We start from the raw sequence: 56399 nt of genomic DNA, 5'->3' as shown, positions 1-56399 counted from the left end.
CGGGCCATCGTCGAAGACATGGCCGAGATGTCCGCCACAGCGGCGGCAATAGACCTCGGTGCGGTCCATGCCGAACGAGCTGTCGCTGCGCAGGCCCACGGCATTGGGCAAAGGTTTCCAGAAGCTGGGCCAGCCCGTGCCGCTGTCAAACTTGGTGGTTGAGGAAAACAGCAGCTGGCGATCAGCCGCGCAGGCAAAAGTGCCCTTGCGATGCTCGTTCAGCAGGGGTGAGCTGAACGGACGCTCAGTGCCCGCCTCACGCAGGATGAAGAACTGTTCGGGGGTGAGCAGGCGGCGCCATTCCGCCTCGCTGTGCTGCACCGGAAAGACTTCCTTGGGGGCAGCCGGGCGGGCGCGGCAGGCGCTGGCCATGGGCAAGGCAAGCCCGGCGCCCAGCCAGCCCAACAGGCGGCGGCGCGACGGATGGGCGGAAGGGGGGGCTGAGCCGTTCGTCATCACCATGAACGCCTTGTCGGGCTGGCAGGCAGCCGGGGCAAGATGGCCTCGCGGGCAGGGCGGGGGGGCGTGCCATGATGGCAACCTGCCCGCGAGACCTGATCGTTATGCTTCACCCTGGCTGAACCGATCCTGAGCGGTGCGGTCAGGCTTCAGCAAGCCAAGCAGCCCGCCCTTGCGCACCTTGCGCCCCCTGGCCGGGCCAGACTTCATCACGGTGCGGCGGAACAGCTGTGCGCCGGTGCGCACGATCAGCATCACGCACAATGCCTGCCAGCCCAGCGCCAGCAGGTGCGGCCAAATCACCGGATCGCGCGCGGCGCGCGCCAGCATGGCAAAGGGCGAGGACAGCGGAAACACCCGCGCCGCCCAATCCACCCAGCTGCCCGGCCGCGCCAGGGCATAGCTGGCAAAGAAGAACACCATCAGCTGCAGCATGGTGACCGGCATCGACAGCGTCTGCACCTCGCGCACGGTGGTGGCCATGCCGCCGATCGACAGGAACAGCGAACCCAGCAGCAGATAGGCCATGGCGAAATAGAGGAAGCCCAGCAGGATGAACACCGGCCAGCCCACCGCCGGCGCGGCCAGCAGCGGCAGCGATTTCATGCCCATGACCATCAGCCCGCCCCAGGCCGCGCCCCACACCGCCATGCCCACCAGGCTGACGCCCAGCATGGCAAAGAGCTTGCCCAGGAACAGGGCGTCCATCGGGATTGAGGCAGCCAAGACCTCGATGATCTTGTTGGCCTTTTCCTCCACCAGGTTGGACAGCACCATGCCCGCCAGCAGCATGGTGAGCAGGAACAGCGCCACTTGCCCCGCCTGCGCGGTGCTGACCTGGCCGGTCTGCACCGAGGCGACGCTACTGGCCACCTCGTCCACCGCCACGGGTGGCAGGGCGGCCGGCGCCACGCTTTGCGCATGGGCGGCAAACAGCGCGATCATGCCCTGCCACATCCGCGCCCGCTCGGGCGTGGCAGTCAAGACCGGGTGGGCGAGACTGCCCGACACCACGGCGGCCAGCTGGCCCACTGGCCGGTCATGCTCGGCAGTGCCGGCGCGATGGCTGCCGGCAAGCGCGGCACGCGCATCATAGGTGCGCCCACCCCATGGCGCATCGAGCACGACGAAATCGGGCACATCGCCGGGCATGGCATCGGCCAGGGCGCGATGCGCCGCCATCATCCGCGCCGCCTCGTCTGCCGGCAGGGCAATGCCGATCTGCGGGTTGTCCAGATCGCGCTGCACCTTGGCGCCGATCGCGCCGGCCATGCCGCCCACGATGATCGGAAACAGCGGCCCGAGCAGGAAGAAGACAAAGCTCTTGGAAAAGATCACCGCAACGAAATCGCGGCGGGCAATCACCCAGGCGGCGCGCAGTTTTTCAGGGATCATGCCGCTTTCTCCTGGCCGGATGCGTTTTCTTCCAGCGCGCGCGCCGCCGCCTCGCCGGCGATGGCCACGAAGGCGTCGTGCAGGCCGGGCCGCTCGATCGACAGCGAAAGAATGCCCGCATCCCCTTCGATCAGGGCGCGCAACAGGGGTTCAACCCCGCTTTCGGGCAGGGTGAAATGCCAGAAGGCGCCCTCGCCCCGCGCATCGGCCGGCAGCGCCGCGCGCCAGGCGCCATCGCGCGCGCGGGTTTCCAGCCGCACCTGCGGGCGCAACCGGTCGCGCGCATCGTCGACCAGCCCGGCAAACGGCACCTTGCCCCCCGCGATGATCGCCACCTGGTCGCACAGGCGTTCGGCATGGGCGATGACATGGGTGGAAAAGATCACCGTGGTGCCGCCCTGCGCCAGGGCGCGGATCATCTTTTCCAGCTTGCCCTGGTTGAGCGCGTCGAGCCCCGAGAACGGTTCATCGAACACCACCAGCTCAGGTTGATGCACCAGCGTGCCGAGCAACTGCACCTGCTGCGCCATGCCCTTGGACAGCTGGCGGATCTGGCGATCGGCGGCATAGCCCAGGCCATGCTCTTCGAGCAGTTCGCGCGCCCGTACCCGCCCGGTCTTGAGCGGCACGCCGCGCAGCGCGGCCAGAAACGCGATCGCCTCGGTCGCTTTCATCGCCGGATAGAGCCCGCGCTCTTCGGGCAGATAGCCGATTCGCCGCGCCACGTCGGTCGGGCGTTCATGGCCTAGCACCCGGCGCATGCCCGCATCGGGATCGATAATGCCCAGCAGCATGCGCAGCGTGGTGGTCTTGCCCGCGCCGTTGGGGCCAAGAATGCCATAGATCGCGCCGCGCGGCACGCGGATGTCCACCCCGTCCACGGCGGTGAAGCCATCGAACCGCTTGACCAGCCCGCGGGCCTCGATCGCCCAATCGCCGTCTTGCCCAATCGTCATCGCCACGCCATGCCCCTTTTGATTGGTCCACATAGCCCCATGAACGCAAGAGACGGAAGACTTGGTTAAAACCCCGCCCGCCCCCCTGGAACAACGCCTGCGCGAAGAGGCGCTGCGCCTGGGCTTTGCCACTTGCGGCATTGCCCCGGCCACAGACGATCCGCAGCGCAGCGCGCACCTGCACCAGTGGCTGGCCGATGGGCGCCATGGCAGCATGGAATGGATGGAGACCCGCAAGGAACAGCGCCAGGGGCCGCAATCGCTGTGGCCGCAGGCGCAGAGCGTGATCGCCCTGGGCATGAGCTATGCTCCCGCGCACGATCCGCTGGCCCTGGCCGATGTGCCCGATCGCGGCCGGATTTCCGTCTATGCCCAGGGCGTGGATTATCACGACGTGATCAAGCGCGCACTCAAGGCGCTGGCCCGCTGGCTGGTGGCGACCGAGCCGGGTGCCGAGGTGAAGGTCTTCGTCGATACCGCGCCGGTCATGGAAAAGCCGCTTGGCCAGGCCGCCGGGCTGGGCTGGCAGGGCAAGCACACCAACCTGGTCAGCCGCCGCCACGGCTCATGGCTATTCCTGGGCGCGATCTATACCACGCTGCGCCTCACGCCCGATGCACCCCACGCCGATCGCTGCGGCAGTTGCACCGCCTGCCAGGATGCCTGCCCCACCGGGGCCTTTCCCGCGCCCTATCAGCTCGATGCGCGGGCCTGCATTTCCTATCTCACCATCGAACACAAGGGGCCGGTGGACGAACGCTATCGCGCCGCGCTGGGCAACCGCATCTATGGCTGTGATGATTGCCTGGCGGTGTGCCCGTGGAACCGCTTTGCCCAGGCCGCGGCCGACAACCGCGCGTTCCTGCCCCGCGCCGAACTGGTGGCGCCGCGCCTCGCGGAACTGCTGGCGCTGGATGACGCCACGTTCCGCCAGGTCTTTGCCGGCTCCCCGATCAAGCGGATCGGGCGCGATCGCATGGTGCGCAACTGCCTCTATGCCGCAGGCAACAGCGGCGACGCGGCACTGGTGGCGCCAGTGCGCGCGCTATTGGACGATCCCGATCCGGCCGTGGCCGATGCCGCGCGCTGGGCCCTCGCGCGGCTGACTTAGATTAGATTAGATTAGATCAGATCGTGAAGCTTTCGCCGCAGCCGCAGGTGCCCTTGGCGTTGGGATTGGCAAAGACGAAGCCGGCCTGGAAATCGTCTTCCACCCAATCCATCGTGCTGCCGATCAGGTAGAGCACCGAGGCGCCATCGATGAACAAGGTGCCGCCGGGCGTATCGATGCGCTCGTCCATCGGATTGGCGGCGTTCACATAGTCCACCGAATAGGCGAGGCCCGAACAGCCCCGGCGCGGGGTGGACAGCTTGACGCCGATGGCATCGGCCGGCGCGCTGGCCATCAAGGTGGCGATGCGCGCATGTGCCGACGGGGTCAGATTGACCGCCGCAGGGCGCTGGCGGGTGCGGGTGGGGGCATCGGTCATGGCTTAGAGCATCCCGAGTTCGAGCTTGGCATCATCGCTCATCTTCTGCGGGTCCCACGGCGGATCCCACACCAGGTTCACTTCGGCATCGCGCACGCCGGGCACCGCGCTCACGCGCAGTTCCACTTCGCCGGGCATCGATTCGGCCACCGGGCAATGCGGCGTGGTCAGCGTCATGGTCACGGCCACGTGTCCGTCTTCGGCCACGTCGACGCCATAGATCAGCCCCAGGTCATAGATATTGACCGGAATTTCCGGGTCGAAGATGTCGCGCAGCGCGGCCACCACGCCTTCATAGATCTCGCCGCCCGGCTCGCCCGGGTTCACCCCTTGCGGCTTTTCCGCCAGGAAGCCCGACAGATAGTCGCGCTTGCGCTCGCCGGCCGTTTCAACCGGGGCAGCTTCGGGCGCCGGCTCGGGAATATCGTCCACATGGGCCCGGCGCGGCGGGTTCACCGCATCGACTTCCTCGACCGTGAAGCGGGGGGTATCGGCGCTCATCCGAAGATCCTCAAGGTTCGCGCAATGCCGCGCACGAGCGCTGCGACATCGCTTTCATCGTTATAGACGCCAAAGCTGGCGCGGGCCGTGGCCGGCACGCCCAGATGCTCCATCAGCGGCTGGGCGCAGTGGTGGCCGGCGCGGATTGCCACGCCTTCTTCGTCCAATATGGTGCCAAGGTCGTGCGGATGCACCCCCTCGATCACGAAACTGACGATCCCGGCGGCATCATCCGGGCCGAACAGGCGCACGGCATTGAATTCGCGCAGCGCCTCGCGCGCGGTGCGCACCAGCGCGGTTTCGTGGGCATGGATGGCAGCAAGCCCCAGTCCCTGGACGAAATCCACCGCCACGCCCAGGCCAATCGCCTCGACGATGGCAGGCGTGCCCGCCTCGAACCGCTGCGGCGCGGGGGCAAAGGTAGTGCCGGCAAACGACACGCGATCGATCATCGCCCCGCCGCCCTGCCACGGCGGCATGGCATCGAGCAGCTCGGCCTTGGCATAGAGCGCGCCGATGCCGGTCGGCCCATAGAGCTTGTGCCCGGAAAAGACGTAGAAATCGACGTCGAGCGCCTTCACGTCCACGCTCAGGCGCGGCACTGCCTGGCAGCCATCGATCAGGATCTTCGCGCCTACGCCATGGGCCAGCGCCACGGCGCGTGGCACATCGAGCACGCTGCCCAGCACGTTGGACACATGGCCCAGCGCCACCAGCTTGTGCGCGCCGGTCAGCATGCGTTCGGCCGCGTCAAGATCGATCTGGCCATCGGCGGTCAGCGGGCAGACGTCGATGGCAATGCCAGTGCGCTGCGCCAGCAATTGCCAGGGCACGATGTTGGAATGGTGCTCCAGCATCGAGAGCAGCACGCGGTCCCCGGCCTTGAGATTAGCGAGGCCCCAGGTCTGCGCCACCAGGTTGATCGCCTCGGTCGCGCCGCGCGTGAACACGATCTCGCCCTCGTGCGCGCCGAGCAGGCCTGCCACCTTGCGCCGCGCCGCTTCAAAGCCCAGCGTCATCTCGGCCGAGCGGGTATAGACCCCGCGATGCACCGTGGCATAGTCCACGCCGATGGCGCGGGTTACCGCATCGATCACCACCTGCGGCTTTTGCGCGGTGGCGCCGGTATCGAGATAGTGCCAGCGCGTGCCGTCAGGATTGGCGAGGCCCGGCCAATCGGACGCCTGCGTCAGCGTGGTGGCGGCAAGCGTGGTCACAGCAACCCTCCCAGCGCGGCGAGCGCGGCCTGCGTCAGCACCTCTTCTTCGGGCGCATCGACAAAGGCTTCGGCGATGAAGGCCTGCAGCATCAGCTTCTTGGCCTCTGCCGGCGGCAGCCCGCGCGATTGCAGGTAGAACAGGCCCTGCGCATCCAGTTCGCCCACGGCGCAGCCATGCGCGCACTTCACGTCGTCGGCATAGATTTCCAGTTCGGGCCGGGCATTGGCCGTGGCGGTGCGATCAAGCAGCATGGCGCGGATCGACTGTTCGCCATCGGTGCCCACCGCGCCGCGATCAACCACCACGCGGCCGAGATAGGTGCCGGTCGCCTGGCCCGCCAGAACGGAGCGGACCACCTGGCTCGACACGGCGTCAGGCTCGGCGTGGACCACCTCTGTAACGATTTCGACCGTCTGGTTGCCGCCGCCCAGCTGCGCCGCGCCCAGGTGGAACCGCGCGCCCTTGGCCAGGCGCACTTTCACCGCGATGCGGCCATAGGCGCTGCCGGCATTGAGCAGGCGCAGATCGTATTGTGCGCCCTCGCCCAGGGTGATCACCAGATCGCGCGCCTCGGGCGCGCGGCCGGCCAGGACCACCGACAGGCTGCCGCTGGCGCCCGCCGCCACGTCCACTGCCTGCGCGGGCAGCGGCCACAGCGTGGCAAGCGCGGCCAGATCGGCATAGCGGAACGCCTCGTCCGCCCGGGTTGGGACAAGCGTGGCGGTGGTCACGCCACCGCCTCGTAACCGTGCTGTTCCAGTTCCAGCGCGAGTTCGGCCCCACCCGAGCGGACGATGCGGCCGCCGGCGAGGACGTGGACGAAATCGGGCTTCACGTAATCGAGCAGGCGCTGGTAGTGCGTGATCAGCAGCACCGCCTTGTCGGGCTTGCGCATGATCGCGTTGATGCCTTCGCCGCAGATGCGCAGCGCATCGATGTCCAGGCCCGAATCGGTTTCATCCAGGATCGCCAGCCTGGGGTCGAGAATGCCCATCTGGACCATCTCGGCGCGCTTCTTCTCGCCGCCGGAAAAGCCCACGTTTACCGGGCGCTTGAGCATGTCCATATCCATGCGCAGCAGGTCGGCCTTTTCGCGCGCCAGCTTGAGGAAGGCGCCGCCCGAGAGCGGCTCTTCCCCACGCTGCTTGCGCTGCGCATTGAGCGCCTCGCGCAGGAACTGCACGTTGGACACGCCGGGGATTTCCACCGGATACTGGAAGCCCAGGAACAGCCCGGCCGCCGCCCGCTCGTGCGGGTCCATGGCGAGCAGATCCTGGCCCGCGAAATCCACGCTGCCGCCGGTCACGTCATAGCCGGGGCGGCCGCCCAGGGTATAGGCCAGCGTCGATTTGCCCGCACCATTGGGGCCCATGATCGCGTGGATCTCGCCCGCCTTGATGGTGAGCGAAAGCCCCTTGAGAATGGCCTTGCCGGCGATTTCGTTGGAGAGGTCACTTATCGTCAGCATTGCGTTTTCCGCTCGAGCAATTGGCTAGGAAGTCGGCGCGAACCTCGTCGAACAGGTCGCGCCACGATTTTTCGATGGCTTTCACGTCGTCCAGCTCCTTCTGCCGGGCGTCGATCTGGCCAAGGGCAGTGGCCGCCGTGGCCGCGCCGCTGGGGCTGGGCGTGCCAGCGATCTGCGCATCGAGCAGCGCGGCGCGTTCCTGCGCGATCGCGCGCTGCTCGGCATAGACGGCGGCGGCAAATTCGGTGCGGCGGTGCGGCTCGCCCGTGGCCATGGCGCGCATGGCCTGCTTGTCGCACTTCTGCACCGCCGCCAGCGCCGGGGCGCTGTCAGGCGCGGTGACCGTGGCCAGCGCCATGATCAAGAGCGCGCTCATCCCACGCTGCCTTCCAGGCTGATGCCCAGAAGCTTTTGCGCTTCCACGGCAAATTCCATCGGCAGCTGCTGCAGGACTTCCTTGGCAAAGCCGTTGACGATCAGCGCCACGGCCTGTTCCTGGTCCAGCCCGCGCTGCATCGCGTAGAACAGCTGGTCATCGCTGATCTTGCTGGTCGTCGCCTCGTGCTCGATCGTCGCCGAAGGGTTCTTCACCTCGATATAGGGCACGGTGTGCGCGCCGCATTCCGCCCCCAGCAGCAGGCTGTCGCACTGGGTGAAGTTGCGCACGCCCTCGGCCTGCGGCGCCACGCGCACCAACCCGCGATAGGTGTTGTTGGACTTGCCCGCGCTGATCCCCTTGGACACGATGGTCGAGCGGCTGCGCTTGCCGTTGTGGATCATCTTGGTGCCGGTATCGGCCTGCTGGTAGTTGTTGGTGACGGCGACGGAATAGAATTCGCCGACCGAATCCTCACCGTTCAGCACGCAGCTGGGATACTTCCACGTGACGGCCGAGCCGGTTTCCACCTGGGTCCACGACACCTTGGACCGGGCGCCCTGGCACAGCGCGCGCTTGGTCACGAAGTTGTAGATGCCACCCTTGCCTTGCGCGTCGCCGGGATACCAGTTCTGCACCGTGGAATACTTGATCTCGGCATCGTCGAGCGCGACGAGTTCGACCACCGCGGCATGGAGCTGGTTCTCGTCACGCTGCGGCGCGGTGCAGCCTTCCAGGTACGAGACATAGGCGCCCTTGTCGGCCACGATCAGGGTGCGTTCGAACTGGCCAGTGTTTTCCGCATTGATGCGGAAATAGGTCGACAGCTCCATCGGGCAGCGCACGCCTTCGGGAATGTAGACGAAAGTGCCATCGGAAAAGACCGCGCAGTTGAGCGCAGCAAAGTAGTTGTCGTGCATCGGCACGACCTTGCCCAGCCAGCGGCGCACCAGATCGGGAAACTCGCGGATCGCCTCGCTGATCGAGCGGAAGATGACGCCGGCCGCTTCCAGTTCCTTGCGAAACGTGGTGGCCACCGAGACGCTGTCGAACACCGCGTCCACGGCGATCTTGCGCGCGCCTTCCACGCCAGCGAGCACTTCCTGCTCGGCCAGGGGAATGCCCAGCTTTTCATAAACGCGCAGGATTTCGGGATCGACCTCGTCCAGGGACTTGGGGCCATCCTTCTTCTTGGGCGCGGCCCAGTAATAGGCGTCCTGGTAATCGATCGGCGGAATGTTCAGCTTGGCCCAGTCGGGCATCGGCATGGTCAGCCAGTGGCGATAGGCCTTGAGCCGCCATTCCAGCATCCACTCCGGCTCGTCCTTCTTGGCCGAGATGAAGCGCACGGTGTCTTCCGACAGGCCCTTGGGGCCATATTCCTGCTCGATGTCCGAAGCCCAGCCGTGCTCGTATTCCGCCACGCGGGCGGCCGCGTCGCGCGCGGCCTGGTCCTTAACCGGCGTGTCGTTCAGGGTTTCTTCGGTCATGCGGGCAACTCGGCAGGAATGGGGGATGCGGCAGGCATCATGGCCGCCGCAGGGGTGGCCAGATGGCCGGTTTGGGCCGGGCGGGCAAGCTGCACCAGCGACACGCTTGAAAGCGCGGCGCGCAGCGCGGCATCCACCGCCGGCCAGTGCGGGCGCACCATGCAGGCGCCTTCCAGCGTGCAATCGCCGCGCCCATGCCCGCTGCACGCGGCCATGGCAATCGGCCCTTCGACCGCCTCGATCACATCGGCCAGGCTGATCGCCGCGGCCGGGCGCGCCAGCTTGAGCCCGCCGCGCGCGCCGCGCACCGATTTCAGCAGGCCGGCGGCCGACATCTTGCTGACCAGCTTCTGCACGGTGGGCGCGGGCAAGCCGGTTTCGGCAGCGAGCTGCTGGGCCGAGAGCAGGGGGCGATCGGCCGCGTGGCAGCCGCAATGGCGCGCGGCAGCGCACATCATGACAACGGCATAGTCAGCCATGCTCGACAATCGCATCGCACCTGCTCGCAACCGTGGGTGGGGTCGGCCCGATTCCGCCGTTTCGACAGGCGTGCGCAAATCAGACCGAATCGCTCCGGTTATCTAGGCGCGCCGCCCCGCGCTGGCAAGGGCACCTTGTCTATGCTGCATGGGCGAAAATCGGGCTGGGCAGCGCCGGCCCGGCTTGGCATAGGGGCAGCCAGGCGCATCGTGTGCCGATCGGGAAAAGCATGACCAGTCCAACGCTTGCCGCGCTGCTGCTGTCGGCGCTCGCCATGACCGCGATCGTCGCGGTGCGCTATGTGGCGGCCAGCGGGCTGTTTGCCTGGCTTACCCAGCGGCGCCTGCCTGGCCATTATGCCGGGCTCGAGGCGCAGATCCGCCGCGAGATCGGCTGGAGCCTGGCCTCTGCGGCGATCTATGGCGTGCCCGCCGGGATCATCGCCTGGGGCTGGCAGCAGCACGGGTGGACCCGCATCTATGCCGATCCCCACGCCTATCCGCTGTGGTGGATGCCGGTGTCGCTGCTGGTCTATCTGTTTGCCCACGATACCTGGTTTTATTGGACGCATCGCTGGATGCACCGGCCACGCGTGTTTCGCAGCGTGCATGCCATCCACCATGCCAGCCGCCCGCCCACGGCCTGGGCAGCGATGAATTTCCACCCGATCGAGGCGGCCGTGGTCGGCCTGTTCATTCCCGCGCTGGTCTTCGTGGTGCCGATCCAGGCCGGGGTGCTGGCCTGCGTTCTGGTGGTGATGACGGTGATGGGCGTAACCAACCACATGGGCTGGGAGATCTTTCCGGCCGGGCTGGTTCATTCCCGGGCAGGGAAGTGGCTGATAACGGCCAGCCATCATCATCAGCATCACGAGCGGTATCGGTGCAACTACGGCCTCTATTTTCGCGTATGGGATCGCCTTTGCGGCACGGACGCCGGCCTGGCCGGCTGGCAGGAAAGGAAAGTGCGGTGAAGGCACAGGCGATTCGCCAGGCAGCGCTGCGCGGGCTCGCGCTGGGCGCACTCGCGCTCAGCCAGGGCGGCGCCGTGCTGCCCGATCGCACCACGGTGCTGGTCGATGTGGTTGGCCTGCGTTCGCACAAGGGGCTGATCCAGGCCTGCCTCACCGCCGATCCGGGCACCTTTCCCGATTGCGAAAAGGATCCGCAGGCGCTGCACCAGACCGTGCCCGCCGCCGGAAACGATGTGATCGCGTTCCAGCACGTGCTGCCCGGCCGCTATGCCGTGGCGCTGTTCCACGATGAAAACGCCAATGGCCGGCTCGACAAGATGTTCATGATGCCGCGCGAAGGCTTTGGCTTTTCGCGCGATGCGCCGATCCGGTTTGGCCCGCCGCGCTTTTCCGCCGCCGCCTTTACCCTGGGCGAAGCGCAGATGACCACGTCGATCCGCATGCGCTATCTGCTTTGACCCAGGGCGATTCTTCTTCCCAGCTGCAACCGGGTGAGGCCCAGCCCGGCGGCGCCTTGGCGCCGTTTCGCTATCCCGCGTTTCGCGCGATCTGGACGGCCAACCTGGTCTCCAACCTGGGATCGATGATCCAGTCGGCCGCGGCCGCCTGGCTGATGACCGAGTTGACGCGCAGCCACGTGCTGATCGCCCTGGTGCAGTCATCGTCCAGCCTGCCGATCCTGCTGTTGGGCCTGTTTGCCGGGGCGATTGCCGACAACTTTGACCGCCGCCGCGTGATGATCTGGGCGCAGACCGCCATGCTGGTGGTTTCCGCCGTGCTGGCGGTGCTGGGCTATCGCGGCGCGCTGGGGCCGCTGTCGCTGCTGCTGCTCACCCTGATGGTGGGCATGGGCACCGCGATCAACCAGCCGGCCTGGCAGGCTTCGGTGCGGTTGCAAGTGGGCAAGGCCGATCTGCCCCAGGCGATCGCGCTCAATTCCATGTCCAACAATCTGGCGCGCAGCGTCGGCCCGGCGCTGGGCGGGGTGCTGATCTCGATCCTGAGCGTGAGCGCGGCCTTTGCCGCCAACGCGATCAGCTATGTCGGCATGCTGGTGGTGCTGGCGCGCTGGCGGCCAGAGGCGCGCGCGCCGCAGCGCCAGCCCATGCTGCAATCGATCAAGATGGGCCTGGTGTTCTGCGCCGGCTCCGTCCCGATCCGCAAGGTGCTGTTGCGCGGGGCGGCCTTCGGCTTTGGGGCCAGCGCGTTCCAGGCGCTGATCCCCGCCGTGGCGCACGATACCCTGGCCGGGACCGAGCTGGACTATGGCCTGATTCTCGGATCGTTCGGCGTGGGGTCGATCGTCAATGCGCTGTGGATCACCAAGGCGCGCCGCCGCTTTGGCGCAGAAGTGATCATCACCGGCGCGACGGTCGGCTTCATCGGCGCGCTGCTCCTGCTGGCCCAGGCCCACAGCCTGCCAATCGCCATGGTCGCCGGCTTTATCGGCGGATCGGGCTGGGTCGCGGCGCTCACCAGCCTCAACGTCGCCATGCAGTTGCGCTCGCCCGAGGCCATCCTGGGGCGCTGCCTGTCGCTCTACCAGGCGATCACGTTCGGCTCGATGGCGGTCGGCGCGTGGGTCTGGGGCTGGGTCGCCGATCAGCGTGGCCTGACCTTCGCACTCCATGCCGCCGCGCTCTGGCTGGTCGGCAATCTCGTGCTGCGCCTGTTCGTGCCGATGCCCGCGCGCGAGGAAGGCCGCGTCGATACCGTCAAGGAACCCGCGCCGCGTGGCGCCGCCCCTCGCAAAGGTTGATGCCGTGACCGATACCCGCCCCTTGCGTTCCGCGCTCTACATGCCCGCCAGCAATGCCCGTGCTCTCGCCAAGGCGCGCAGCCTCGATTGCGATGCGGTGGTGCTCGATCTGGAAGACGCCGTCGCGCCCGATCACAAGGCGCCAGCCCGTGCCGCCCTGGTGGCCGAGGGGCAGGCCGGCGGCTTTGGCCATCGCCGCCTGATCGCGCGGTGCAACGGACTGGATGGCCCATGGGGGCATGATGACCTCGCCGCCCTCGCCGCCGCGCCGATCGAGGCCGTGCTGGCACCCAAGGTGGCAGACGCTGCCGATATCGTGACGCTGTCGGCCGCGATGGACCGCGCCGGCTTTGCCAACGACGTGCGGCTGTGGGTGATGATCGAAACCCCGCGCGCCGCCCTGGCGCTGGAACGGATCGCCGATTGCGCCGTCACCACGCGCCTGGCTGGCCTGGTGCTGGGCCTCAACGATCTGGCCAAGGACACCGGCATGGCCCAGGCGCCGGGCCGCGCCGCGTTCGTGCCACTACTGGCCCAGGCCGTGCTGGCTGCCCGCGCCAACGGCCTGATCGTGCTCGACGGGGTGTGCAACGCGATCGATGACCTTGCCCTGCTTGAGGCCGAATGCACCCAGGCACGCGCCTTTGGCTTTGACGGCAAGACCCTGATCCATCCCGCGCAACTGCCCGTGGCCAACCGCGTGTTCGCGCCGGGCGAAGCCGAACTGGCCGAGGCAGAAGCGATCGTCGCGGCCTTTGCCGATCCCGCCAATGCCGGCCAGGGTGCGCTGCGCGTCAACGGCAAGATGGCCGAACTGCTGCACCGTGACATGGCCGAGCGGCTGCTGGCCAAGGCCCGCGCCATCGCCGCGCGGGGTTAGGCCAAGCCCCGGCAACACCTTCCCAACACCCGGAAATCCATCGGCGCAACTTAATCGCTTCTTCACCATGTTGCGCCAGACTGGGGCAAGGAGCGTGACGAAGGGCTTGGTAATGGACAGCATGCGCGGATTTGCCGACGAACCCGGCCCCTTGGGCCTGTTTGCCGGCAGCGATCCCGACGATGACCTGCTCGACGGCGATCTGGTCGATCAGCCGCTGCCGCCGCTGATGGGCGCGGACGAGCGGCGCATGCAGGTGCGCGCCTATAACTTCTGGGCCGGGATGCTGGGCGACAGCCGCCTGCCGCTGGTCGGCCCGCTGCTGGCCGGGCAATGGCCTGACTTTGCCGATCATGCGGTGCTGCTGCAGTTCGACGCAGGGCTCGATGATCCAGCCATCGCCTATGTTGGCGAGGCATTGCTGGCCGATTGCGCGGGCGAAGGCCCGCTGACGCGGTTGAGCCAGGTGCCGGGCCGCTCGATCCTGTCGCGCATCACCGATCACTACATGCAGATCGTGGCCAACGAGGCGCCGATCGGGTTCGAGGCGGAATTTGCCAACCAGCGCGGGCGCACGATCCTCTATCGCGGCATCCTGCTGCCGTTCTCGTCCAGCGGTGACACGCTCGACTACATCTTTGGCGTGATCAACTGGAAGGAACTGGCCGACCAGGCGACCACCAACGAGCTGATGGCCGAAATCGGCCTGGTGCTGGGCGAGAAGAAGCCGCGCCGCAAGGCGGTGACCGCTCTGCGCGGGGGCGATGGCGCAGACAGTGCCGCCACGCACGCCCGCCCCGATCTGCCGCTGCCCGCCTTTGCCGATCCCGCGCCGGCCGGTGCCGAACCGGGCGAGCCTTGGGGCAGCCTGGCCGATTCGCTGGGCCAGTGGGCCGATGGCCCGGTGCGCCCGCGCGATCCGCGCAACCTGGCCCCGCAAGACGCCGGGGCAGACGCCGATGAACTCGATCTCGGCGAAGTGGCGCTGGAAATCCTGCCCGCGCTCAATCTGCCGCCACTCGATCCCTTTGCCCAAGGCGCGTTTCCCACGGCCGCCTTTGCCGAAGGGCTGGACCAGCCCGAGCCCGACAGCCTGGCCGATTGGCTGGCCAGCGCCCGCGCCATGGCCGCACTCGCCCTGGGCAGCGAGGACCGCACCCGTCACGCGCTCTATGCCGCGATCGGCCGCGCCTGGGACTTTGCCCTGGCGGCAGAGGCGGAACCCGATGATCTGGCCGCGCTGATGGCCGATGCCGGGCTGACGATGCAGGCGCGCGCCCCGCTGATCCCGGTGGTCAAGCTGGTGTTTGGCGCGCAGTACGACAAAACGCGGCTGACCGAATATGCCACGGCCTTGGCCCATGCCCATCGCCTGGGCCTGTCACGCGGGGAACTGGCCGGGTTCCTGGCCAATACGCCGGGCGGCCTCAAGGGCGTGGTCGCGGCCGAGCGCCGCCTGCGCCGCAGCGAGGAAGGCCAGGCGCGCAGCGATCCGCGTGCCGCGCTCGAAGCCTCGCTGCGCACCCTGCCGGCACGCAGCCTGGCCGACATTCCTGCCGATGGCCGCGAATTTTCACTGGTGATGGTGCGGCGCATGCCCGACGGTACGCTGGCCGTGCTGGGCGAAGTGCTGGACGATGAACCGCTGCTGGAGCGTGCTGCCCGCCGCCTGATGAACTGACGGCTATCGAACTGACGGCGGGCGCAGTGCTCGGTATCAGGCCAGTGCGGCCTTGAGATCGTCCACCAGGTCGGTGCGTTCCCACGGGAACAGGTCGCCTTCGGGCGTGCGGCCAAAGTGGCCATAGGCCGCCGTCACGCCATAGATCGGCTTGTTGAGCGACAGGCCCACGCGAATGCCGCGCGGCGTCAAGCCGCCCAGGCGCTGCTTGGCGACGAGTTCCACCGCGCGTTCCAGCGTGGCATCGTCCACCGTGCCGGTGCCGTGGGTATCGACATAGAGCGACAGCGGCTGCGACACGCCGATGGCATAGGCCACCTGGATCGTGCAGCGCTTGGCCAGGCCCGCCGCCACGATGTTCTTGGCGATATAGCGCGTGACATAGGCGGCCGAACGGTCAACCTTGGTCGGGTCCTTGCCCGAAAACGCGCCGCCGCCATGGGGCGCTGCGCCGCCATAGGTATCGACGATGATCTTGCGCCCGGTCAGGCCAGCATCGCCATCGGGGCCACCGATTTCAAAGCTGCCGGTGGGGTTGATGTGATAGACCGTCTGGTCAGACAGCAGCTCGGCCGGGATTACCGCGGCCACGGCCTGCTTCACCCAGGCTTTGAGTTCGGCATCCTTGGCGCCTTCGTCATAACCCGGCTTGTGCTGGGTGGAGACGACGATCGCGGTGCAGGCCGCCGGGCTGCCGTCCTTGAAGCGCAGGGTCACCTGGCTCTTGGCATCGGGCTCCAGGAACGGCGCGGCGCCGGAATGGCGGTCGGCGGCCAGGCGCTGCAGGATCTTGTGGCTGTAATCCAGCGTCGCGGGCATGAGATCGGGCGTCTCGTCGCAGGCAAAGCCGAACATGATGCCCTGGTCGCCAGCGCCTTCGTCCTTGTTCTCGCCGGCGTCCACGCCCTGGGCAATGTGCGCCGACTGGGCGTGAAGGTTGTTTTCAAAGCGGAAGTTTTCCCAGTGGAAGCCTTCCTGCTCATAGCCGATGCGCCGCACGGTGGCGCGCACCACGGCTTCCACTTCCTCGCGCACGCCGGGCGCCCATTCGCCCTTGGCATCCATGATGCCGCGCCCGCGAATTTCGCCGGCCAGCACCACCAGGTTGGTCGTCGTCAAGGTTTCGCAGGCAATGCGCGCCTCGGGGTCCTTGCTCAGGAACAGGTCGACGATGGCGTCGCTGATCTGGTCCGCCACCTTGTCGGGATGGCCTTCGGAGACGCTTTCGGAAGTGAACAGGTAATCGCTGCGCATGGGCAAAGGGTCCGATATAAAGCAATCTTTATGTGCCGCCTCTAGCGCGGGCAACGGCGGGAGGCAACCAGCGCGGCCAAAAGAAGCGCTGCAGCCCACAAAAGCGGCAATATGTTGCCCATTCGCGCAAACGGCGTAGGGGGCAGCGCGGGTGGCACCAGCCCTTCGATGCGGCTCGCCACGTGCTGCGGGGCAAAGGCGCGCACGCCGCCACGCGCATCGATCACCGCCGAAATGCCGTTGGTGGTGGAGCGCAGCACCGGCAGCCCTTCCTCGATCGCGCGCAGCCGGGCCTGGGCGAGATGCTGTGGCGGGCCCCAGGCGCCGAACCAGCCATCGTTGGTCGGGTTGAACAGCACATCGGGGCGGTGGGCGCGGTCGATCACCTGACCCGAAAAGATGATTTCATAGCACACCTGCACGCCCACGCGCGGCAGGCCCAGCGCCGAAAAATCCAGCGTGCGCGGCCCCGGGCCCGACCAGTAATCGAAATCGCCCGCCACCAGGCGCGACAGGCCCAGCGGCGTGAGCAGCCCGCGCATCGGCAGGTATTCGCCATAAGGCACAAGGTGCGCCTTGGCATAATGGCCCTGGATCACGCCCTGGCTGTCGATCGCGGTCACCACGTTCCACGCGCCGACCGGCATGGCGGCCGGGGCCGGATTGGGCGGAAACACCAGGTCGACCGCGCCGGTCAGCAGCAGCGCGCCTGGCCCGATCACGCGGCCCATGCGCGCCCGCGCCAGCAGCGGATCGCCGCCATAGGTGGTGCCGGCATACCAGGCGCGGGGATAGCCTTCCTGCAGATAATCGGGCACGCCGCTTTCGGGCCACAGCACCAGGCGCCGCTGCCCCGGCTGGCGCGGCAGGCTGAGCGCGGCGGCGCGCTGGAACTGTTCCTCATACCGGCTGGCGTCGTTGATCTCGTCCTGGCCGATGTTGGGCTGGACCAAGGTGAACGGCACGCTGCCAGTGGCCTTTTGCCCGCCCAGCGGCAGCAGGAACAACGCCGCCGGCAGCGCAAAGTGGGCCGCCGCCAGGCCCCAGCGGCGCTGCGCCCCGGCGCGCAGGGCAAACAGCCATTGCCCGGCAAGCAGCACGACCAGGCCTGACAGTGCATAAGTGCCCAGCCACGGCAGCACGCGCGCCAGGCCGGGTCGATCGAACCCGCCCAGCGCGGTGGCGGCCAGCGGGTTCCACGGGAAACCGGTGCAGACCCAGCCGCGCGCCCATTCGGTCACGATCCACAGCGCGGCCAGCGCCGGCACCGGCGCCAGACGCCAGCGCCGCCCCAGCCACCATGCCGCCAACGTGGCCACGGCGGGAAACAGCGCAAGATAGACCGCCAGCAGCAGCACCGCGATCCAGCCCAGCCAGGCCGGCATCTGCGCCTGATAGGTAAAGGCCGTGGCGATCCAGCCATTGCCCACCGAAAAATGGCCCCAGCCCCACAGCTCGCCCACCAGCAGGGCATGAACGGGAACGCGCGCCCGCTGCATCCGCGCCGCCAGCACGGCCAGCGCCAGCAGCGTCAGCGGCCACCAGTTGAGCGGGGCGAAGCCCAGCGCCCCCAGGCCGCCGGCCATGACGAGCACGGCCGCTTCGCTGCGGCGGGACAAACGAGCATCGCCCAGCGCAACCAGCGCGGCGAAACGGGAACGGAGCCAAGCCTTCATTGCCCGGTTCTATGCGGCGGCGGCCCAGCGAGGGCAAGCGCGGTTGCGCCAGGGCGTGTGCCGCAACGAAAAAGGCGCCCGGAATGCGGGCGCCTTTATCATATTACCAGGCCTGGATTGGCCAAAGGGTTCAGCCTTCGGCGCTTTCGGGCAAGGGGTTCTTGCGCGGGCGGCCACGGCGCTTGGGCGCCGGTGCGGCTTCGGCCGAAGCGTCGCTCGCCGGCTCGGCCGCAGGGGCAGGCGCCGGAGTGACGGCCGGAGCGGGCGCGGGCGCCGGGGCTTCGGCGGCCGGCTCGCTGCGCACGCCGATGGCGGGCGGCAGGCTGGCCGGGTCGAGCCCTTCGGAGGCTACTGCGCTGCGGCGCGGACGGCGTTCGGTGCGCTGCTGACGCGGACCACGCGGGCTGCGGCTTTCGCGGATGAACGGGTTGTCGCTCACATCGGTGACCGGCTCGCCTTCATCGGCGCGCACGCCTTCGAGCGGAACGGGCTGATCGGCATCGGCGGCGTTGGCAACAGCGGCCGAGGGGCGGCGATCTTCAAAGCGGCGACGGCTGCCCGAGCGGTCCGAAGCGCGATCAGCGCCACGGTCGGAACCGCGATCGTTGCCGGTTTCACCCTGGCGTTCGGTGCGGTCTGCCCGCTCCTGGCGTTCCGGGCGATCCTGGCGTTCAGACCGTTCGGGCCGCTCCTGGCGATCCTGACGATCTTGGCGTTCGGGCCGATCCTGACGATCGGCGGTGCGCACTTCGCGTTCCTCGCGGCGGACATAGGGACGATCGAACGCGGGGAAATCCCCTTCGATCGAGAAGTCCATGCCGTCGTCTTCGGGCTCGCCCTCGCTCCAGCGCTCGCCATTGCCGCTGTGGCGCTGGCGGGCTTCTTCCTGGCGCAGCCGGGTATCGGCAATCACGCGGAAATAATGGTCGGCAAATTGCAGATAGTATTCGGCCTGGACACGATCCCCGTTGAGGTGGGCATCCTGCGCCATCTTGCGATACTTTTCGAGCAGCTGGGGGGCATTGCCCCGCGCGCGGCTGTCGATGCGATTGAGCTGCTGGCCGCCACCTTGCGGACGATTGTTACCGCGGCCGCGCCGGCGGTTGTTCCCACGATTGTTGTTCAACTCAGGCACGTCCTTGTTTGGGGCGGCTGTCGGTAGCTTTTGCCGATCCTGTCGCCGCGCAACCCTCCGCCACGCGCCCGCAACGCACGGGTGCGCAGATTCCCAGCATCTGCCAGCCGAAAGCCCCTGGTGAGAGGCCGATGCGGGCGCAAATGGTGGAGTTGGCCGGGACGGGAAGCCTTCATCCGTCGCCCTGCCAGATGGGACAATTAGTGATCGCTGGTCGGCTTGCCAAGCGAAATATTGTGGCAAAGCGTCATTTCCACAGCCCTGTCACGCCCGGCAAGATCGGGATGGACGCGCGCCGCCATGCCATGGTCGTGCGCGAGGGCCGCCACGGCCGCCCCCTGCCGCCAGCCGATCTCCACCACGGCAACGCCGCCAGGGGCCAGAAGATCAGGCAGTTGCGGCACCAGCACGGCATAATCGGCCATGCCGTCTGCCCCGGCAAACAGCGCGCTGGCCGGCTCGAAATCGCGCACGCCAGGATCGAGCGCGGCATCGCTTTCCACATAGGGCGGGTTGGCCAGGATCAGATCGAACCGCCCCAGCGCGGCGGCCCAGTTGGGCTTGGTCCAATCGCCCGGCTGCATGCGCGCCCGCGCATCCAGGCCCAGGCGCAAGGCATTGCCCGCCGCCACGACCCGCGCCGCGTCAGACCGTTCGATGCCGGTGCCCATTGCCTGCGGCCAGATCGACAGCGCCGCCAGCAGCAGCGCGCCCGAACCCGTGCCCAGATCGAGAATGCGCGCCGGCGGCCGCCCGGCCAGGGCCTGCCGCGCCACCTCGATCAGCGTCTCGCTATCCCCGCGCGGGATCAGCACCGCCGGGCTCACCGCCAGGTCCAGCCCATAGAACTCCTGGCTGCCAACGATATAGGCCACCGGCTCGTGCCCCTGCCGGCGCGCCACCAGCCGGGCAAATCCGCCCGGCACCGGCGCGTCCATGTGGCGCAGCAGCACATCGGTGCGCGTGCAGCCCAGCGCATGAGCCATCAAGACCTCGGCATCGAGCCGCGCGGTATCGCTGGTGGGGGCGAGCATCTGCGCCGCCTGGAAGAGCGCCTGGCGGACGGTTTGCGCGTGGTTTCCACCACCCCCGACCCCCTCCTCTAAAGAGGATGGGGCTTTGTCGTTGTTCTCCCCCTCCTCTTCAGAGGAGGGGGTCGGGGGGTGGTGGCGGCCTGAACCGCGCTTCTCAGTCATCCATCGCGGCCAGGCGCTTGGCCTGGTCTTCGGCGGTCAGCGCGTCGATCAGTTCGCCCAGACCCGGCCCGGCCAGCACTTCGGGCAGGCGATGAAGCGTCAGGTTGATGCGGTGGTCGGTCACCCGGCCTTGCGGGAAGTTGTAGGTGCGGATGCGTTCCGAGCGGTCGCCCGAGCCGACCAGGGCGCGGCGGGCCTCGGCCTCGGCGCCCTGGGCCTGTTCGCGGCGCAGGTCATAGAGCCGCGTGCGCAGCACCTGCATCGCCTTGGCGCGGTTCTTGTGCTGGCTGCGTTCGTCCTGCTGGGTCACCACCAGGCCGGTGGGCAGGTGCGTGATGCGCACGGCCGAATCCGTGGTGTTGACGTGCTGGCCGCCCGCGCCACTGGCGCGATAGATGTCGATCTTGAGGTCCTTGTCCTCGATCGCCACGTCCACTTCGTCTGCCTCGGGCAGCACGGCCACGGTCGCAGCGCTGGTGTGGATGCGGCCGCCGCTTTCCGTCACGGGCACGCGCTGCACGCGGTGCACGCCGCTTTCAAACTTCAGCCGCGCGAACACGCCCTGGCCGGCGACATGGGCGATCACTTCCTTGAAGCCGCCCAGTTCGCTGGCGTTGGCGCTGATCACTTCCACCTTCCAGCCCTGTTCGGCGGCAAAGCGTTCGTACATCCGGAACAGATCTGCGGCGAACAGCGCGGCTTCATCGCCACCGGTGCCGGCGCGGATTTCCAGCATGGCCGGGCGCACGTCGGCCGAATCGCGCGGCAGCATGGCGATCGCCAGCGCGCGTTCGGCCTCGGGCAAGGCGCCGCGCAGCTGCTGCATTTCCTCTTCGGCCAGCGCGCGCATTTCGGCATCGGGTTCGTTGAGCGCAGCAAGGCTGGCCAGCTCGTCGCGCATTACCTGCACGGCGCGGGCCGCGCGCGCGACCGGCTCCAGCTCGGCATAGTCGCGGCTGGCGGCGACGAATGCCTCCCCTTCCAGCGTGCCCGAAGCCAGGCGCGCTTCCAGTTCGGCGAAGCGCGCGCCGATCTGGCCCAGACGTGCGTCGGAAACGGCCATCAGGCGGCGATGTGCGCCGGAATCGCGTGCAGCGCCATGCGCTCCTGCGTGCCGGTCACGAGGTTCTTCACCGTCGCTTCACCGGCGGCCAGTTCCTCGTCACCCACGATCAGGGCAAAGCGCGCGCCGCTTTCGTTGGCCCGGCTCATCCGCTTCTTCATGTTGCCGCGATAGCCCATGTCCACCGTCAAGCCGCCGCGCCGCAGCGTGGCCGCCAGGCCCAGGCAGGCGGCCTCGGCCGCCGCGCCCATCGGCACGATCGCCACGTCGGCGGCCGGCTCCGTGATGGTGCGCGCATCGGCCACCAGCATGGCCAGACGCTCGATCCCGGCGGCCCAGCCCACCGCCGGGGTGGCCGGGCCACCCAGCGCTTCGAGCAGGCCGTCATAGCGCCCGCCGCCCAGCACGGTGCCCTGCGCGCCCAGCCGGTCGGTGATGAATTCGAACGCGGTGTGGCGATAGTAATCGAGGCCACGCACCAGCGCCGGCGCGCGCACCCAGGCAACGCCCGCCGCATCGAGGCCAGCGGTAACCTTGCCGAAGAAATCCTGCGCCTCAGCCGAGAGGAACTGGTCGATCATCGGCGCATCGGCCGTGAACGGCTTGTCGCGCGGATCCTTGGAATCAAGGATGCGCAGCGGGTTGCGTTCCAGCCGGTCCTGCGATTCTTCCGAAAGCTGGTCCTTGTGCGCGCGGAAATAGTCGATCAGCGCGGCACGCCACGCTTCGCGGCTCGGCGCATCGCCCAGGGTATTGAGGTTGAGCCTCACGCCATCGGCAATGCCCAGTTCGCGCAGCAACTGGTCAGCCATGACCAGCAGTTCCACGTCGGCCTGCGGTTCGGCCGCGCCGATCACTTCGGCATCGATCTGGTGAAACTGGCGATAGCGGCCCTTTTGCGGGCGCTCATAGCGGAACAGGGGCCCGTGCGTCGCGATCTTGAGCGGGGCGTGCTGCTGCCAGCCATTGGTGAGATAGGCGCGGGCGAGGCCAGCGGTGAATTCGGGCCGCAGCGTCAGCGATTCGCCGCCGCGATCCTCGAACGAATACATTTCCTTCGATACCACGTCGGTGGTTTCGCCCAGCGAGCGCGAGAACACGGTGGTCTTTTCAAACACCGGCATTTCCACCCGGCGAAAGCGATAGAGCTTGCGCACGCGCTCGAACGTTTCCACGACATGGCCGAACGCTTCCGCCTCGGCGCCGAAAATGTCCTGGGTGCCACGAATGGCCTGAGGGGTGGGAATGGTTTGCTTGCTCATGGCGCGCGCGGATAGCGGCTTTCGCGCGGTGGGGGAAGCATCCGTGGCGATCCGCCGCGTATTGTGCCCATCTGGCCGTTGCAGATGAGACCGCTTGGCGGCATGAAAGGCGCCATGCGCAAAACCCCCCAAGGCATTGGCCTGCTTTCCGCCCTTTCCACGTCCACCCTGGCACTTGCCACCCTGATCCTGGCGCAGCCCGCGCTGGCGCAGGTGCAGCCGGCGAGCAACAGCCGCCCGATGGCCGTGCCGATCGCCCATGGGGTGCCCGATGCGCAGGACGTGCCCTATCCCGGCACGATCGGGCTGCAGATCGATGCCACCGATCTGGCCACCGGGGCATTCCGGGTGGTGGAAACCGTGCCGGTGGCGGCCGATGCCAAGGAACTGATCCTGCAGCTGCCGGCCTGGCTGCCGGGCGAGCATGGCAATCGCGGCCCCGTGGCCGAGCTGGCCGGCATCACCTTTGAAGCCAAGGGCCAGAAGCTGGCCTGGACCCGCGACCCGGTGGAAGTGAACGCGTTCCACATCCCCCTGCCCGCCGGCACCAGCGAAGTGGTCGCCCGCTTCATCCACACCTCGCCGCTGCGCGACAGCGAAGGCCGCATCACCGTTACGCGCGAAATGCTCAACGTGCAGTGGGAGAAGATGAGCCTCTATCCCGCCGGTCACTATGTGCGGCAGATCAAGGTGCGTCCCACTGTCAGCTTCCCGCAGGGCTGGACCGTGTTCACCGCGCTGGATGGCAAGACGCAGAGCGGCGCGGGCAATACCGTGACCTGGGCCGAAACCGACTATGAAACCCTGGTCGATTCGCCGATCTTTGCCGGGCTCTATGCCGCGCGGCATGATCTGGGCCACAACGTCTATTTCGACCTGGTCGCCGACAAGCCCGAGCTGCTGGCGATCAAGCCGGAAAACCTGGCCGCCTATCGCAACCTGGCCGACGAAGCCGTGGGCGCATTCGGCGCGCGCCATTTCGATCACTACGATTTCCTGCTCGCGCTGACCGATCGCATGGGCAGCATCGGCCTGGAACACCACCGTTCCAGCGAAAACCAGCAGGAACCCAAGAGCCTGACCGACTGGGCCGCCTATGACTGGGACCGCAACGTGATCGCCCACGAATTCAGCCACAGCTGGGATGGCAAGTTTCGCCGCTCGGCCAAGCTGTGGACGCCCGACTATCGCCAGCCGATGCAGGACAACCTGCTGTGGGTCTATGAAGGGCAGACGCAGTTCTGGGGCCTGGTCCTGGCCGCACGCTCGGGCGTGCAGAGCAAGGACGTGGTCTTGGGCAGCCTCGCCAACTATGCCGGCACGTTCACCCAGACCGCCGGGCGCGACTGGCGCTCGGTGGAAGACACGACGATGGATCCCATCTTCGCCGCCCGCAAGCCCAAGCCCTATTCCTCGCTCACCCGCAACGAGGACTATTACACCGAAGGCGCGCTGGTGTGGCTGGAGGCCGACCAGATCATCCGCGACGGCACCGCCGGCAAGAAGGGCCTGGATGATTTCGCCAAGGCGTTCTTTGGCGTGCGCGACGGCGATTGGGGCGTGCTGACCTATGAATTCGATGACGTGGTCAAGACCCTGAATGGCGTTTATCCCTATGACTGGGCCACGTTCCTCAAGACCCGCCTGCAGACGCCGGGTCAGCCGGTGCCGCTGGGCGGGATCGAGCGCGGCGGCTACAAGCTGGAATTCAAGGACGAGCCCAACCCCTATGACAAGGCGCGCATGGCCGATGCCAAGGTGCTGAGCCTGTTCAACTCGCTGGGCGTGACGCTGGACAAGGACGGCAAGGTCACCGCCTCGCGCTGGGATGGCCCGGCGTTCAAGGCGGGGCTGGTTTCGGGCATGCAGGTGATGGCCGTGAACGGCGACGCCTATGACGCGGACAAGCTCAAGGGCGCGATCACCAATGCCAAGACCGGCAACCCCGGCGCCGGCCGCCCGATCGAACTGCTGGTCAAGCGTGACGATCGCTTTGTCACGCTGCCGATCACCTATGCCGATGGCCTGCGCTGGCCCTGGCTGGTGCGCACGGCGCCCGGAACGGCACCGACCGGTCTGGACAAGCTGCTGGCCCCGCACGCCAGCAAGCTGCCCGTGGGCAAGGCGGCCAAGTGATGGCAGGGGCCGGGCCAAGCCTGCATCTGGGCCGCCTGGCCCCACCCCGCTTCATCCTGTTCCTGGTGCTGCTGATGGGCGGCACCGGGGCGTGGTGGGTGTGGCATCCCCTCACCCGCAACAGTGGCGAACTGGCCGATTCGCTGGCCATGGGCTTTGATTTTGCGGCGCTGGCATTCCTGTTGTCGCTGGTGCCACTGCTGCGCTGTGCCGATGCCGATACGATGCGGCAAAGCGCGGTGGACAACGATGCCAACCGCGTGCTGGTGCTGTGCATCACCACGGTCCTGACCGCAGTGGTGATGGCATCGATCGCCGGCGAGCTGCCCCGCGCGGCGCATGGCGATTCGCTGGCCAAGCTGCGGCTGATCGGCACGCTCATGCTGACCTGGCTTTTTGCCAACACGGTATATGGGCTGCACTATGCCCATCTTTACTATACCCGCGATGAGAGCAACGGGCGCGATCGCGGCGGGCTGGACTTTCCCGGCACCGACACGCCCGACTACTTCGATTTCGCCTATTTTTCCTTCACCTTGGGCATGACGTTCCAGACTTCGGACACCGGGATCACCGCGGGCCGGATCCGCCGCATCGTCACGCTGCACTCGTTTGCCGCGTTCGTTTTCAACATCGGCGTGATCGCTTTCACCATCAATGCGCTGGGTGCAGGTTAACCAAAGCGGCGGGCTATCGATCACAAGTATTGTTGCGGCGCAACAGCCACGGCGCTAGAGCGCGTAGCACTGCGAACAACAACCGGCCCCGCGCGGGCCTGAACCAAGGCAAGACAGAACCGATGCGCATCGACCTTATCCCCACCGGGGACAATCCGCCCGAAAGCCTCAACGTGGTCATCGAAGTGCCGGTTGGCGGCGAACCGGTGAAGTATGAATTCGACAAGGATTCGGGCGCGCTGTTCGTCGATCGCATCCTGCACACGCCGATGCGCTATCCGGCCAACTACGGCTTCGTGCCGCACACCCTGTCGCCCGATGGTGATCCGCTCGATGCCCTGGTGATCGCGCGTTCGCCGTTCATCCCCGGCTGCGTCGTGCGCGCCCGCCCGATCGCCGTGCTGAACCTGGAAGACGAACAGGGCGGCGACGAAAAGCTGGTCTGCGTGCCGGTGGATTCGACCTTCCCGTACTACACCGAAGTGCTGGAAAAGGATCACCTGCCCGAGATCGTGCTCAAGCAGATCGAGCACTTCTTCACCCACTACAAGGACCTGGAAAAGGAAAAGTGGGTGCGTGTGGGCACCTGGGGCGGCGCCGACGATGCCCGCCGCATCACCACCGAAGCCATTGTCCGCTACAACGAAGCCAAGGCCGCCAAGGCCGCAGCCGAATAAGCCGCGCTTCCGCGCCAGCGGCATGAACAAGAGGCCAGGGTCAGCACCGACCCTGGCCTCTTTTCGTTTTCGGCTGCGCGACATTTTCCGCCCATCAGCGGGACCCCGGATCGCGTCCGGGGTGACGAAAAATATAGTTTGCGTAAAAGCTTATAGTCACCCCGGACTTGATCCGGGGTCCCACGCCAGGCTTCGATTTACCGATGCCTTAAGCCGCGGCGCAGGCCTGGCAGCGACCACGGATTTCCACCACGGGGCGCACGTCGGCAAAACCGGCGTCGCGGGCGGCTTCGCGCAAGTGGCCGGTCAGGCTGTCGTTGTCGATGTGGGTCACCTGGCCGCAGGCGTCGCAGATCAGGAAGATGCAATCGTGGCGGCAGCCGGGGTGGCTGTTGGCGACATAGGCATTGGCGCTTTCCACCCGGCGCGCCAGGTTGGTGCGCACGAACAGGTCGAGAATGCGATAGACGCTGTTGGCAGCCACGCGCTTGCCCCGGCGCTGCCCCACGCTTTCGGCAATGTCATAGGCCGAGGCCGGGCGTTCCTGCGCGGCGAGCGCGGCAAAGACATCGGCGCGCATGTCGGTCCACTGCTCGCCAGAAACGGTCAGCGCCTCGCGCGCGGCAGAAACCAGGCCTTCGCCGGCATAGTCATGATGAAGGTGGGAACCCATGGCCCAGAGATAGGCATTTGCCCACGCAGTTGCAAATCAGTGCTGCGTGAAATCGGGCTTCCACCACTGCGGGAACGTGCGGTGCAATGCGTCCACCCGCGCCACGTCCCAGCGCAGGATATAGGGATGGCGCGGATTGCGGAAGGCGAAGTCCTGATGCTCGGCCGGGCCGGGATAGAAACCGCGCCATGGTTCGATGCGCGTCACGATCGGCTGGCGCCACAGCTTGAGCGCCTTGAGCTGCGCCACATAGGCGCGCGCGACGCGGGCCTGTTCCGGCCCGATCGGCACCAGCGCGTTGCGGTATTGCGGGCCGACATCGGGTTCCTGCCGGTCGAGCTGGGTGGGATCGCTGGCCACCCCGAAAAAGACCTGGAGCAGCTGGTCATAGCGGATGCGCGCCGGGTCATAGGTCACGCGGATCGATTCGGCATGGCCGGTCGTGCCGGTGCTGACCGTCTCGTAATCGGCATCGGCAGCGCGGCCACCTTCAAAGCCGGAAACCACGCTGGTCACACCGACCAGGTGGCTGAACACTGCCTCCATCCCCCAATAGCAGCCACCGGCAAAGACCGCGGTCTTGAGGCCGGGGGTTTCATGGGCAGGGATCACCGCAGCCGGCGCCTTGACCGGCGCATCGGCGTGGGCGGGTTGCAGGCAGGCCGACAGGGCCAGCGCCAGCAGTGCGGGAAATGCCGCCCCCGGCCATGCCAGAAAGCGGCGCGCGCTCACTGCTCAGACCCCACGGTCGGCGCGGCAGATGCCGCCGCAACCGGTGCGAAAACATGGGCCGCGTTGAACACCGTAAAGCCCATGCCGACGGCGCCGATAGCGAAGCCAACTAGGAGCGAACGGAAGAAGTCTTTGCGAAGCAAACCCATGTTGAAGTTCCGGCAATAATCAGTTTCAAAATGCTACTTAGCACAGAAGCGACGTTTGCCCTAGTGCCAAATCGGCCATAGGGCAGAAAATCACTGTCCAACCGTGCATATTGTTCGACGAACGGCGTGAACCCAGCGCGGATCAGGGCCGCAGGGTCACCCACACCGGGGCGTGGTCGCTGGCCTTTTCCCGCCCGCGATAGGCCTTGTCGACGCCGGCCGACACCAGCCGATCGGCCAGTTCAGGGCTGAGCAGGGCGTGATCGATGCGAAAGCCGTGGTCGCGCTGCCAGGCACCGGCCTGATAGTCCCAGAACGTCCACACGCCGCCCTGCGGATGGTGCAGGCCGATCGCGTCGGTCCAGCCGGCGCCGAGCAGGCGGTGATAGGCATCGCGCGATTGCGGCTGCATCAGCGCGTCATCGGCCATGGCGCGCGTGTCCCAGATATCGTTCTCACGCGGGATCACGTTGTAATCGCCCAGGATCGCGGCGGGCACTTCCTCGGCCCAGATCTGGTCCATGCGCGCGTGCAGGCGGTCCATCCAGCGCAGCTTGTAATCGAACTTGGGGCCAGGCTGGGGATTGCCGTTGGGCAGGTAGATGCACACCACGCGCACGCCGAACACATCGGCCTCGAGATAGCGGGAATGCTCGTCCTCCGGCTCTCCGGCCAGGCCGCGCTGCACTTCCACCGGCTTTTGCCCGTCGGCCAGGATCGCCACGCCATTGAAGCCCTTCTGGCCGTGCCAGATGGCGTGATAGCCGATCTTCTCGAACTCGGCCGCCGGAAAGCCTTCGTCCTGCGTCTTGATTTCCTGCAGGCAGGCCACGTGCGGCCGGGTTTCCTCCAGCCATTCGAGCAGGCGCGGCAGGCGCGCCTTGATGCCGTTGATGTTGAAGCTGGCCAGCTTGAGCGGGGTATGCGCGGGCGCGGTGCTCACACCGAGAAACTCGCGCCGCAGCCACAGCCCGATGCGGCATTGGGATTGGTCACGCGGAAGGCCGCGCCGCCCAGGGATTCGACATAATCGACTGTCGCCCCGCCAACCAGATCGAGGCTCATCGCATCGACCACCAGGCGCACGCCGTCGGTTTCCACCACGGTATCGTCAGCCTCGACCGCCTCGGCCAGGCCAAAGCGGTATTGAAAGCCCGAACAGCCGCCCCCTTCCACGGCCAGGCGCAGGATCGCGGGCTTGGCCTGCTTGGCGGCGATCGTGGCCACGCGCGCGGCGGCCGAAGGGGCGAGGATGATGGAGGGCTGGCTCATGCCTTGCGAGATAGGCGCGGCAGGCATGCCGCTCAAGTGCCTGTGGACATATGCCGCCCGCTATCGGTAGCACGAGAGCCATGACCACACCGCTGCCCCCTCGCTTCATCCCCGGCCCGCACGGCCTGCGCCTGGCCACCCGCTTCGTGCCCGGCGCCGGCCCGGCGCTGGTGTTCCTGCCCGGCTACATGTCAGACATGGCCGGGGGAAAGGCCCAGGCCGTGATGGATTGGGCCGTGGCGCAGGGGCGTGCCTGCCTGTTGCTCGATTATTCCGGCTGCGGCCTGTCGGAAGGCGAATTTGCCCAAGGCACGCTGTCACGCTGGCGTGACGAGGTCGTGGCGCTGGTCGCGGCGCATGAACTGGACGAAGTCGTGCTGATCGGCTCGAGCATGGGCGGCTGGCTCATGCTGCTGGTGGCGCAGGCACTGGGCACCACGGCGCGCGCGCTGGTGGGCCTGGCCGCTGCCCCCGATTTCACCACCTGGGGCTATGATGGCGATCAGCAGGCCGCGCTGGCGGCGGGCGAGACGATCCTTGAAGACAATCCCTATGGCCCCGAACCCACGCCCACCCATGCCGCGTTCTGGGCGGATGGCCAGGCCTTGCTGCAATTGAACGATACCGTTCCATTCGATGGCGCGGTGCGCCTGATCCATGGCCAGGCCGATGCCGATGTGCCGTGGAACATCGCGCTGCGCCTCGCCGCGGCGCTGCGTTCAGCCGATGTGCAGGTCCACCTGATCAAGGACGGCGACCACCGCCTGTCGCGGCCGCAGGACATTGCCGTGCTGCTCGCCACGCTCGCCCAGCTTCTGTCCGAATAGAGCGATACCCCCCATGCTCCTGGCCGCTGCCGCCCTGCTTGTCTCTCCCGCCCTGCCCGCGCCGGTGGCGCACCAGGTTGGGCCCAATCCCCGGCCGATGGAATTCGGCGCCCTGCCCACGCCCGGCCGCCGCCGCAATGCCGCCAGCGGGAACGAGGCCGAGCCGGCCCCGGAAAAGCACGATCGCCTGGCCGACTGCCTGACCGTGGGGCGCAGCAATCCCGACCTGGCGATCAGCCTGGCGCGGCACTGGCTGGACGAGGTGAAGCTGCCCTCGGAACGCGTGCGCGCCAACCAGTGCCTGGGCATGATGCTGAGCCAGCAGGGTGATTTCGATGGCGCCGTGGCCGCGTTTGGCGATGCCGTGGGCCTAATCCCCGAAGCCCAGGCGGTGGGCGCCGTGCCGCTGATGGCGATGGCCGGCAATGCCGCGCTGGCCGCTGGCAAGCCGCAGGATGCCTTGACCTGGCTGGATCGCGCCACCGTGGTGCACGGCTTTGCCGACAATCTGGCCATGGCCGCGATCCAGGATGACCGCGCCCGCGCCCTGGTGGCGCTCAACCGCAACGCGGATGCCATGGCCGCACTCGCCAAGTCGCACGAACTCGCGCCGCAGAATGCCGAAGGCTGGCTGCTGTCGGCCACGCTCTATCGCCGCGACAAGAACCTCGCCGCCGCGCAGCACGATATCGAAGAGGCCGCGCGCCTTTCCCCGCGCGATCCGGCGGTGGGCGTGGAAGCCGGCGTGATCGCCATGCTGGGCAACCGCGAGGATGCCGCAAGGCAATCATGGCAATCAGTGGTGGCGATGTCTCCCGCCAGCGACGAAGCCCGCGTGGCGCGTGGCTACCTTGAACAGATCGGCGCGGCCCCCACATCCAGTCCTGTTCCGCCCAAGCCGGGCCAGGATGAGGAAATTACCCGATGAAACTGTCCGTTCTCGATCTGGTGCCGGTGATCGAGGGCGGCACCATCCCCCAGGCCATGGCCGATGCCGCGCTGCTGGCCAAGGCCGCTGAAGAGGCCGGCTATCACCGTTATTGGGTGGCCGAACATCACGGCATGCCCGGCATTGCCGGTGCAGCGGTCTCGGTCGTGCTGGCCCATGTTGGGCACCACACCCAAACCATCCGGCTGGGCGCGGGCGGCATCATGCTGCCCAACCACAACCCGCTGGTGATTGCCGAACAGTTCGGCGCGCTCGATGCGCTCTATCCCGGCCGCATCGACCTGGGGCTGGGCCGTGCGCCCGGTGCCGACCAGCGCATCGTGCGCGCGCTGCGCAAGGATGTGAACCGCGCGGCCGAAGATTTCCCGGCCGACGTGGTCGAACTCCAGGCCCAATTTGCCGGCGACACGCGCCTGCCACTGGCTGCCACGCCTGGCCATGGCGCCCCGGTCGATCTGTGGATCCTGGGATCGAGCCTGTTCGGCGCGCAGCTGGCCGCCATGCTGGGCCTGCCCTATGCCTTTGCCAGCCACTTCGCGCCCGACCATCTCGACGGTGCGATCAAGCTCTATCGCGAGCGGTTCCAGCCTTCTGCCAGCCTCGAACAGCCCTATGTCATGGCGGCCATCAACGTGCTCTGCGCGCCGAGTGACGAAGAAGCGCAGTTCCTGGCGAGCAGCCAGGACCAATCGTTCGTGCGGCTGCGCAGCGGCGATCCCGGGCGCCTGCCGCCGCCAATTGCCGGCTATCGCGAGACGCTGGCCGGCCCGCAACTGGCGACGCTCGACCATTTCCGCCAGGTGAGCGCGATCGGCAGCCCCGCCACGGTGCGCGCCGGGCTGGAAGCCTTTCAACACCGCACCGGCGCCGACGAGCTGATCGTGGCCGGCGCCACGTTCGATCCGGCCTTGCGCCGCCGCTCGCTCCGGCTCACCATGGATGCGCTGACGCCGGCTGCGGCGAACACCTAAGGGGCAGATGGGGGCGATGGTGAGGCTTTCATGCCATCACCAGCGGTTTCCGACCCCGCGACGTCAGAGCGGCGGTTTTCAATTCAGGTTTCATTCGTTACCACCCAGCCAACGATAACGAAACGGCGGGCATATGAACCCGACCCGCCCGGGAATGCAGGAAGCGAACGCCATGGCGAGCACGATTGATCCCAATGCCCCAGTCACGCCCTCAGCCGGGGCAGGCGGGGGCGGGCCCGATGCCGAGCATCTGGTTTCAGCCTTGGCTGCGCGCCTGGCCGGCGCCTTGCTGCCTGGTGACGAGGCGGACTTTACCGGGGAGCGCCTGACCGAGGCGGCCCGCTTCACCCTGGCCACCGCCGCCCTGCGCCAGGGGCCTGATGCCGCCGTGGCGATCGAATCGATGGGCGGGCAGCGCGCGCTGCGCATTGCCGTGATCAACGATGACATGCCGTTCCTGGTGGATTCGATCGCGGCGACAATCACCGCGCAGGGCCTGACCATCGAAAAGCTGCTGCACCCCGTGCTGGCGGTGCGGCGCGATCCGCATGGCGCGCTGATCGACCTGCCGAGCGGCGAGGCGATCGGTGAACTGCGCGAATCCATGATCTATCTGGAAACCGAGCGGGCCGATGCCAAGGCCCGCCGCGAGCTGGCCGCCGCGCTGAGCGCGACGCTGGCCGATGTCCACGCCGCGGTGGCCGATTGGCCGCAGATGCAGGGCCTGATGCAGCATGATGCGCGCGGCCTGCCCGATTCCGAAGGCGCCGCGCTGCTGCGCTGGCTGGCCGATGGCATGTTGACCCAGCTGGGCCACGTCACCCGCCACCGCGATGGCACCGTGACCGAGGCGCTGGGCATCTGCCGCGCCACCGATGCGCCGCTCTTGTCCGATGCCTCTTATGCCCGCGCCTTTGCCTGGTTCGACAAGATCGGCACGCGCGGCGAAGACGCGGTGCGCATCCCGCTGATCGTCAAGGCCAACCGCATTGCCCTGGTGCACCGCCAGGTGCCGCTCGACCTGTTCCTGGTGCCGGTGAGCGAAGGTGGCAGGATCACCGCGCTGTCGGTTCACGCCGGGGTATGGACCAGCTCTGCCCTGGCGGCCACGCCCGATCGCGTGCCGCGCATGCGCAGCCAGCTCGATACGCTGATGAAGAAGCTGGGCTTCGATCCGGCCGGCCACGCCGGCAAGGCGCTGGTCCATGCGCTGACGGCGCTGCCACACGATCTGCTGATCAGCTTTTCCGATGCCGATCTGGAACGCATCGCCACCACCATGATGGTGCTGGTCGATCGCCCGCGCCCGCGCCTGGCGCTGGTGCGCGCGCCGCTGGAGCGGCATCTCTATGCGTTTGTCTGGCAGCCGCGTGACAGCCAATCGACGCAAGTGCGCGAACAGGTCGCGCAGATGCTGGAACAGGCCACCGGCGGCCAGGTGCTCGATTGGAGCCTGCAGGTCGAAGGCAGCACCCTGGCGCTGACCCGCTTTGCCATCGACATGCGCGGCGAGGAAGACACCCTTGCCGACGACGGCGAAGGGATCGACGAAGCAGCGCTCGACGCCGCGTTCCAGACCCTGGTGCGCGGCTGGGAAGCGGCGGTGGAAGCCGAACTGGCCAAGACCGAGGAACCAACCCGCGCCGCCGCGATCGCCTCGCGCTATGCCACGGCGTTCCCGGTGGGCTATCGCGCCGGCTATGGCGCGGCAGAGGCCGCCGGCGATATCCGCGTGCTGCGCGCGCTGACCGCTGACGACGCGCCACGCCGCGCCGTGCGGTTGCACCGGCTGAGTGGCGAATCCGCCCTGCGGCTCAAGCTCTATCAGCGCGAAGGTGCGATCGTGCTGTCCGATGCCGTGCCCGTGCTGGAAAACTTCGGCTTTCGCGCGCTGGAAGAAGTGCCCACCGCGCTCGACCATGGCAAGCTGGGCTTCATCCACGATTTCCTGGTGGCCCACCCCGCCGATACCACGCCCGAGGCGCTGCTGGCGCGCGCGACGGCGATCGAGGAATCGCTGGCCGCCGTGCTCAACGGCGTGGCCGAGGATGATGCGTTCAATCGCCTGATCGTGGCCGTGGGCCTGACCGCGACCGAGGCCAACTGGCTGCGCGCCTGGTATCGCTATCTGCGTCAGGCCGGCATGACCTTTGGCATCGCCACCGTGGTCGATGCGCTCAAGAACGCGCCTGACGTGACGCGCGGCCTCATCGGCTTCTTCCGCGCCCGCCACGATCCCGCCTTTGCCGGTGACCGCAAGCACGGCGGCGAAGCTGCGGCCGAGCAGATCCGCACTGGCCTGGGCCAAGTCGCCGCGATCAACGACGACCGCCTGCTGCGCAGCTTCCGCGCGCTGGTCGAGGCGATCCTGCGCACCAACGCCTTTGCCCCGGCGGCGGCCGAGGCAGTGGCTTTCAAGATCGATTCGGCGCTGGTGCCCGGCCTGCCCAAGCCGGTGCCGTGGCGCGAAATCTTCGTCTATTCGCCGCGAGTGGAAGGCATTCACCTGCGCGCCGGGCCAGTGGCGCGCGGTGGCCTGCGCTGGTCTGACCGCCGCGACGATTTCCGCACCGAAATCCTCGGCCTGATGAAGGCGCAGCGCGTGAAGAACGCGGTGATCGTGCCAACCGGGGCCAAAGGCGGCTTTTATCCCAAGCAGTTGCCCGATCCCGTGCGCGAGCGCGAAGCCTGGCTGGCCGAGGGCAAAACGAGCTATCAGGTGTTCATCCGCACGCTGCTGTCGATCACCGACAACATCGTCGATGGCGCCGTGGTCCATCCCGAAGGCGTGCTGATCCGCGACGGCGAAGACCCCTATTTCGTGGTCGCCGCAGACAAGGGCACGGCGACGTTTTCCGACGTGGCCAATGCGATCGCGGCCGAGCGCAACTTCTGGCTGGACGACGCCTTCGCCAGCGGCGGTTCCAAGGGCTATGACCACAAGGCGATGGGCATTACCGCCAAGGGTGCCTGGCTGTCGGTTCAGCGCCACTTCCTGGAACTGGGCGTCGATGTGCAGACCGACCCTGTGCGCGTGGTGGGCGTGGGCGACATGTCGGGCGACGTGTTCGGCAACGGCATGCTCTTGTCCAAGGCGCTCAAGATCGTGGCGGCGTTCGATCATCGCCACGTGTTCCTCGATCCCGATCCCGATCCGGCCAAGAGCTGGGAAGAGCGCGCGCGCATGTTCGCGCTGCCCCGGTCCAGCTGGGACGATTATGACAAGAGTCTGATCTCGGAAGGCGGCGGCGTGTTTCCGCGCAGCCTCAAGGCGATCCCGCTCAGCCCGCAGGTCCAGACGATCCTGGGCGTGGCGGTGGATGAACTCGATCCCGACACGCTGATCGCGCTGATCCTCCAGGCGCCGGTGGACCTGCTGTGGTTTGGCGGCATCGGCACCTATCTCAAGGCATCGAGCGAGGCCAACGTCAACGTCGGCGATCCGGCCAACGATGCCTATCGCATTTCGGCCAACGAAGTGCGCGCGCGGGTGATCGGCGAAGGCGCCAACCTGGGCATGACCCAGGCCGCGCGCATCGAATATGCCCTGCACGGTGGCCGCGTGAACACCGACTTCATCGACAATTCGGCCGGCGTCGATTGTTCGGACAACGAGGTCAACATCAAGATCGCGCTGGCCAGTGCCAAGCGCGCCGGCCGCCTGGACGAGGATGGCCGCGTCGCCCTGCTGTCCAGCATGACCGACGCGGTGGCGCACCTGGTGCTGGAGGACAACCGCCTGCAGGCGCTGGGCCTGTCCATCGCCGAGCGGGGCGGCACGCAGGCGGTGCCGGCGCTGACCCGACTGATCGACGTGCTGGAAGAAAGTGGCGATCTCGATCGCAAGACCGAAGGGCTAGCGCCGTCGGATGACTATGCCCGCCGCGCGGCGGCCGGCATGGGGCTGACCCGGCCCGAACTGGCCGTGCTGGTCTCTTCCACCAAGCTGGTCTTGCAGCGCGCGCTGGAAGAAAGCCCGGTGGTAGATGATCCGGTGCTGGAAGAAGAACTGCTCGGCGCCTTCCCCGCCGCGATGCGCGAGACCTTCGAGACCGATATCGTGCATCACCGCCTGCGCCGCGAAATCATCGCGACCAAGCTGGCCAACCGCATCGTCAATCGGCTTGGCCCGGTGCACCCGTTCGAGCTGGCCGAAGAAGAAGGGATGACCCTGGCCCAGGTGGCGGCCGCATTCGTGGCGGCAGAGCGCCTGCTCGGCCTGGCGGAAACCTGGGCCCTGCTCGATACCGCGCCGATGGGCGAGGCGCTGCGCCTGTCGCTGTTCGAACGCACCGCGCAGGCCCTGCGTGGCCACATCGCCGATGTGCTGCGCTCGTGCCATGGCACGCTCAAGCCCGACGCCTTGATCGCGGATCTGTGTGGCGGGGTGGGCCGGCTTTCGCATACCACGGCCGAGCTGCTGCGCGGCGAAGCGCAGGCGCAGGCGCGGCGGCTAGGCCAGGAACTGACCGATGCGGGCACGCCGCAGGACGTGGCCGAACGCGTGGTGCATCTGTTCGATCTGGATGGCGCCATCGGCCTGGCGCATCTGGCCGACGAGCTGGATGTGGATGCCGTGGTGCTGACCGGCGCCTTTGCCGATCTGGGGGCCAACCTCGGGATCGACTGGGCCCAGCAGACTGCCGCGCGGATGAACCCGTCCGATCCGTGGGAGCGCCTGCTGGTGGCGGGCCTGGCCCGCGATTTCCAGCAGATGCGCATGGAATTCCTGCGCCGGATGGGCGGCAGCAATCCCGATGCCAGCGCACATCAGTGGCTCAAGGCCAAGGCCGATCCCGTGCGCCAGCTGCGCAGCCTGATCGCCCGCGCCCAGGCAACCGCAGCGGTAACCCCGGCCATGCTGGCCCAGATCGCCAGCCAGGCGCGCAGCCTGCTGCTGCGCTGAATGACGTAAATTAATGGTGCGGCGCGCTTGACGCGCCGCACCATTTGTCCACAACCCTCCTCCCCACGCGAGAGGAGGACTTCATGGGTACATTCGAGGCCGGTTTTGCAGATGTGGTGATCGTCGGCGCAGGCCATGGCGGCGCGCAGGCGGCCATTGCCCTGCGGCAGAACGGCTTTGAGGGATCGATCCTGGTGATCGGTCGCGAGCCCGAATTGCCCTATGAACGCCCGCCGCTGTCCAAGGAATACCTGGCCCGCGACAAGACGTTCGAGCGGATCATGATCCGCCCCGGCGCTTTTTGGCAGGACAAGGGCGTGGAAATGGCGCTGGGCCACGAAGTGGTCGCGGTCGATCCCGAGGCGCGCAGCCTGCGTACCGCCGATGGCGCCACGCTCAGCTATGGCAACCTGATCTGGGCCACCGGCGGCGACGCGCGGCGCCTGTCCTGCGCCGGGCACGATCTGGCCGGGGTGCACGGCGTGCGCACTCGCGCCGATGCCGATCGCCTGATGGCCGAGCTCGACGCCGGGGCCAAGCGCGCGGTGGTGATCGGCGGCGGCTACATCGGGCTGGAAGCAGCCGCGGTGCTGACCAAGCTGGGCTGCCATGTCACCCTGCTGGAAGCCTTGCCGCGCGTGCTGGCGCGCGTGGCCGGAGAGGCGCTGTCCACCTTCTATCAGGACGAGCACCGCGCCCATGGCGTTGACCTGCGCACCGAAGTGGCGGTCGATTGCCTGGAAGGCGATGGCACCAAGGTAACCGGCGTGCGCCTGGCCGATGGCCATGTGCTGCCGGCCGATCTGGTGATCGTGGGTATCGGCATCATTCCCCAGGTTGGCCCGCTGCTGGCCGCTGGCGCCGCCGGTGGCAACGGGGTGGACGTGGACGAATATTGCCGCACGTCGCTGCCGCATGTCTATGCGATCGGCGATTGCGCCGCCCATGCCAACGATTTTGCCGATGGCGCGGTGATCCGCCTGGAATCGGTGCAGAATGCCAATGACCAGGCGACCACCGCCGCCAAGGCGATCTGCGGCACGCTGGTGCCGTACAAGGCCACGCCGTGGTTCTGGTCCAACCAGTATGACTTGCGCCTGCAGACCGTGGGCCTGTCGACCGGCCACGATCTCGCCGTGCTGCGCGGCGATCCGGCCACGCGCAGCTTTTCGGTGGTCTATCTCAAGCAGGGCAAGGTGATCGCGCTCGATTGCGTGAACATGGTCAAGGACTATGTCCAGGGCAAGAAACTGGTGGAAGCGCGTTCGCAGATCGCGGCAGAGCGCCTGGCCGATGCCAGCGTGCCGCTGAAAGACATGCTATAAGAACGTCATTCACACGAAGCCACGAAGGCACAAAGAGAAACTGTGGTTTCCTTGGTGGCTTCGTGGCTTTGTGTGAAAGATCTTGTGGTCAGGCCAGCCCGGTCAGCGCTTTGAGATCGGCTTCGGGGCGGGCGCCATAGTGCGAGATGATCTCGGCCGCGCAGACCGCGCCCAGGCGCAGGCTTTCAGCGAGCGGCAGCCCGCGCACGTGGCCATAGAGGAACCCGGCGGCAAACAGATCCCCCGCACCCGTGGTATCGACCACCTTGTCGATCGGCTGGGCCGACACATGGGCTTCCTCGCCGGCGTGGCAGGCATGGGCGCCCTGCGCGCCACGCGTGACGACCAGCGTGGGCACCTTGCCGCTGAGCGCGGCCATGCCATCGTGAAAGTCGTCATGCCCGGTCAGCGCGGCCAGTTCGTGCTCGTTGGCAAACAGGATATCGATCATGCCATCGGCGATCAGGGCGCGGAAATCATCGCCATGGCGCGAGATGACAAAGGCATCCGACAGGGTGAAGGCCACCTGTGTGCCGGCGGCGCGCGCGGCGGCGATCGCCTTGCGCATGGCGGCGCGGGGCTCTTCCGGGTCCCACAGATAGCCTTCGAGATAGAGCACGCCCGATGCAGCGATGACGCCTTCATCCAGCGCGGCCGCCGGCAGGAACTGCGAAGCGCCCAGGAACGTGTTCATCGTGCGCTGGCCATCGGGCGTCACGAAAATCAGGCACTGCGCCGTGGGCGGATCACCCGCGCGCGCAGCCGTATCGAACGCGATCTTGCCAGCGCGGATATCGTGGGCAAAGACCCGGCCGAACTGGTCATCGGCCACCTGGCCGATGAACGCGCACGACGCGCCCAGCGCGGCGAGGCCGGCCAGCGTATTGGCAGCCGAACCGCCGGAAATTTCGCGCGCCGGGCCCATCGCGGCATAGAGCGCGGCGGCGCGTTCGGCGTCGACCAGGGTCATCCCGCCCTTGGCCAGGCCCAGTTCGGCAATCGCATCGTCGGTGGCAGGGGCCATGACGTCGACGATGGCATTGCCGATGGCAATGACGTCAAAACGGCGCGCTACGGCGGGTTGGGCGGCGGAAGTGTCGGCCATGGTCTCTTTCGCAACGAATGGGGAAGGCAATAACCCTGCCGCCTACCCGCAGCGTCGGCCGGCCGCAAGGCTGCATGCGTTGGCTTGCATCCGCGCCCGCGCCGCGCCATCACCGCGCCATGTTACGCCCTGCTCCGGTCGCCGCCCTGCCCAGCCCTTTCGCGAACGCTTCCGCCCGCCCTGCGTGGCGGGCATGGATGGCCGCCGCCATCGGCGCGGCGCTGTTGGCCGGGTGCAGCGGCGCCGTGCCGAGCAGCAAGGGTCCCGGGCGCTTGCCCGCGCCAGGCCGCACGCCGGGCGGCCGGCCGTCCACGCATCTGCCCGCGCCGCAGCCGCGCCCTGCCCCCACCATCCAGATCGCCCCGGGATTGCAGGGCGTGATCGGCAGCGATGCAGAAGGCCTGGTGCGCCAGTTCGGCCCGCCCCGGCTGGACATCAAGGAAGAAGACGCGCGCAAGCTGCAATGGAGCGGCACCGCGTGCATTCTCGATGCCTATCTCTACCCGCCACAGGGCGGTGGCCGCCCCATCGCCACCTATGTCGATGCGCGGCGGGGCGATGGGCGCGAGGTGGACCGCGCCGCCTGCGTCGCGGCCCTGCGCCAGCGCCCCTGAGCCGCGGGGCTATACCGGCCGCGGCATCGTGCCGGGCCGGTATGCCGCGCGATCAGGTCAGACCTGCCACCACTTGCGGCGGGCGACCGCCACGGTGCCGGTGGGATGACCATCGACATCGGTAATGGTTTCCACGCGCGTGGCCGGCGTTTCCACCACGGGCATTTCAGACAGCGCCTCGGCCCGGCCTTCCGCCCGCGCCGCGCGCATTTCCGCGTCACGCGCGGCGCTCTCGCGATCACGACGGTTCCGCAGCCCGTCATAGCTCCACGCCACCTGGCGGTGGGCGAACAGCGCCAGCAGGCCGCCGGCAATCGCCAGGTTCTTGAGCGCTTCGACCACCTGCGTATGATCGAGCAGGTTGTGGTGGAAGAACAGTATGGTCAGCAGGGTAAAGCCGGCCAGCAGCACGGCAAAGATCCGCGTGGCCACGCCGAACATCAGCGCCAACCCGCCGATCAGCTCGAACAGCCCGACGGGCAGCGCCAGATCGGGCGTCAGGCCGACACCGGCGAGCGCCACTTGCGTGCCGCTGACGTCAAACAGCTTTCCCATGCCAGATATAATGAAAAGAAGCGACAGCAGGATTCGCCCTGCCAAGGCCGCGATGGTGTTCATGGGCGTACCTTTCCATGCCAGTGTCCACCCCCGTCCTCCGATGAGGTTACGGGGCAACAATGGTGGCAAGGCCGGTTAGGTTCCTTGGCCCGCTCGACAGGGCACACCATCACCCCCCAACGGCAGGGCTGATTGCGGGCGCGAATCGCTGCTGACCAGCCATGGGGCAAAGGCCGACACACCGGGGCGCGCGGCCTGTTCCAGCGTGACCTCGTCCAGCACCGCCAGGAATGCCTCCAGTGCGCGGGCGACGGCGCCGCTCAGCGCGCAATCCCCGTTCATGCGGCAATTTGCGCAATCGACCAGGCGCAGGCCCTTTTCCAGCGCGCGCACGACCTGGCCAACGCGCAGCGCTGCCGGCGGCTGGGCCAGGCACAGCCCGCCGTTGCGGCCCCGCACGCTGATGGCAAAGCCTTCGTGGACCAGCGCCTGCGCCACCTTGGCGACGTGATGGTAGGACAGCCCCTGTTCTGCGGCAAAGCCGGGCAGTGCCAGCGGCGCATCCGGGCGCCGCGCCATGGCGATCAGCAGGCGCAGGCCATAGTCGGTGTGCTGGGTCAATTGCATCGGCCCAGCCTGCGGCAAAGCGCTTGCACGAATCAAGTAAAACAAATACCGGTATTTTTAATACCACATTAGGAGAACGTCGATGCGAACCGCTTCCGCCCAAGCCATCGCCACGGTCAAGGCTACTGCCCCGGCGCTGGAAAAGCATGGGCTCGCCATCACCACCGCCATGTACAAGCGCTTGTTCGAAAACGCGGAAGTGGCGGCGATGTTTGATCGTGCGGCGCAGGACAGCGGCGAACAGCCACGCCGGCTGGCGGCCGCGATCCTGGCCTATGCCCGCAATATCGACAAACTCGGCGCGCTCACCGGTCCGGTACAGCGCATGGTGGCGCGCCACGTGGAAACCGGCGTGAAGGCGGAACACTATCCGCTGGTGGCAGAAGCGCTGCTGCCGGCGATTCGCGATGTGCTGGGCGCCGAGGTGGCGACCGATGCCGTGCTGGCCGCCTGGGGCGAAGCCTATTGGATGCTGGCCGACATTCTCATCGCCGCCGAAGCGGAAGCCTATGCCGCGGCATGAGGCGCATTGAACTGCCGCGCCATTACAGGCGCGGCAGGGTTACCCCGCGCTGGCCCATGTATTTGCCGGCGCGATCGGCATAGCTGATCTCGCACGGCTCGTTGCCCTGAAGGAACAGGAACTGGCACGCCCCCTCGTTGGCATAGATGCGCGCGGGCAGCGGCGTGGTGTTGGAAAACTCCAGCGTCACGTGTCCTTCCCAGCCGGGTTCGAGCGGGGTGACATTCACGATGATGCCACAGCGGGCATAGGTGGACTTGCCGAGGCAAATCACCAGCACATCGCGCGGCACGCGGAAATATTCGACGGTGCGCGCCAGGGCAAACGAGTTGGGCGGGATCACGCAGACGTCGGTCTTGCGATCGACGAACGAGTTGGCGGCGAAATCCTTGGGATCGACCACCGCCGAATCGACATTGGTGAAGATCTTGAATTCATCGGCCACGCGCGCGTCATAGCCATAGGATGACAGGCCATAGCTGATGCAGCCATCGCGGCGCTGATTTTCCACGAAAGGCTCGATCATGCCCTCGGTCAGCGCCTTGTTGCGAATCCACTTGTCGGAAAGAATGGACAAGGCCGGTCCTTTGCGTGTGCAGCCAGAAAAAAGCTCAGCCCAGGTAGGCCGGGCCGAACGCGCGCGGTAGCAGGAATGACAGGCGTTCTTCAACCACGACCCCGTCGCCCCCGGCACTGAGCACCAGCGGGTCGGTGCCGCCCAGCGCAGCCTGTTCATACAGCACTTGGCGGCAGCGGCCGCACGGGGTGATCGGCTCGCCATCCACGCCCTCGGGCCCGCCGGCCACGGCCACGGCAACAAGCCCGCCGCGCTGCCCGGCATGCCCACCGGCGGCGGTGGCCGTGGCACTGGCCACGGTTTCGGCGCAGAGCGACAAGCCATAGCTGGCATTTTCAACGTTGCACCCGGTCACCACGCTGCCATCGCCGAACAGCAGCGCAGCGCCCACGGTGAAATGCGAATAGGGCGCATAGGCAGTTTCACGCGCAGCGCGGGCAGCGGCGATCAGCGCGGTGCGGTTTGCGTCATCAGGCATCATCTTCAAATCCATCAGGGTTGCACCACCACCCAGCGCAGCGGGCCAGGCGCGGCCTTGCCGTGGTAGCGATCGGTGGCGGTCCACATCACGAAAGGCCGGCCGGCATAGCCGGGCTCGAGATAATCCTGGCGCACCCAGATGTTGCGATCGATCACTGCGGCCAGGTGATAGCGGCTTTCGATCCCGCGCGAGAGCATCAGGATCGCCGGCTTGCCAGCGTGCATTTCCACCTGGTTGAGGAACGTCGTCAGCTCGCTTTGCAGCGCGGCCTCGGTCGGCGGGGTGGGGCAGCTGCGCTGGTTGATATCGAGTGCGACCGCTGGCGGCAGCAGCGCATCTTCGCGCGGGACCATGGTGACGAAGTTGGCCGCCTGCGCATCGCCCGGCGCGCACAGGTCATAGACATGCACCGCGCCCACCTGCAGCCCGGCGGTGCGCGCCTGGTCGAGGCTGTCGGTAAAGGCATCGTCGCGCCGCTGCGGGCCTTCGCTGGCCGTCAGATAGACGAAATCGGCGCCATCGCCCTTGAGCAGGCGCCAATCGATCGGGGCATCGTGCACGTCGGCCCAGGCGCCCTGCACCGGAAAATGCTGCCGATCAGGCCGCCACACGCGCGATTGCCACCACAGCAGGCCCGCGCCCACCAGCACGGCCAGCAGCAATGCCGCCAGCGCGCGCCGCAACGCCGAATTCCTGCGCTTTGCCATGAAAGAGATTCGCCCAAGCCCTGGTGTGAAAGCGCGGCCCATAGGGCATGGGCAGGATGACGTCAAAATTGACGGCATCGCGGACTCGCGCAGATTTCCACCACCCCCAAACCCCCTCCTCTAAAGAAGATGGGGCTTTTGATCCTCCCTCCGCTCGCGGGGGGAGGTGGCGGCCGCAGGCCGTCGGAGGGGGGCCATGCCCCTGCGTACCTACCCCCGGATATGCAGCACGCAGATCAGGGTGAACAGGCGGCGCGCCGTGGCGAAATCGGTTTCCACCTTGCCGTCGAGCCGTTCGAGCAGCATTTCGGCCGCTTCGTTGTGGACCCCGCGCCGGGCCATGTCGATCGTCTCGATCTCTTGCGCGGTGGCGCGGCGGATCGCCTGGTAATAGCTGTCGCAGATCGCGAAGTATTCGCGGATCGGGCGGCGGAACCGCCCCAGGCCCAGCACGATGCTTTCCAGCAGGCTGCCGCTCTCGTCGGCAATGTCGAGCGTGAGGCGGCCATCCAGCACCGACAGGCGCAGGCGATAGGGGCCTTCATGACCGGCGGCGCAGGAGCGCAAGGGGCGGAACGTGTTTTCCTCGATCAGGTCGAAGATCGCCACGCGGCGCTCCTGCTCCACATCGGCGTTGCGCCAGACGATCGTCGTTTCGTCCAGCTCGATATGCGAGATGCGCGGGTCCGCCATAAGATCTCGAGTGTTGCAACATGGCGGGCCGCGCAGCAAGCGCCTTGCCGGGCGCAGAGCATGCTACCTTGGTGGAAGAGGGGGCCAAACCGTCCACAGCCTGTGGAAAACGCCTGCGCGGATCGCGCACGTCGCCGCCTTGCCACACCCTTGAGACTGGTTCATTTTGACAGGCATGTCCGCCAGCGAAGCCATTCTCGCGCGTCCGGCCAGTGAGGTCCGTGCGCTTCCCGCCAATGTCGAGGCAGAGGCCGCCTTTCTGGGCGCCGTGCTGATCGACAACCGCATCATGGAAGAAATGACCGTGCCGCTGCGGCCCGATCACTTCTTTGCGCCGGTGCACGGGCGCGTGTTCGAACGCATCCTGGCGCTGATCGATCGCAAGGCCGTGGTCACCCCGGTCACGCTCAAGCCCTATTTCGAAAGCGACGAGGAGCTCAAGGAGCTGGGCGGCACCGCCTATCTCGCGCGCCTTACCGCCGATGGCCAGGGCCTGTTGGCACCGCGCGAGCTGGCGCAACAGATCTATGACCTGGCGCTGCTGCGCGAATTGATCAGCGTGGGCCGCAACCTGGTCGAAGGCGCGATGGACACCAGCGAGACGGTGGAACCGTTGAAGCAGGTGGAGCAGGCCGAAGCGGCGCTGTTTTCCGTGGCCGAAGGCGCGCAGACCGGCAACGAGGCGCAGACCTTTGGCCAAGCCACCCGCGCCAGCCTGGAAATGATCGAGAAGGCGCTGCTGTCGGGCGGGCACATCTCGGGCACGACCACCGGCCTTACCTCGGTCAACGAAAAGATCGGCGGCCTGCACGATTCCGACCTTATCATCCTCGCCGGCCGCCCCGGCATGGGCAAGACCTCGCTTGTCACCAACATCGCGTTCAACTGCGCCGACCGGCTGCGCGATGACATGGCGCGCGGCATACCGGCCAAGGATTCGGTCGGTGCGGCGGTCGCTTTCTTCAGCTTGGAAATGAGCGCCGACCAGCTCGCCACGCGTATTCTGGCCGAACAATCGGGCATCAGTTCCGAATCGCTGCGCATGGGCCGGATCAGCCGCGAGGATTTCCAGCAGCTTTCGTTCGCCAGCCAACGCCTGGCCGAGCTGCCGCTGTTCATCGACGATACCCCCGGCCTTTCGATCGGTGCGCTGCGCACCCGCGCCCGCCGGCTTAAGCGCCGGCACGATATCGGCCTGATCGTGGTCGACTATCTTCAGCTGCTGTCGGGCTCGGGCAAATCCGACAATCGCGTCAACGAAATCTCGGAAATCTCGCGCGGGCTCAAGACTCTGGCCAAAGAACTGGCGGTTCCGGTGATCGCGCTGTCGCAGCTGTCGCGCGCGGTGGAACAGCGCGACGACAAGCGGCCGATGCTCTCGGACCTGCGCGAATCGGGCTCGATCGAGCAGGACGCCGACATGGTCTGGTTCGTGTTCCGCGAAGACTATTACGTTGCCTCGCGCGAGCCCAAGCGCCCGGTCGAAAGCGATGACGCCAAGACCCACGAAGCCCATGCCGCCTGGATGGCCGAGATGGAGCGCGTGTTCGGCCTGGCCGAGCTGATCGTGGCCAAGCAGCGCCATGGCTCCACCGGCAAGGTGCGCCTGCGGTTCGAGGCGCGGATCACCCGATTCAGCGATCTGGCGCCCGACCAGATGATGCACGACATGGACGATTGATGCCCTTGGCGGGCCGTGCAATTTGCCCGCCGCCGCCCTTTCAACCGGCCACCGGTTTTACAGTTGCGACGAAACGCAGCGCGCATGCGCCGGGCGGCGTCGAATCAGGGAACCACCCGCCTTTGCGCCAGAGTCACAATGGCTTATCGTGGCGCAACGAAATAATAAGGCGGGTTGGGTTAATCCCTCATAATGGTCGGGCTTCCATCAAAGCGTAAATTGCGCATCCTGGCTGCTGCACTGGCAGCCTTTCCGGCCCTGGCGGCCACATCGCCTGCGGTGCAAAGCCGCCCGCCGGCCGCGGTGCAAAGCGCGCGTGACCTTGCCATTCAGCAACGCGTTGCCTCCATTGCTGCTGCCGCGCGTGGCCGCGTGGGCGTTGCCGCGATGGACCTGGACGGCGGCGGGCAAGTGCTGATCAACGGCGACATGCCTTTTCCCATGGCGAGCACCGCCAAAGTGGCCGTATCCGCCACGTTCCTGCAGATGGTGGAGCAGGGCCGGTTCCGGCTAGACCAGCCCCTGCCGATGATGATGCCGGTGCCCGAGGCGGCCGGACGCCGCAATCTCGTGGCGATGGTTCGCCCCGGCCCGGTCTATACCGCACAGACCCTGATCGAAAAATCCATCACGCGCAGCGACAACCACGCCACCGATGGGCTGATCGCCGCGGTGGGTGGCATCGGCGCGGTCAACCGCTTCCTGACGCAGACCGGCATTTCCGGCCAGCACCTTGATCACACCATGGCCACGCTGGTGCGTGACGATGGGCGAATCAACCCGGCCCGCGCCATCGACACCGGCACGTCGAGCACGCCGCGGGCGATGATCGCGCTGCTTTCGGCGATCGACCGCGGTGGCGCGCTGGGCCCACAGGCCCGCGCCGTGCTGCTCGATACGATGACCCGCACCAGCACCGGCCGCAACCGCATCCGCGCCGGCTTGCCCGAGGGCGTGCTGCTGGCCCACAAGACCGGCACGCTGGCCGGGGTGACCGATGACGTGGGCATCGTGCGCATGCCCGATGGCCGCCACCTGGCCATGGCGATCTTCGTGGCCGGGCCGGAAAACCACACGGCCCAGGCCGGGATGATCGCGCGCATTGCCAGCGCGCTCTATACCGGATTCCTCCAGCCGTCAGACGGACCGAACCTGACGGGCGAAGTTTCGCGCCGGCGGTAACGCCGCGTCGCGCTAGCGCCCTTCGACAGGCTCAGGGCGGACGGGACCGTTGATAGTCCAGCACGAGCGCCGTTCGGGCTGAGCTTGTCGAAGCCCGTTAGCGCAAGGCCCAGCACCATCCCCAAGCCCCCTCCTCTAAAGAAGAGGGGGCTTTTGGCGTTCTGCTCCTCCTCTTCCGAGGGGAGCGGGGGTGGTGATGGACGCCACTGACATCGCTGCGCCGCACAAGCCGTTTTATCGCGATTCGCGCCGCACACGCGAAAAAGGGCGCGACCACGAAGGTCACGCCCTTTTCTATCTGTAACCTGCCCTTGCGGGCGGGGATTACATCTTCGCGGCAGCGCTCGCGTCAGCGGCGGCTTCCGAAGCCGAAGCGCTGGCGTCAGCAGCAGCAGCCGAAGCGTCGGCCGAAGCGTCAGCAGCTTCGCTGGCAGCTTCAGTGGCGGTGTCAGCCGGCTTTTCCGAGCAGCCGGCGAGGGCGAAGGCGGTGCCGGCGACGGCGGCGAGGATGAGCTTGCGCATGCGTTACAATCCCTGGATTGAAGTGAACCGCGCCGGGCAAAGCCCGCCGCAAAGCCTACTCCCACGGTAGACTTCGACGTCCCAATTAATCGGCAATTCATCGGCTTGCAAGCACAAGACGACAGCATTGCGACGGGCCGTCGCTATCGCCCTTAGCGGCAAGGGTTTTTTGCGCGAGCGCTGCTGCGCCAAAGCGCCCTGCCAAAGCGATGAAGCGTTAAATCTGCGTCATTCTCTTACGCAACTGCACACATCCATAAGGGTGCAACCGCAAACGGCGCGGCCTGTTCCAGATTCAGCACCAGACCTGTGCGAATATGATCCAACATACTGCCTGCATGGGCGGATTTGCCTGACTCGCGCGTGATCGGCCATGCCGGGCAACGCCCGGCGTTGTGGAATTTGTCCACCCCGCCTAGGACACTGGCCATGGATTCCCGCAACCACCTCTATCTCGTCGATGGCTCGGCCTATATTTTTCGGGCCTATCACCGCCTGCCACCGCTGACCAACCCGCAAGGCGTGCCGGTGGGCGCGGTCTATGGCTATACCACCATGCTGTGGCGCCTGGCCGAAGACCTGCACAAGGCCGATGGCCCCACCCACCTGGCGGTGATCCTCGACAAAAGCTCGATCACGTTCCGCAACGCCCTGTACGATCAATACAAGGCCAACCGGCCGCCGCCGCCCGAAGACCTCAAGCCGCAGTTCCCGCTGATCCGCGATGCCACGCGCGCGTTCAGCCTGGCCTGCATCGAGGAAGAAGGCCTGGAGGCGGACGACCTGATCGCCAGCTATGCCCGCGCCGCCACGGCCCAGGGCTGGGACGTGACGATCGTGTCTTCCGACAAGGACCTGATGCAGCTGGTGGGCAAATGCGCCCAGGGCGGCGGGGGCTGCGTCGACATGCTCGACACCATGAAGAACCAGCGCATCGGCATTCCCGAAGTGGTGGAAAAGTTTGGCGTCCCGCCCGAGCTGGTGGGCGATGTCCTGGCGCTGATGGGCGATGCGGTCGACAATGTGCCCGGGATTCGCGGCATCGGCCCCAAGACCGCGACCAAGCTGATCGTGGAACACGGCGGCCTGGAAGGCGCGCTCGCCGCCGCGCCGACGATGAAGGCGGGCAAGCTGCGCGACAGCCTGATCGAGCAGGCGGACATGGCGCGCCTCTCGCGCCAGTTGGTGGCGCTCAAGGAAGACTGCCCGCTACCCGTGCCGCTGGAAGACTTTGCCTTGGGCCCCATCCCGCCCGAGCCGCTGGCCGCGTTTCTTTCCACCCACGGTTTCACCAGCCTGCTGCGCAAGCTGGGCACCCCAGCGCCAGCTGCTGCTGCCGCGGCGGCGGGCAATTCGCCGGCAGCGGGCACGGCTGCCACGCCCGCCCCGGCCGAATCGACGCGCCAGCCATTGCCGACCTGGCCGGCGATCGACCGCGACGCCTATCCTTGCGTGCAGACGCTGGAAGCCTTGCAGGAATGGATCGACCGCGCCTTTGCCGCGCGGCTGGTGGCAATCGATACCGAAACCTCTGCGCTCGATTCGATGCGCGCCGATCTGGTCGGCGTGAGCCTGGCGGTAGGCGCAGGCCAGGCCTGCTATATCCCGCTGGGCCATCGCGGCACCGACATGTTCAGCGAGGTGCCCAGGCAGATCCCGCGCGAGGCGGCGCTGGCCGCGCTCAAGCCGCTGCTGGAAAGCGCGGCGGTGATCAAGGTGGGCCAGAACATCAAGTATGATCTGACCGTGCTGGCCCGGCACGGCATTGCCGTGGCGCCGATCGACGATACCATGGTGATGAGCTTCTGCCTCGATGCCGGGCGCAGCGAAACCGGCTTGGCCGGCCATGGCATGGATGAACTGGCCGGGCGCCATCTCCAGCACACCACCATGCTGTTCAAGGACGTGTGCGGCAGCGGCAAGAAGCAGATCTCGTTTGCCGAAGTGCCGCTGCCCGACGCCACGCGCTATGCCGCCGAGGATGCCGACGTGACCTGGCGGCTGCACCAGCTGTTTGCCCCGCGCCTGGCCGACGAGGGCGGCACGCGCATCTATCAGCGGGTCGATCGTCCGCTGGTGCCGGTGGTGGCGCAGATGGAGCGCCACGGTATCCGCGTCGATCGCGAGCAGCTGGCCAATCTATCCACCCGCTTTGCCGCCGAGATCGCGCGGCTCGAAGCCGTAATCCATGAAAAGGCCGGCGGCCCGTTCACCATCGGCAGCCCCAAGCAGCTGGGCGACGTATTGTTCGACAAGCTGGGCTACAAGGGCGGCAAGAAGGGCAAGAGCGGACAGTATTCCACCGACCAGTCCGTGCTGGAAACCCTGGCCGGCCAGGGCGCGGAAGTGGCCACGCTGGTGCTGGAATGGCGCCAGCTGTCCAAGCTCAAAAGCACTTATACCGATGCTCTGCAGGCCGCGATCAACCCCGATACCGGCCGCGTGCACACCAGCTATAGCCTGGTGGGCGCGCAGACCGGGCGGCTTTCGTCCAACGATCCCAACCTGCAGAACATTCCGATCCGCACCGAGATCGGGCGCGAGATTCGCGAGGCCTTCGTGGCTGCGCCGGGCCATGTGCTATTGAGCGCCGACTATTCGCAGATCGAACTGCGCCTGGCCGCGCACATCGCCGATGTCGGCCCCTTGCGCGAAGCCTTCGAGCAGGGCGAGGACATCCACGCCCGCACCGCGCGCGAGCTGTTCGGCGAAGTGAACCGCGACACCCGCGGCCGTGCCAAGACGATCAACTTCGCCATTCTCTATGGCATCAGCCGCTGGGGCCTGGCCACGCGGCTGGGCACCAGCGCCGACGAAGCCCAGGCGATGATCGACCGCTATTTCGAGCGGTTCCCCGGCATCCAGCGCTATATCCACGAAACGCTGGAAAGCGTGCGCGCCAATGGCTTTTCCGAAACGCTGTTTGGCCGCAAGACCTGGTTCCCGCGCATCAATTCGGGCACCCAGGCCGAGCGCCAGGGCAGCGAGCGTGCAGCGATCAATGCGCCGATCCAGGGCACCAGCGCCGATATCATCAAGCGCGCCATGGCCCACATGCTGCCCGCGCTGGCAGAGGCCGGGCTGCCGCGCGTGAAGATGCTGCTGCAGGTGCACGACGAACTGGTGTTCGAGCTGCCCGAGGAAGATGTCACTGCCGCGAGCGAAGTGATTCGCGCCGTGATGGCGGGGGCGGCAGCGCCATCGGTGCAATTGACCGTGCCGCTGGGCGTGGAAATCGGCACCGGGCGGAGCTGGGGCGCGGCGCACTGAGGGCTGGCTTGGTCTAAGTCTAACATGCCCTCCCCAACCCCTCCCGCTCGCGGGAGGGGCTTTTCTTCTCCCCCTCCCGCTTGCGGGAGGGGGTCGGGGGGAGGGCATGTGACACCAACAACTGCCACCGATTTGGCAGCACCCCCACCCGCCCCCTTGTGACCCCGCGCCGCCATCGGCCACCGTGCTGGCATGGTTTCGCTTGTCTCGACCGTGGCCTATCTCGGCCTGGAAGCCCGCGCGGTGGAAGTGCAGTGCCAGGTGGCGCCGGGGCTGCCCTCGTTCCGCGTGGTCGGCCTGCCCGACAAGGCCGTGGGCGAAAGCCGCGAACGCGTGCATTCCGCGCTGGCGGCCCTGGGCCTGAGCCTGCCGCCCAAGCGCATCACTATCAACCTGTCGCCGGCCGACCTGCCCAAGGAAGGATCGCATTACGACCTGCCGATCGCGCTGGCCCTGCTGGCGGCGATGGGCGTGGTCGATCGCGAAACCATTGCCGATTACGTGGCGGTGGGCGAACTGGCGCTGGATGGGCGGATCATCCCCAGCCCCGGCGTACTCCTGGCCGCGCTGCATGCCAGCGGCGCCGAAAAGGGCCTGATCTGCCCCGCCGCGCAAGGCACCGAGGCGCGCTGGGCCAGCGGCATCGACGTGATTGCCGCGCCCGATCTGATCGCGCTGCTCAACCACCTGAAAGGCACGCAACGCCTGGCCCCACCCGAAGTGGGCGAGGCGCTGCCGCCGGTGCGGCTGGCCGATCTCAAGCAGGTGAAGGGCCAGGAAACCGCCAAGCGCGCCCTGGAAATCGCCGCTGCCGGTGGGCACAACCTGCTGCTGATCGGCCCGCCCGGCGCTGGCAAATCGTTGATGGCCTCGTGCCTGCCCGGCATCCTGCCCGAACTCACGCCCAGCGAGGCGCTCGAAACCTCGCTGGTCGCCTCGGTGGCCGGCACTTTGGAAGAGGGCCGGATCAGCCGCGCACGGCCATTTCGCAGTCCCCATCATTCCGCCTCGATGGCGGCGCTGACCGGTGGCGGCTTGCGCGTGCGGCCGGGCGAAGTGAGCCTGGCGCATCTGGGCGTGCTGTTCCTCGACCAACTGCCCGAGTTCCAGCGCGCGGTGCTCGATTCGCTGCGCCAGCCGCTGGAAACCGGGGAAGTGACAGTGGCGCGCGCCAATGCCCACGTGACGTTCCCGGCGCGGGTGCAGTTGATCGCGGCAATGAACCCCTGCCGCTGCGGCCACCTGGGTGATCCGGCGCTGGGCTGCAGCCGCGCGCCCAAATGCGCCGCCGATTACCAGTCAAAGGTATCCGGTCCGCTGCTCGACCGCATCGACCTGCATGTAGAAGTCGATCCGGTATCGGCGGCGGATCTGGCCCTGCCGCCACCGGCCGAAGGATCGGCGCAAGTGGCTGCGCGGGTGGGCGCCGCGCGGGCACGCCAGACCGCGCGGCTGGAAGGCAGCGGCCGGCGCAACAATGCCGAGCTGGACGGCGATCTGCTCGACCGCTTTGCCACGCCGGACGAGGCCGGGCGCCAGCTGCTGTTCAAGGCGGCCGAGGCGATGCGCCTTTCCGCGCGCGGCTATACCCGCATCCTGCGCGTGGCGCGCACCATTGCCGATCTGGCCGGGGCCGAAGGCATCGGCCGGGTGCATGTGGCCGAGGCGCTCAGCTATCGCCGAACAGCGCCCCGGGCCTGACCCCCTACCGTCCGGCCATGGCCTTGGCCTTGGCCAGATAGGTCCGGCCGATGCGCAGCATGGTGCCATCGGCCAGTTCGGCCGACCAAACGCCCAGGCCATCGTGACGCAGCCCCAGGATGCGGTTGCGCCGCACGATGGTGGAGCGGTGCAGGCGAATGAACTGCGCCGGGTCGAGCCGGTCTTCCAGCCGCTGGATGGTGTGCAGCATCAGATAGCTGCGCTGGCCCACGTGCAGCCGCACATAGTCGCGCTCGGCATCGATGCGATCGATATCGCCGGCGGCCACGCGCACCAGTTCGCTGCGGTGGGGCACCCAGAATTCCTCGATCCACTGCGCAGCCGGCGCCGTGGCATCGTCATGAGCAGGGGCAGCCGCAGGCACGGTGGGCGCCGGGGCAAGGGCCGGATCGGCCAAGGCAGCCTGGCGCGACAGGGCACGCTCCACCGCGCGTTCCAGCCGCTCTTGCGCCACAGGCTTGAGCACATAGTCGACCGCCTCGCAATCGAACGCCTCGACCGCGAAGTGATCGTGCGCGGTCACGAAGATCACCATCGGCTTGGGATTCTGCCGCACGAGGGCGCGCGCCACGCTGAGCCCGTCGAGTTCGGGCATCGTCATGTCGAGCAGCACGAGCGCCGGCGAAAGCGCCTCCACCAGCCGCAAGGCGGCCGCCCCATCGGCGGCGGTGCCCACGATCTGCAATGCGGGAATGCGCGCACACAGGATTTGCATGCGTTCGATGGCCAGGGGTTCGTCGTCCACGATCAGGGTGCGCATGGGGGCCTCAAGCAAGGTTGGATACGATGGGCAGGGTCAGCACGGTGGCATAGCCACCGGCCGGCAAAGGCGCGCTTTCCACCCGCGCCTGGGCGCCAAAGCGCGCGGCCAGGCGGCTGCGCACGTTGGCAAGGCCAATGCCGGTGCCGCCCGTGGGCAGGCTGGCATGATCGGCGCCAGGGCCATCATCGGCCACGGTCAGCACCAGCAGCCCGGCCGAAATGCGCGCGCGGATGCTGATCGTCACCGGCCGGGTGGTGGCAGACACGGCATACTTGATCGAATTTTCCACCAGCGGTTGCAGGATCATGCCCGGCACGCAGGCCTCGCTCACATCCTCGGGAACATCGAATTCCACGCGCAGCCGATCGGGAAAGCGTACGCCTTCGATCGCCAGGTAGTGCCGCTGCAGCGCGATCTCGTCGGCCAGGGTGACATCGGCGGTAGGATCGCCGGCCAGGCTGTGGCGATAGAAGCTGGAAATAGTCTGGATCATCCGCTCGGCTTCTTCGGTGCGGCCGACCATGACCAGCGCCGAGAGCGAATTCAAGGTGTTGAACAGGAAGTGCGGATTGACCTGATAGCGCAAGGAGCGCAGTTCCGCCGCCTTGGCCGCGCGGCGATATTCGCCTTCGCGCCATTCGGCGGCGCGGCGCTGTTCGGCATTGCCCAGCGCCAGATAGAGCGCGGCCCAGGCGATCAGCAGGAAATAGCGGCCCAGCGCGATATCGGTCAGTTCCTGCCAGCCCTCGTCCTTGTTGATGTCCTGGTTGATCTCCTGCGCGGTGGTGGCGGGCGTGGCTGGTTCGCGCGTGATGATATGCACGCCTGGCGCGGTGATTTCGGTGGTGCCATCGGCATGATGGCGCACGCTGACGTTATCGCGTTTCGGTGCCGCCTTGGGTGCTCGCGGTGCAGGGGGCTCCGGCGGCACATCGCCGGCCGCAGGCGGCGCGGGCGGTTCGGGTGGCTCGGGCGGGATCGCCGGCGCTGACGGCGCGGGTGGGGCAATATCGATCAGCATGTTGCCGCCGGTATTGCGCTGCGAAGCTTCCTTGCGCGTGGCGGCATCCTGGCCGGCATCCTGCTTTTGCGCCTCCTGGTCCCAGCGGGCCTCCACCGGCGCAAACGCCTGCTGGTTGATCAGCGCCAGCAACAGGGCTGCCGGCAACATGATCACCAGCGCCAGCGCCACGCGCCAGCCCAGCCGGCGATGATCCCAGCGGCGCAGCAGCGGCCAGGCCAGCACGGTCACGGCAATCCCGGCCATGGTCACCAGCGCGCGGCGCCACAGCAGTTCGATCCAGATCGACAGATCGGTATCGGGTGGCCCGACCAGGGCCCAGCGGATCGAGACCAGCACGAAATAGCACAGCCACAGCGCCGCCGCCGACAGGACCACCTGCCGCGCGGTGACGTGGCCCATGCCGGGCGGGGTATCGTCGGAGGTAGGGGCGGGGTCAGTCCGCTCTGTCATGGCCATCACGCCTTGCTACGGCACGCGGGCACACCGCGCCAGTGCGGCGGTCGAACAGCGTGGGTGGTTGATCGAGAGTTTGCGCCAGGTTTCCACCAACCCCGCCCCCCCTCCTCTAAAGAGGATGGGGAGCAGACACAAAAAAGCCCCCTCCTCTTCGGAAGGAGGGGGTTGGGGGTGGTGCGAGGCCTAACGCCCGGCCAGCGGTCAGGCCGGCAGCAGGCCTTCGTCGGCGATCTTCTTCTTCCACACCAGCGGGGCGAGCTGGTGCACGTTCTGGCCTTCGCTATCGACGGCCACGGTCACCGGCATGTCTTCCACAGTGAATTCGTAGATCGCTTCCATGCCGAGGTCTTCAAAGCCGACGACCTTGGCTTCCTTGATCGCGCGGGCAACGAGGTAGGCCGCGCCGCCCACCGCCATGAGATAGGCCGACTTGTGCTCGGCGATCGACTGGGTGGCCGCCGGGCCGCGCTCGGCCTTGCCGACGCACGACAGCAGGCCCTGGTCGAGCATCATGTCCATGAACTTGTCCATGCGCGTGGCGGTGGTGGGGCCAGCGGGGCCAACCACTTCCTCGCGCACCGGATCGACCGGGCCGACGTAATAGATCACGCGGCCCTTGAAATCGACCGGCAGCGGCTCGCCCTTGGCCAGCATGTCCTGGATGCGCTTGTGCGCGGCGTCGCGGCCGGTCAGCATCTTGCCGTTGAGCAGCAGGCGATCGCCCTGCTTCCAGCCCTGCACTTCTTCTGGCGTCAGCGTGTCGAGGTTGACGCGCTTGGCCGCGGCATCGGGTGCCCAGTGCACCTGCGGCCATTCATCCAGCTTGGGTCGTTCGAGATAGCTTGGCCCGCTGCCATCCAGCGTGAAGTGCGCGTGGCGCGTGGCGGCGCAGTTGGGGATCATCGCCACCGGCTTGCCAGCGGCATGGCACGGCGCGTCCATGATCTTGACGTCGAGGATGGTCGAAAGCCCGCCCAGCCCCTGCGCGCCGATACCGAGCGCGTTGACCTTGTCGAAAATCTCGATGCGCAGGCGCTCGATATCGGTCTGCGGCCCGCGCAGCTTGAGCTGGGCCATGTCGATCGGCTCCATCAGCGCCTTCTTGGCCAAGAGCACGCAGTGTTCGGCCGTGCCACCGATGCCGATGCCGAGCATGCCCGGCGGGCACCAGCCGGCACCCATCTGCGGCAGCATTTCGAGCACCCAGTCGACGATCGAATCGCTCGGGTTCATCATCTTGAACTTGGACTTGTTCTCGCTGCCGCCGCCCTTGGCGGCGACATCGACGGTCACCTTGCTGCCCTTGACCATTTCGACGTGGAGCACGCAGGGCGTGTTGTCACGCGTGTTGCGGCGGGTGAAGGCCGGATCGGCCAGGACCGAGGCGCGCAGCTTGTTGTCCGCATTGAGATAGGCACGGCGCACGCCTTCATCGACCACGTCCTGCAAGGACTTGTCGGATTCCAGGCGGCAATCCTGGCCCCATTCGATGAATACGTTGACGATGCCAGTATCCTGGCAGATCGGCCGGTGCCCTTCGGCGCACATGCGGCTGTTGGTCAGGATTTGGGCGATGGCATCCTTGGCGGCCGGGCCCTGTTCGGCCTCATAGGCATCGCCCAGCGCGCGGATGTAATCCATCGGGTGGAAGTAGCTGATGTATTGCAGCGCATCGGCCACGCTTTCGACCAGATCCGCTTCCCGGATCGTCACCATTTCCGCCATCGCAATTTCGCTCCTGCTACAGCATTCTGCCAATGCCCCTTACGCGCCGACAGACAGCATGCAAGACGCTTGGCGCAGCGCGGGCAATATTCTAGAGACGCTGGCGATCAAAGGCGTGTGCGACTGCGAAAGCGGCCCACGCATCCCGAACCTGATGAGGA

The 56399-nt window shown here is 67.2% G+C and carries 52 protein-coding genes and 1 pseudogene (1 of these 53 only partly in view); 20 read left to right on the top strand and 33 right to left on the bottom strand.

What is annotated here, in order from left to right:
- The 3 genes from msrB to C8K14_RS08945 all read right to left on the bottom strand — a co-directional run.
- Positions 1-462, bottom strand: the 5' portion of a protein-coding gene (msrB, locus tag C8K14_RS08955; protein WP_022676720.1) for a peptide-methionine (R)-S-oxide reductase MsrB. 60 nt of this gene lie to the left of the window's left edge; only the first 462 of its 522 coding nucleotides appear in the window; its start codon is at positions 460-462; the stop codon falls past the left edge of the window.
- Between the two features lie 99 nt (positions 463-561).
- Entirely contained in the window at positions 562-1854 is a 1293-nt protein-coding gene (locus tag C8K14_RS08950) for an ABC transporter permease (RefSeq protein ID WP_107716415.1), read from the bottom strand.
- On the bottom strand, positions 1851-2810 hold the full coding sequence (locus tag C8K14_RS08945) for an ABC transporter ATP-binding protein (RefSeq protein ID WP_107716525.1): 960 nt from the start codon (positions 2808-2810) through the stop codon (positions 1851-1853). The genes C8K14_RS08950 and C8K14_RS08945 overlap by 4 nt, the downstream gene beginning before the upstream one ends.
- Before the next feature lie 61 nt (positions 2811-2871).
- Here C8K14_RS08945 and queG point away from each other — a divergent pair, with 61 nt between their 5' ends.
- Positions 2872-3921 (top strand): epoxyqueuosine reductase, encoded by a 1050-nt coding sequence (gene queG, locus C8K14_RS08940; RefSeq protein WP_369974047.1) that lies wholly within the window; start codon positions 2872-2874, stop codon positions 3919-3921.
- A gap of 16 nt (positions 3922-3937) precedes the next feature.
- Here the strand turns inward: queG and C8K14_RS08935 are convergent, their stop codons facing one another.
- The 8 genes from C8K14_RS08935 to C8K14_RS08900 are packed head-to-tail and all read right to left on the bottom strand — an operon-like array spanning position 3938 to position 9849.
- Complete coding sequence (locus C8K14_RS08935) at positions 3938-4300, bottom strand: iron-sulfur cluster assembly accessory protein (RefSeq protein ID WP_062783399.1); 363 nt, start codon at positions 4298-4300, stop codon at positions 3938-3940.
- 3 nt (positions 4301-4303) lie between these two features.
- Positions 4304-4801, bottom strand: coding sequence for an SUF system Fe-S cluster assembly protein (locus tag C8K14_RS08930; RefSeq protein ID WP_022676725.1), 498 nt, complete (start codon positions 4799-4801; stop codon positions 4304-4306).
- Positions 4798-6018 carry a cysteine desulfurase gene (locus tag C8K14_RS08925; protein ID WP_107716414.1) on the bottom strand — a complete coding sequence of 407 codons (1221 nt, stop codon included), beginning with the start codon at positions 6016-6018 and terminating at the stop codon, positions 4798-4800. The genes C8K14_RS08930 and C8K14_RS08925 overlap by 4 nt, the downstream gene beginning before the upstream one ends.
- Entirely contained in the window at positions 6015-6752 is a 738-nt protein-coding gene (locus tag C8K14_RS08920; protein ID WP_107716413.1) for a SufD family Fe-S cluster assembly protein, read from the bottom strand. The genes C8K14_RS08925 and C8K14_RS08920 overlap by 4 nt, the downstream gene beginning before the upstream one ends.
- Entirely contained in the window at positions 6749-7489 is a 741-nt protein-coding gene (sufC, locus tag C8K14_RS08915; RefSeq protein ID WP_107716412.1) for a Fe-S cluster assembly ATPase SufC, read from the bottom strand. Before sufC ends, C8K14_RS08920 begins: the two co-directional genes overlap by 4 nt.
- A complete protein-coding gene (locus tag C8K14_RS08910) occupies positions 7473-7865 on the bottom strand; it encodes a hypothetical protein (protein ID WP_022676728.1) in 393 nt (130 codons plus the stop codon). Before C8K14_RS08910 ends, sufC begins: the two co-directional genes overlap by 17 nt.
- Positions 7862-9355, bottom strand: a complete 1494-nt coding sequence (gene sufB, locus C8K14_RS08905; protein WP_022676729.1) for a Fe-S cluster assembly protein SufB — start codon at positions 9353-9355, stop codon at positions 7862-7864. Before sufB ends, C8K14_RS08910 begins: the two co-directional genes overlap by 4 nt.
- Entirely contained in the window at positions 9352-9849 is a 498-nt protein-coding gene (locus tag C8K14_RS08900) for an Rrf2 family transcriptional regulator (protein ID WP_054131720.1), read from the bottom strand. Before C8K14_RS08900 ends, sufB begins: the two co-directional genes overlap by 4 nt.
- A gap of 215 nt (positions 9850-10064) precedes the next feature.
- On the opposite strand from C8K14_RS08900, the gene C8K14_RS08895 reads away from it, so the two are divergent.
- The 5 genes from C8K14_RS08895 to C8K14_RS08875 all read left to right on the top strand — a co-directional run bounded on the left by C8K14_RS08895 (position 10065) and on the right by C8K14_RS08875 (position 15128).
- Complete coding sequence (locus C8K14_RS08895) at positions 10065-10808, top strand: sterol desaturase family protein (protein ID WP_022676216.1); 744 nt, start codon at positions 10065-10067, stop codon at positions 10806-10808.
- A complete protein-coding gene (locus C8K14_RS08890; protein ID WP_022676215.1) occupies positions 10805-11266 on the top strand; it encodes a DUF2141 domain-containing protein in 462 nt (153 codons plus the stop codon). The genes C8K14_RS08895 and C8K14_RS08890 overlap by 4 nt, the downstream gene beginning before the upstream one ends.
- Entirely contained in the window at positions 11263-12567 is a 1305-nt protein-coding gene (locus tag C8K14_RS08885; RefSeq protein ID WP_233250987.1) for an MFS transporter, read from the top strand. Before C8K14_RS08890 ends, C8K14_RS08885 begins: the two co-directional genes overlap by 4 nt.
- A gap of 4 nt (positions 12568-12571) precedes the next feature.
- Complete coding sequence (locus tag C8K14_RS08880) at positions 12572-13447, top strand: CoA ester lyase (protein WP_255420057.1); 876 nt, start codon at positions 12572-12574, stop codon at positions 13445-13447.
- A 112-nt stretch (positions 13448-13559) separates the two neighbouring features.
- Positions 13560-15128, top strand: a complete 1569-nt coding sequence (locus tag C8K14_RS08875) for a hypothetical protein (RefSeq protein ID WP_107716410.1) — start codon at positions 13560-13562, stop codon at positions 15126-15128.
- 36 nt (positions 15129-15164) lie between these two features.
- Here the strand turns inward: C8K14_RS08875 and metK are convergent, their stop codons facing one another.
- The 6 genes and pseudogenes from metK to hisS all read right to left on the bottom strand — a co-directional run bounded on the left by metK (position 15165) and on the right by hisS (position 22714).
- Positions 15165-16382 carry a methionine adenosyltransferase gene (gene metK, locus C8K14_RS08870; protein ID WP_107716409.1) on the bottom strand — a complete coding sequence of 406 codons (1218 nt, stop codon included), beginning with the start codon at positions 16380-16382 and terminating at the stop codon, positions 15165-15167.
- A 41-nt stretch (positions 16383-16423) separates the two neighbouring features.
- On the bottom strand, positions 16424-18058 hold the full coding sequence (gene lnt / locus C8K14_RS08865) for an apolipoprotein N-acyltransferase (RefSeq protein WP_199223705.1): 1635 nt from the start codon (positions 18056-18058) through the stop codon (positions 16424-16426).
- Positions 18059-18188: 130 nt separating this feature from the next.
- Positions 18189-19193: a DUF4167 domain-containing protein gene (locus C8K14_RS08860; protein ID WP_369974046.1), complete on the bottom strand. Its 1005-nt coding sequence runs from the start codon at positions 19191-19193 to the stop codon at positions 18189-18191.
- Positions 19194-19393: 200 nt separating this feature from the next.
- Positions 19394-20260, bottom strand: a pseudogene (gene prmC, locus C8K14_RS08855) (peptide chain release factor N(5)-glutamine methyltransferase); the annotation flags it as partial.
- Between the two features lie 121 nt (positions 20261-20381).
- A complete protein-coding gene (gene prfA, locus C8K14_RS08850) occupies positions 20382-21452 on the bottom strand; it encodes a peptide chain release factor 1 (protein WP_107716406.1) in 1071 nt (356 codons plus the stop codon).
- On the bottom strand, positions 21452-22714 hold the full coding sequence (hisS, locus tag C8K14_RS08845) for a histidine--tRNA ligase (RefSeq protein ID WP_107716405.1): 1263 nt from the start codon (positions 22712-22714) through the stop codon (positions 21452-21454). The genes prfA and hisS overlap by 1 nt, the downstream gene beginning before the upstream one ends.
- A gap of 114 nt (positions 22715-22828) precedes the next feature.
- Between hisS and C8K14_RS08840 the strand changes: the two genes are divergently transcribed.
- The 3 genes from C8K14_RS08840 to ppa all read left to right on the top strand — a co-directional run bounded on the left by C8K14_RS08840 (position 22829) and on the right by ppa (position 26204).
- A complete protein-coding gene (locus C8K14_RS08840) occupies positions 22829-24850 on the top strand; it encodes a M61 family metallopeptidase (RefSeq protein ID WP_199223704.1) in 2022 nt (673 codons plus the stop codon).
- Positions 24850-25527 (top strand): DUF1345 domain-containing protein, encoded by a 678-nt coding sequence (locus C8K14_RS08835; protein ID WP_107716403.1) that lies wholly within the window; start codon positions 24850-24852, stop codon positions 25525-25527. The genes C8K14_RS08840 and C8K14_RS08835 overlap by 1 nt, the downstream gene beginning before the upstream one ends.
- A 122-nt stretch (positions 25528-25649) precedes the next feature.
- Positions 25650-26204, top strand: coding sequence for an inorganic diphosphatase (gene ppa, locus C8K14_RS08830; RefSeq protein ID WP_062783366.1), 555 nt, complete (start codon positions 25650-25652; stop codon positions 26202-26204).
- 208 nt (positions 26205-26412) lie between these two features.
- Here ppa and C8K14_RS08825 read toward each other — a convergent pair whose 3' ends face one another.
- From C8K14_RS08825 to erpA, 5 genes are all read right to left on the bottom strand, one after another.
- Positions 26413-26877, bottom strand: a complete 465-nt coding sequence (locus tag C8K14_RS08825; RefSeq protein WP_022674521.1) for a Fur family transcriptional regulator — start codon at positions 26875-26877, stop codon at positions 26413-26415.
- Between the two features lie 36 nt (positions 26878-26913).
- Positions 26914-27609: a peptide-methionine (S)-S-oxide reductase MsrA gene (gene msrA, locus C8K14_RS08820; protein ID WP_233250985.1), complete on the bottom strand. Its 696-nt coding sequence runs from the start codon at positions 27607-27609 to the stop codon at positions 26914-26916.
- On the bottom strand, positions 27606-27758 hold the full coding sequence (locus tag C8K14_RS22620; protein WP_022674523.1) for a hypothetical protein: 153 nt from the start codon (positions 27756-27758) through the stop codon (positions 27606-27608). Before C8K14_RS22620 ends, msrA begins: the two co-directional genes overlap by 4 nt.
- A 142-nt stretch (positions 27759-27900) precedes the next feature.
- Positions 27901-28701, bottom strand: coding sequence for an exodeoxyribonuclease III (gene xth / locus C8K14_RS08815; protein ID WP_062783363.1), 801 nt, complete (start codon positions 28699-28701; stop codon positions 27901-27903).
- Positions 28698-29030 (bottom strand): iron-sulfur cluster insertion protein ErpA, encoded by a 333-nt coding sequence (erpA, locus tag C8K14_RS08810; RefSeq protein WP_022674525.1) that lies wholly within the window; start codon positions 29028-29030, stop codon positions 28698-28700. Before erpA ends, xth begins: the two co-directional genes overlap by 4 nt.
- A gap of 80 nt (positions 29031-29110) precedes the next feature.
- Here erpA and C8K14_RS08805 point away from each other — a divergent pair, with 80 nt between their 5' ends.
- From C8K14_RS08805 to C8K14_RS08785, 5 genes are all read left to right on the top strand, one after another.
- The gene (locus C8K14_RS08805; protein WP_107716402.1) at positions 29111-29857 is read left to right on the top strand and encodes an alpha/beta fold hydrolase; all 747 of its coding nucleotides are present in this window, start codon (positions 29111-29113) and stop codon (positions 29855-29857) included.
- A 13-nt stretch (positions 29858-29870) separates the two neighbouring features.
- Entirely contained in the window at positions 29871-30785 is a 915-nt protein-coding gene (locus C8K14_RS08800) for a hypothetical protein (RefSeq protein WP_107716401.1), read from the top strand.
- On the top strand, positions 30782-31777 hold the full coding sequence (locus tag C8K14_RS08795; protein WP_107716400.1) for an LLM class flavin-dependent oxidoreductase: 996 nt from the start codon (positions 30782-30784) through the stop codon (positions 31775-31777). Before C8K14_RS08800 ends, C8K14_RS08795 begins: the two co-directional genes overlap by 4 nt.
- A gap of 172 nt (positions 31778-31949) precedes the next feature.
- Positions 31950-36683 (top strand): NAD-glutamate dehydrogenase domain-containing protein, encoded by a 4734-nt coding sequence (locus C8K14_RS08790; protein WP_107716519.1) that lies wholly within the window; start codon positions 31950-31952, stop codon positions 36681-36683.
- An 83-nt stretch (positions 36684-36766) separates the two neighbouring features.
- Positions 36767-38008, top strand: a complete 1242-nt coding sequence (locus tag C8K14_RS08785; protein WP_107716399.1) for an NAD(P)/FAD-dependent oxidoreductase — start codon at positions 36767-36769, stop codon at positions 38006-38008.
- An 88-nt stretch (positions 38009-38096) separates the two neighbouring features.
- Here C8K14_RS08785 and C8K14_RS08780 read toward each other — a convergent pair whose 3' ends face one another.
- Positions 38097-39113, bottom strand: a complete 1017-nt coding sequence (locus C8K14_RS08780) for an adenosine kinase (RefSeq protein WP_022674531.1) — start codon at positions 39111-39113, stop codon at positions 38097-38099.
- A gap of 197 nt (positions 39114-39310) precedes the next feature.
- Here C8K14_RS08780 and C8K14_RS08775 point away from each other — a divergent pair, with 197 nt between their 5' ends.
- On the top strand, positions 39311-39727 hold the full coding sequence (locus C8K14_RS08775) for a hypothetical protein (RefSeq protein WP_054131705.1): 417 nt from the start codon (positions 39311-39313) through the stop codon (positions 39725-39727).
- 57 nt (positions 39728-39784) lie between these two features.
- Here the strand turns inward: C8K14_RS08775 and C8K14_RS08770 are convergent, their stop codons facing one another.
- Both C8K14_RS08770 and C8K14_RS08765 read right to left on the bottom strand, forming a co-directional pair.
- Complete coding sequence (locus C8K14_RS08770) at positions 39785-40345, bottom strand: DoxX family protein (protein ID WP_084390769.1); 561 nt, start codon at positions 40343-40345, stop codon at positions 39785-39787.
- Between the two features lie 75 nt (positions 40346-40420).
- A complete protein-coding gene (locus tag C8K14_RS08765; protein WP_107716398.1) occupies positions 40421-40912 on the bottom strand; it encodes an Rrf2 family transcriptional regulator in 492 nt (163 codons plus the stop codon).
- 82 nt (positions 40913-40994) lie between these two features.
- Here C8K14_RS08765 and C8K14_RS08760 point away from each other — a divergent pair, with 82 nt between their 5' ends.
- Positions 40995-41435, top strand: a complete 441-nt coding sequence (locus tag C8K14_RS08760) for a globin domain-containing protein (protein ID WP_062783345.1) — start codon at positions 40995-40997, stop codon at positions 41433-41435.
- A 22-nt stretch (positions 41436-41457) separates the two neighbouring features.
- On the opposite strand, the gene dcd is transcribed toward C8K14_RS08760, so the two are convergent.
- The 4 genes from dcd to C8K14_RS08740 all read right to left on the bottom strand — a co-directional run bounded on the left by dcd (position 41458) and on the right by C8K14_RS08740 (position 43893).
- Positions 41458-42012, bottom strand: coding sequence for a dCTP deaminase (dcd, locus tag C8K14_RS08755; RefSeq protein ID WP_062783342.1), 555 nt, complete (start codon positions 42010-42012; stop codon positions 41458-41460).
- Between the two features lie 34 nt (positions 42013-42046).
- Entirely contained in the window at positions 42047-42490 is a 444-nt protein-coding gene (locus C8K14_RS08750; protein ID WP_233252667.1) for a cytidine deaminase, read from the bottom strand.
- 14 nt (positions 42491-42504) lie between these two features.
- Positions 42505-43200 carry a glycoside hydrolase family 25 protein gene (locus C8K14_RS08745; protein ID WP_022677661.1) on the bottom strand — a complete coding sequence of 232 codons (696 nt, stop codon included), beginning with the start codon at positions 43198-43200 and terminating at the stop codon, positions 42505-42507.
- 210 nt (positions 43201-43410) lie between these two features.
- The gene (locus C8K14_RS08740; RefSeq protein ID WP_022677662.1) at positions 43411-43893 is read right to left on the bottom strand and encodes a UPF0262 family protein; all 483 of its coding nucleotides are present in this window, start codon (positions 43891-43893) and stop codon (positions 43411-43413) included.
- A gap of 175 nt (positions 43894-44068) precedes the next feature.
- On the opposite strand from C8K14_RS08740, the gene C8K14_RS08735 reads away from it, so the two are divergent.
- Complete coding sequence (locus C8K14_RS08735) at positions 44069-45574, top strand: replicative DNA helicase (RefSeq protein ID WP_054131702.1); 1506 nt, start codon at positions 44069-44071, stop codon at positions 45572-45574.
- Between the two features lie 192 nt (positions 45575-45766).
- Entirely contained in the window at positions 45767-46756 is a 990-nt protein-coding gene (locus C8K14_RS08730) for a serine hydrolase (protein ID WP_051146437.1), read from the top strand.
- A 324-nt stretch (positions 46757-47080) separates the two neighbouring features.
- Here C8K14_RS08730 and C8K14_RS08725 read toward each other — a convergent pair whose 3' ends face one another.
- Positions 47081-47278, bottom strand: coding sequence for a hypothetical protein (locus tag C8K14_RS08725; RefSeq protein WP_022677666.1), 198 nt, complete (start codon positions 47276-47278; stop codon positions 47081-47083).
- 429 nt (positions 47279-47707) lie between these two features.
- Here C8K14_RS08725 and polA point away from each other — a divergent pair, with 429 nt between their 5' ends.
- Together polA and C8K14_RS08715 are read left to right on the top strand one after the other, a co-directional pair.
- Entirely contained in the window at positions 47708-50548 is a 2841-nt protein-coding gene (gene polA / locus C8K14_RS08720; protein WP_107716396.1) for a DNA polymerase I, read from the top strand.
- Between the two features lie 192 nt (positions 50549-50740).
- Positions 50741-52249 (top strand): YifB family Mg chelatase-like AAA ATPase, encoded by a 1509-nt coding sequence (locus C8K14_RS08715; protein WP_107716395.1) that lies wholly within the window; start codon positions 50741-50743, stop codon positions 52247-52249.
- Between the two features lie 4 nt (positions 52250-52253).
- Here C8K14_RS08715 and C8K14_RS08710 read toward each other — a convergent pair whose 3' ends face one another.
- From C8K14_RS08710 to C8K14_RS08700, 3 genes are all read right to left on the bottom strand, one after another.
- Complete coding sequence (locus tag C8K14_RS08710; protein WP_107716394.1) at positions 52254-53030, bottom strand: LytTR family DNA-binding domain-containing protein; 777 nt, start codon at positions 53028-53030, stop codon at positions 52254-52256.
- A 7-nt stretch (positions 53031-53037) separates the two neighbouring features.
- Positions 53038-54507, bottom strand: coding sequence for a sensor histidine kinase (locus C8K14_RS08705; RefSeq protein ID WP_233250982.1), 1470 nt, complete (start codon positions 54505-54507; stop codon positions 53038-53040).
- Positions 54508-54714: 207 nt separating this feature from the next.
- Positions 54715-56238, bottom strand: a complete 1524-nt coding sequence (locus tag C8K14_RS08700; protein WP_062783331.1) for a fumarate hydratase — start codon at positions 56236-56238, stop codon at positions 54715-54717.
- Positions 56239-56399 lie beyond the last annotated feature (161 nt).

Source organism: Novosphingobium sp. GV079 (assembly GCF_003058045.1).
Taxonomy (GTDB): domain Bacteria; phylum Pseudomonadota; class Alphaproteobacteria; order Sphingomonadales; family Sphingomonadaceae; genus Novosphingobium; species Novosphingobium capsulatum.
This window is presented reverse-complemented; position numbering and strand designations above follow the sequence as displayed.

Bases quoted from the DNA above. Each gene is read 5' to 3' on its own strand.
- lnt (WP_199223705.1), bottom strand. From the start codon at position 18,058: ATGAAGGCTTGGCTCCGTTCCCGTTTCGCCGCGCTGGTTGCGCTGGGC.
- metK (WP_107716409.1), bottom strand. From the start codon at position 16,382: ATGCGCAGCGATTACCTGTTCACTTCCGAAAGCGTCTCCGAAGGCCAT.
- C8K14_RS22620 (WP_022674523.1), bottom strand. From the start codon at position 27,758: ATGGGTTTGCTTCGCAAAGACTTCTTCCGTTCGCTCCTAGTTGGCTTC.
- C8K14_RS08725 (WP_022677666.1), bottom strand. From the start codon at position 47,278: ATGCGCAAGCTCATCCTCGCCGCCGTCGCCGGCACCGCCTTCGCCCTC.
- C8K14_RS08945 (WP_107716525.1), bottom strand. From the start codon at position 2,810: ATGACGATTGGGCAAGACGGCGATTGGGCGATCGAGGCCCGCGGGCTG.
- C8K14_RS08760 (WP_062783345.1), top strand. From the start codon at position 40,995: ATGCGAACCGCTTCCGCCCAAGCCATCGCCACGGTCAAGGCTACTGCC.
- C8K14_RS08935 (WP_062783399.1), bottom strand. From the start codon at position 4,300: ATGACCGATGCCCCCACCCGCACCCGCCAGCGCCCTGCGGCGGTCAAT.
- C8K14_RS08900 (WP_054131720.1), bottom strand. From the start codon at position 9,849: ATGCGATTGTCGAGCATGGCTGACTATGCCGTTGTCATGATGTGCGCT.
- C8K14_RS08840 (WP_199223704.1), top strand. From the start codon at position 22,829: ATGCGCAAAACCCCCCAAGGCATTGGCCTGCTTTCCGCCCTTTCCACG.
- C8K14_RS08700 (WP_062783331.1), bottom strand. From the start codon at position 56,238: ATGGCGGAAATGGTGACGATCCGGGAAGCGGATCTGGTCGAAAGCGTG.
- C8K14_RS08775 (WP_054131705.1), top strand. From the start codon at position 39,311: ATGGCCGCCGCCATCGGCGCGGCGCTGTTGGCCGGGTGCAGCGGCGCC.
- C8K14_RS08910 (WP_022676728.1), bottom strand. From the start codon at position 7,865: ATGAGCGCGCTCTTGATCATGGCGCTGGCCACGGTCACCGCGCCTGAC.
- C8K14_RS08765 (WP_107716398.1), bottom strand. From the start codon at position 40,912: ATGCAATTGACCCAGCACACCGACTATGGCCTGCGCCTGCTGATCGCC.
- C8K14_RS08770 (WP_084390769.1), bottom strand. From the start codon at position 40,345: ATGAACACCATCGCGGCCTTGGCAGGGCGAATCCTGCTGTCGCTTCTT.
- sufB (WP_022676729.1), bottom strand. From the start codon at position 9,355: ATGACCGAAGAAACCCTGAACGACACGCCGGTTAAGGACCAGGCCGCG.
- C8K14_RS08805 (WP_107716402.1), top strand. From the start codon at position 29,111: ATGACCACACCGCTGCCCCCTCGCTTCATCCCCGGCCCGCACGGCCTG.
- C8K14_RS08780 (WP_022674531.1), bottom strand. From the start codon at position 39,113: ATGGCCGACACTTCCGCCGCCCAACCCGCCGTAGCGCGCCGTTTTGAC.
- C8K14_RS08785 (WP_107716399.1), top strand. From the start codon at position 36,767: ATGGGTACATTCGAGGCCGGTTTTGCAGATGTGGTGATCGTCGGCGCA.
- C8K14_RS08710 (WP_107716394.1), bottom strand. From the start codon at position 53,030: ATGCGCACCCTGATCGTGGACGACGAACCCCTGGCCATCGAACGCATG.
- ppa (WP_062783366.1), top strand. From the start codon at position 25,650: ATGCGCATCGACCTTATCCCCACCGGGGACAATCCGCCCGAAAGCCTC.
- C8K14_RS08875 (WP_107716410.1), top strand. From the start codon at position 13,560: ATGGACAGCATGCGCGGATTTGCCGACGAACCCGGCCCCTTGGGCCTG.
- C8K14_RS08705 (WP_233250982.1), bottom strand. From the start codon at position 54,507: ATGACAGAGCGGACTGACCCCGCCCCTACCTCCGACGATACCCCGCCC.
- C8K14_RS08950 (WP_107716415.1), bottom strand. From the start codon at position 1,854: ATGATCCCTGAAAAACTGCGCGCCGCCTGGGTGATTGCCCGCCGCGAT.
- polA (WP_107716396.1), top strand. From the start codon at position 47,708: ATGGATTCCCGCAACCACCTCTATCTCGTCGATGGCTCGGCCTATATT.
- C8K14_RS08745 (WP_022677661.1), bottom strand. From the start codon at position 43,200: ATGGCAAAGCGCAGGAATTCGGCGTTGCGGCGCGCGCTGGCGGCATTG.
- C8K14_RS08740 (WP_022677662.1), bottom strand. From the start codon at position 43,893: ATGGCGGACCCGCGCATCTCGCATATCGAGCTGGACGAAACGACGATC.
- C8K14_RS08735 (WP_054131702.1), top strand. From the start codon at position 44,069: ATGTCCGCCAGCGAAGCCATTCTCGCGCGTCCGGCCAGTGAGGTCCGT.
- C8K14_RS08930 (WP_022676725.1), bottom strand. From the start codon at position 4,801: ATGAGCGCCGATACCCCCCGCTTCACGGTCGAGGAAGTCGATGCGGTG.
- C8K14_RS08800 (WP_107716401.1), top strand. From the start codon at position 29,871: ATGCTCCTGGCCGCTGCCGCCCTGCTTGTCTCTCCCGCCCTGCCCGCG.
- C8K14_RS08715 (WP_107716395.1), top strand. From the start codon at position 50,741: ATGGTTTCGCTTGTCTCGACCGTGGCCTATCTCGGCCTGGAAGCCCGC.
- C8K14_RS08895 (WP_022676216.1), top strand. From the start codon at position 10,065: ATGACCAGTCCAACGCTTGCCGCGCTGCTGCTGTCGGCGCTCGCCATG.
- sufC (WP_107716412.1), bottom strand. From the start codon at position 7,489: ATGCTGACGATAAGTGACCTCTCCAACGAAATCGCCGGCAAGGCCATT.
- C8K14_RS08790 (WP_107716519.1), top strand. From the start codon at position 31,950: ATGGCGAGCACGATTGATCCCAATGCCCCAGTCACGCCCTCAGCCGGG.
- C8K14_RS08795 (WP_107716400.1), top strand. From the start codon at position 30,782: ATGAAACTGTCCGTTCTCGATCTGGTGCCGGTGATCGAGGGCGGCACC.
- erpA (WP_022674525.1), bottom strand. From the start codon at position 29,030: ATGAGCCAGCCCTCCATCATCCTCGCCCCTTCGGCCGCCGCGCGCGTG.
- C8K14_RS08730 (WP_051146437.1), top strand. From the start codon at position 45,767: ATGGTCGGGCTTCCATCAAAGCGTAAATTGCGCATCCTGGCTGCTGCA.
- C8K14_RS08750 (WP_233252667.1), bottom strand. From the start codon at position 42,490: ATGCCTGATGACGCAAACCGCACCGCGCTGATCGCCGCTGCCCGCGCT.
- C8K14_RS08835 (WP_107716403.1), top strand. From the start codon at position 24,850: ATGGCAGGGGCCGGGCCAAGCCTGCATCTGGGCCGCCTGGCCCCACCC.
- C8K14_RS08825 (WP_022674521.1), bottom strand. From the start codon at position 26,877: ATGGGTTCCCACCTTCATCATGACTATGCCGGCGAAGGCCTGGTTTCT.
- hisS (WP_107716405.1), bottom strand. From the start codon at position 22,714: ATGAGCAAGCAAACCATTCCCACCCCTCAGGCCATTCGTGGCACCCAG.
- prfA (WP_107716406.1), bottom strand. From the start codon at position 21,452: ATGGCCGTTTCCGACGCACGTCTGGGCCAGATCGGCGCGCGCTTCGCC.